The organism is Aedoeadaptatus ivorii (genome assembly GCF_030815095.1).
GTDB lineage: Bacteria > Bacillota > Clostridia > Tissierellales > Peptoniphilaceae > Aedoeadaptatus > Aedoeadaptatus ivorii.
Map to the genome: position 1 here is coordinate 112972 of NZ_JAUSWF010000005.1, position 43450 is coordinate 156421.

Sequence of the window (43450 nt, forward strand, 5' to 3'; positions counted from 1 at the left end):
CCAAGCGCGCCGCCCTCTTTCTCGTGCCCTGCACGCTGTTGATGGTATTTTCCGTCTTCTTTCCCGTGCTGATCACCTTCGGCTACAGCCTAAAGCATATGAATCTCACGGAGCCGCTGAACGAGGAATTCGTCGGCGCGGTCAACTACACCCAAGTCCTTACCGGCGCGGAATTCCGATCCGCCCTATTAAATTCCCTGGCGGTGCTCGCCATGGTGATCGTCATCGGCATGGCGGTGAGTCTCGCCATCGCCCTGGTGCTCCACCAAAAGACCCGCATCACCCCGCTTTTGATGGCCGTCGTCATCGTGCCCTGGGCGCTTCCGCCCATCGTAAACGGCATTATGTGGAAGTTTATCTTCTTTCCCGGCCCGGGCCTTGTCAACAAGCTCTTGGAGGCTGCGGGGCTGATCCAATCGCCCGTCAACTGGATCGTCGACCGCCGGCTCTTTCTCTTGGTGGTCTCCGTGGTCGTCGCCTGGCGCATCGTTCCCTTTTCCGCCGTCGTCATCCTCTCGAATCTCGAGAACATTCCCCGCACCTATTACGAGGCCATGGTGCTGGAGGGGAGCACGCCCTTTCAGACCTTTCGCTATATCATCCTGCCGCTGATTCTGCCGTCTTTGGGGATCGTGTTGATCAATCTCACCACCACGGCGATCAATGTCTTCGACGAGGTCATCGCCCTCTCGGGCTACCAGTTCGAGAACCAGACGCTCCTCGTCTACAACTACGCCACCACCTTCCAGTTTTTGGACTTCGGCTTGGGGAGCGCGATCTCGTATGTCATTATGGCGATTTCCGCCGTATTCGGCTATTTCTACGTGCGCAATATGACCGTCGAAAAGGTATATAAGGGGTAAACTATGAAACGAAAGCATGTACTCTATATCCTCTGTGTGGCGCTGATCGTCCTCTTCAGCCTGGGGCCGATTGTGTGGTGCTTTATCATCAGCATCAGCCCCGAGCAGGAGATGCTCACCGCCGGGGGCGGGGTTCTCCCCTCGCGCGTGCTCTTCACCCACTACGCGGACATCTTCGACGCCTCTAGCAAGGCGCACCAGGCGGTCTTCGGGGGCCTCGCAAACAGCATCAAGATTTCGCTGCTGACCATCGCCCTGGGCGTGCCGATCTCGTACTTGACCGCCTACGGGCTAGCGCGCTTCGACTTTCCCCACAAAACGCTCTATGTCCGCCTGTTGCTGCTCACGGTGGTGATCCCGGTGTTTACCACCATCATCCCCGTCTACAATGTGTTCCGCGAATTGGACCTCTTGGACAATATCTTTTGGAACTGCGTCATCTATATCTCCTCGTTTTTGCCGCTCAACACCTGGATTATGATGAACTACATCAAAGAGCTGCCCGAAGAACTGTGGCAGGCGGCGGCAATCGACGGCTTCAGCGAGCGCGAGATCTTTACGCGCATCGCCCTGCCGCTTTCAAAGCCCATCCTCCTCACCACCACCCTGATTCTCTTTCTGATGGCGTGGAAGCAGTATATGATCCCCATGATCCTGCTCTCGTCCTACGAAAATAAGCCGCTGACGATGATCCTTTCGGAATTTATGACCCGATACGCCATCGACTACGGCACCATCGCCGCGGTGGGCGTAGTGTCGGTCTTGCCGCCGGCGATCGCGGCGATCCTCTTTCGAAACTTCCTGGTCTCGGGCCTCGCCGCCGGGGCGGTCAAGCGATAGAGACACAAAAACGGAGCCTCCCGAGAACGAGAAGCTCCGTTTTTTGTGGGAAAAATTATTTTTCCTGAATGCGGATCGCGTTGTGTTCGCGAATGTCCTTGCCCTTCACCTGATTCAAGGCGCCGATGGTATTGGTGCGCTTGATGGTGATGCTTTCCCGCAGGCGCATCAGAAAATCGTCGAGCGCCTTGGAAGAAGTGGACTTAATGCGGATTAAAAATTGATACTCTCCCATCAGCTTCCAGCAGTCGGTCACTTCGGGGGAGGATTTTACGTATTCGATAAATTCGTCGAGGGTGTTGTCTTCCTCGGATATGTCGATCAGGCAGAAGGAGTGGATATACGAATCGTCCTCTTCTCCGCCCAATAGGATGGTATAGCCCGCGATGACGCCGGCGTCTTCTAAGCGGTGGATCCGGTTTCGGGTGGCAGAAACGGACAGACTGACCTTTTTGGCGATATCGCTCAAGGACGTCCGACTGTTTTCGTTCAGCAGGGTAAGAATATAGGTGTCTATGGAATCACCGGTAAATCGATTTATGTGCAAAAAAATGCACCTCCCTTAATGCAAAATAAAACTACTTAACCGTATTATACCAAAAAACCGACTTGTTTTCACGGTGGGGTTAATAAAATTTGCAACAAATTTTCCATCTGCCTCGCGACTTCTCACGCGGCGGCCGGCGGCGGGAAAACGGGGAGAATTTCAGGATATCGATGTGGGTTTCAAAAAATCACAAGGCGACGGGAGAACTTCTTTCCTATTAAGCGAAAAGGCCAAAAAAATTTTATCCGAAAAATCAGAGAAAGTACAAGGAAAACTATACCGCCGCCGGCAGAATCGGAAATTGCATATATTATATGATTTACAGCGAAAATTGAGTAATTTCCTTCTTATATACTGCAAGATTTCGGATTCTTTCCGATAGTTTTGCTTTAGCAGATCGAGAGTACTATAATGTTGATGAATTGCGGAAAACGGATTTCCGTTCCCGCCGTTGTATGGAAAGGGGCTATGTTTTTTGGAACAGTTAATTCGAAATGTCATAGACTTGGACGAAAAGACAAAGAAGATGGTGGAATCGAAGGAATCCGCCATCCGCAACGAAAAATCGCAGATGCAGAAAATATTTTCAGAGATGGAGGTAGAACAGCGGGAGCGCTCGAAGCAGGTGGCCCGCGAACAATACGACGAGATCTACGGCGAGGCCCGCGCGGTCGTCGACGAAATCGCCGAAAACAATCGCAAGATGTTAGATCGTGTCGACGAAATTTACAATCGACATAAAGAGGAGTTGGTGGAAGAAGCCTTCAATCTCCTGGACATTTAGCGGGTGGTAATGTGAATTATGCTGCAGTGAATACGAAAGCGGTGGCAGTCTACGCCCGCTATTTGAAAGCAGAAATTCCCCTGAAACTCCTGGAAGCGGGAAACTTAAAGGACGCCGTAAAAATCCTCGAAGAGAGCTGGGGGCTTTCCCTCGGCGATTCTCCCGATCTGTTACAGATCAATGTGGAGATGGAAAAAAAGGTGTACGAGGCGCTCTCGAACTTCGTCTATTATCTTCAGGGCGAGAGCCGAAAGTTTTACGAGGCGCTCCTTTTGCGCTACGAACTCCGGGATTTGAAGCGGATCTTTCGGGCGGTCTACCACCACGAAAATATCGATATGGTGAGAAACAGTATGCTCGCCTTCGACGCCTCTCTCTTGCCCGCCGACGAGGAGATTTCGGGGGAGCACCTGTTCGAGATCCTCTCTCACACCCAATACGGGCGCATGCTCTCGGTCTATAAAGACGTGCCGGGCGACCGGATCCTCTTTTACATCGAAATGGAGCTCGACCGGGCGTATTACGAAAACCTCCTCAAAGAGGCGGAAAAGCTAAAGGGCGCGGACAAAAAGGTCGCCCTCGCGCTATTGAATCGCCACGTCGACCTGTTGAACATCCTCTACATCTATCGGGGTAAGAAGACCTACGACATACTGAGTACCGAGATGGCGAACTTCGTCATCCGCGGCGGCAATATCCCCCGGCACAAGTTGCAGGACTGGGTCTATGCCGACGACGTGGCCGCTTTGGTGGAGGCCGTGGGGCATTCTTCCTTTTCTTTTTTGTTCAAAAAGGGCAGAGAAGATCATATGACCGATATTTATTCGTCCCGGGACTTATCCGAGGTCTACCGGGAGCATTTCTTACACGCGGGGCAGACCATCGCCAAGGTACTGGCGATCTCGGTGCTGTTGGAATTCGCCGTTCGCGACGTATCTACGGTGCTCGAAGGCCTGCGCCTGGGATTCGGAAAGCAAGTAATACGGAATCTGTTGACGATTCCCGTAAAGGAAGGTGAAGTATGGCAGTAGAAAAAATGGTCATGCTCAGCGTCGTCGGTCGCCTGGACGATATGGAAGACATCCTCTTCGATATCCTCGAGTCCGAGTCGCTGGACATGGTCGATGCCATGACCCAGTTGTCTGAAAACAGCAATATCTACCGATTGGAAGACAATGTGGAGATGGTCGTCGACCTGAACAATCTGGCGCCTTTTCCCCAAGACCCGGGCATTCGCTCCCGGGCGAACGAGGCGCAGAAGCTGGTGGAGTACTTCGGCATCGATTCGATCCCCGTCCACCGCATCGATCCCTCGTCGGATCAGACGCAGCGGTTTGAGGCGCTGATCGAGCGGGTAGAGCCCTTGCGCAAGGAATACGAAGACATCAACCGCAAGCTCGAAGAAGCCGAAAACTTTAAGCGCAATGTCGAGCTCTTCAAGAACGTCGACGTGGACCTAAACAAGATCCGCGATTTGGAATACTTTTCCGCCCGCTTCGGCCGGCTCGAAAAGTCGTCTCGGATCCGGCTTAAGGAAAGCTACGAAAACCTCTTGGCGCTCGTATTCCACACCGGTTCCTTCGAAGACGAAGAGGTCTATATGATCCTCTATCCCAACGAAGTCGCCGACGAGATCGACCGGGTCTTAAAGTCCCTCCACTGGATCGACATTCCAATTTTGGAACACGCCGAGGGCACCGCAAAGGACACCCTGGCGCATTTGGAAGAGAACGAAAAGCGCCTCCACCGCCGTATGGCGGTCATGGAAGACGAGCGGGAAAAGATCTACACCGAAGACCGGGAGAAGGTCAAAGACATCCTCGCCCACGCCCTCTTTATGGGACGGGTGGAAGAGGCGAAGCAGAAGATGGCCCGCTCCAACAAGTACTTCCTCGTCACCGGCTGGACCGACGAGGACGGGGTAGAGGAGATCCGAAAGCGGACCGAAAAATACCCCGAACTCACCGTCACCGTACAGGGGGAGGAGGCGGCGGAAAAGGGCATTACGCCGCCGACGAAGCTATCGAACCCCTCGTTCTTTAAGCCCTTTGAGCTCTTGGTTCGCATGTACGGCATTCCCCACTACAACGAGATCGACCCGACCATCTTCGTCGGCATTACCTATATGCTCCTCTTCGGCGCCATGTTCGGCGACGTGGGGCAGGGGCTGATCTTCGTCCTGATGGGCTGGCTGGTCGCCAAAAAGTGGCAACCCGATATGGGGGGCCTGCTTATGCGCATGGGGGCGGCGTCGACGGTATTCGGCTTTTTGTACGGATCAGTCTTCGGCAACGAAGAACTGATCCCCGCCCTGTGGATGCGGCCCTTCGAGAACATTTCGCAGGTGCTCGTCATCGCCATCGGCTTCGGGATCGTGCTCTTATTGCTCGCCTACGGCATGAACTTCTTAAACGCCATCAAGAACAAAGACGTCGCCGGGGGGCTTTTCGGCGAACACGGCCTATTCGGCTTTTTGGTCTTTATTATGCTGCTTCTGATGATCCTCGATGTGGCGGGTGTGGTGACGATCCTCCCCATGTGGGTCGCCGCGGCGATTTTGATCGCCTCCATGCTTTTGATGATCTTCAAAAAGCCCATTATCGCCAAACTCACCGACACCGAGCTGCATTATGAAGGCGGCAAGTCCGGCTACTTTATCGAAAGCTCGTTTTCGATGATCGAGCTGTTGATCTCGACGCTTTCGGGCATCGTGTCCTTTATCCGGGTAGGCGCCTTTGCCATCAACCACGTGGGGCTCTTTATGGCCTTTCACGTAATGGCCGAAATGGCCACGCATAGCGTCGGGAATATACTGATCCTGGTGCTCGGCAATGTCCTCATCATCGGCTTGGAGGGCCTGATCGTGTTTATTCAGGGCCTTCGTTTGGAATATTACGAACTCTTCAGCAGATATTACAGCGGCAACGGTCGCGAATTCCGTTCCGACAAGCTCCGCCTCACGAAAGGCAAACAAAAATAGGAGGATTCCCATGGAAAAGATTTTATTTTTCGCATCTCTGATCGTCATCTCTACCATCGTGGCAGGCTTTATCTATCTCGAGCGGGGCGTATCCGCCGACCGCGCAAAGCTGAAAAGCGCGATGCGGACCAATCTCGCCGTATTTATCCCCACCGTCGTGGCGGCCTATGTGCTCCTCGTCCCCGGCGTCGTAGAAGCAGCGACCGCCCCCGCCGAAGTGAACGGCCTGGGCCTTTTGGCGGCGGCGCTCTCTACGGGCCTTGCCACCATCGGCACGGGCTATGCCGTCGGCGTCGTCGGCAGCGCCGCATTGGGCGCGGTGAGCGAAGACGATTCCATCTTGGGTAAGACGCTGATCTTCGTCGGCCTGGCGGAAGGGATCGCCATCTACGGTCTGATTATCTCCATTATGATTCTGGGGAAACTGTAATGCGCTCCAGGGTCATATCCAGAGACAACGAAATGCTCGTGGCCCTCAGAATGAGCGGTTTTAAAGGGGTATATTGTTCCGATGCACAGGAACTGAATGCCGCCTTTGACGCGGCGCTTCTCGACAAGGAGATCGGCATGATCATCTTAAACGAGAAGGACTTCCGCGAATTGGAAGAAAAAGTGCTCGCGGTAAAAGAAAAAAAACGCAGTCCCTTTATCTGCACCCTGCCCGGCAGGCGGGGCTACAGCGAAAAGGATTTTATCCTGAAATATGTTCGCGAAGCCATCGGGATTAAACTGGAGTAGACAGGTGATACAATGCTGCAAATCGAAAATAAATTAGAGCTCTTTGAAAACGTCGTATACAAGCGGCGCATGCTTGATTTGGACAAGCGAAAAGAAGTTTGGGAGGAGGAACGCAAAGACCTCCTCAAGAAAAAGTCGGAAGTGCTCGGAGCGGAAAAGACGCGCATCGTCAAGCGACGGGAAGATTTGGCGCGGATTCAAGGCAACGAACAGATCGCCAAGGCGCGGGAAGACGAGCGCGTGCTTCGGCTCAAAAAGCTGAACCAGCTCGAGGAAGACTTCGTCGAGGCGATTCGGGCGCGCGTCGGGGAATACACCCACACCCCCGCCTACGGCGAAGATTTGATGAAAGACATCGACGCCTCCTTGGCCGAACTCACCCCGGGCGAGTTTCGCATCGGCCTCGTACAGGCGGATACCGATCGCTATCTCGACGAAATCCTCGCCCGGGCCGAGGAAAAGGGATTTACCCTAAAGCCCTTTGTCCTCGAGGACTACCGCATCGGCGGGCACACCATCAGCGACATCGAGCGCACCTACAGCTTTAACTCCGACCTCTATACCAAGATCGAAGAAAAGCGCTACGAAATCGGAAAACTTCTCTATCGCCTGTTCCGGGAGGAGTTGGATTATGTCTAAAGCAGGAAAAATTGCAAAGATCAACGGCCCCGTCGTCATCGGCCGCCCCATGGGCGACTTTACCATGCGGGAGATGGTGCAGGTCGGGGACAAGAAGTTGATCGGCGAGGTGATCGCCATCCGCGGCGACGAGGGCACCGTACAGGTTTACGAAGAGACCGAGGGCCTAAAGCGCGACGAAGACATCGTCTCGACCGACGGCCCCCTATCCGTGCGTCTGGGCCCGGGGCTGATCGGCAATATGTTCGACGGCATCGAGCGGCCCTTAAACCGCATTAAGGATCTCTACGGCGACTTTATCCCCGAGGGGATCGGGCTCATGAATCTCGATCTGGAAAAGAAATGGCCCTTCGTCCCCGCCGTTTCGGTGGGAGATGTCGTAGAGGGCGGCGCGATTTTCGGCACCGTAAAGGAAAGCGAGATCATCGACCATAGGGTCCTCGTGCCCCCCAAGACGCGCGGCAAGGTTGTTTGGATCGCCGAAGCGGGGGACTACAATATCGTGGAGCCGGTGATGAAGATCGCCACCGAGCGGGGCAAAGAAGAGATCGCCATGAGCCACGAATGGCCCGTGCGGATCCCCCGTCCCGTCGAAAAATATGCCGATGCCAATCAGCTTTTGGTGACCGGCCAGCGGGTACTCGACGTGTTCTTTCCCATCGCCAAAGGGGGAACCGTCGCCATCCCCGGCGGCTTCGGTACCGGTAAGACCATGACCCAGCACTCCATCGCCAAGTACTGCGATGCGGACATTATCGTCTATATCGGCTGCGGCGAGCGGGGGAACGAAATGACCGAGGTACTCGAGGACTTCCCCGAGCTGATCGACCCCAATACGGGCAAGCCCCTGATGGAGCGGACCATTTTGATCGCCAATACATCCAATATGCCGGTCGCCGCCCGCGAGGCGTCGATCTACACCGGCATCACCATCGCCGAGTACTTCCGCGACCAGGGCTACCACGTCGCCATGATGGCGGATTCCACCTCCCGCTGGGCCGAAGCCCTGCGCGAGATCTCGGGCCGTCTGGAAGAAATGCCCGCCGAAGAAGGCTACCCCGCGTACTTGCCCTCGCGCATCGCCTCGTTCTATGAGCGCAGCGGATACGCCAAGACCCTAAACGGCGCCGAGGGATCGGTAACCACCATCGGCGCGGTCTCCCCGGCGGGGGGCGACTTCTCGGAGCCGGTGACCGAAAACACCCGCCGCTTCGTCAACACCTTCCTCGCCTTGGACAAGGACCTGGCGTATTCGCGCCACTATCCCGCCATCCACTGGCTCAACAGCTACTCGGGCTATGTGCAGGCGCTTTCGAACTACTACGACAATCGCCTCGACGGGGACCTGCCCACCCTTCGCAAGAAGTTTTTGGGGATCCTCCACGAGGAAGCGCGGCTCCAGGAGATCGTCATGCTCGTCGGCGAGGACGTGCTGCCGGACAAGGAGCGGTTTTTGCTCCAGATTTCGAGAATCATCAAGGACGGCTTTTTGCAACAAAACGCCTTCCACCCCACCGACGCCTATGTGCCCTTGGAAAAGCAGTTCGAGATGCTCCGCATTATCGACACGCTCTACGAAGAGGGCAATCAGGTGTTGGATCTGGGCGTTTCGATCGAAGAGGTCAAAAACGAGGCGCTCTTTTCCAAGGTGGTCAATATGAAGTACAATATCGACAACGACGACTTAAACGCCTTTACCCGCCTGAGCAACGAGATTCAGGACTATTACCGGGAGCTGCGGATCGAATACGGCGTATCGGAAGAGCAGATGGGAGAGTGATAGCATGAAAAAAGAATATTTATCCCTCGATACGGTCGAGGGCTCTCTGATCCAACTGTCCGGACTCCATCACGTCAGCTACGGAGAGATCGTCTCTATCACCAATGCGGCCACCAAGGAAGAACTGGTGGGCCGGGTCATCGGCATCGACGAAGACGCGGCGACGGTACAGGTATTCGGCGAGTCCATGGGCGTCTCTACCGAAAACCTGCGGGTGGTCTTTGAGGGCAAGCCCTTCGAAATCCCCCTTTCGCCTGACATTTTGGGACGCACCTTTAACGGCATCGGCCGGGCCATCGACAAGGGCGGGCCGGTCTATGCCGACCGCTTCTACAATGTCAACGGCAGCCCCATGAACCCCGTAGCGCGGGAATACCCCCGTAACTACGTACAGACCGGGATCCGCGCCATCGACTCGGTTATGACCCTGATCCGGGGGCAAAAGCTTCCGATCTTTTCGGGTTCGGGCCTTCCCCACAACGAGCTGGCGGCGCAGATCGTCAAGCAGGCGAATATCGTCGGCGAAGACGCGGAGTTTTCCGTCGTATTCTGCGGCATGGGCTTAAAGCGCGAGGTGGCGGCATACTTCATCGACAGCTTTATGGAAGCCGGGGTTATGGATAAAGTCGTCATCTATATGAATTACGCCGACGACCCCATTATGGAGCGGATCATTGCCCCCAAATGCGCCCTGACCGCGGCGGAATACCTGGCCTTCGAACAGCACCGCCACGTGCTCGTCATCATGACCGATATGACCAGCTACGGCGAAAGCCTGCGGGAAGTCTCGTCCCAGCGGCAGGAAGTGCCCTCGAGAAAGGGCTATCCGGGCTATTTGTACTCGGATCTGGCGGCGATTTACGAGCGCGCGGGCATGATCAAGGGCGTCGACGGCTCCGTCACCCTGATCCCCATCCTCACCATGCCCTCCGACGACATTACCCACCCCATCCCCGACTTGACGGGATACATCACCGAGGGGCAGATCGTACTGAGCCGGGAACTCAACGGGCAGGGGATCTACCCGCCGGTGGACATTCTCAACTCCCTCTCGCGGCTTATGAAAGACGGGATCGGCGAGAAGTACACCCGCAAAGACCACGCCGACGTATCGGCACAGCTCTTCGCTTCATACTCCCGCTGTATCGAAATCCGCGCCCTGGCGCAGATCATCGGCGAGGAAGAGCTCTCCGAAAACGACCAAAAGATTATGGAATTCGGCCGCCGCTTCGAAAACGAATTTATCGGCCAGGATTATAACGAATCCTCGACCATCGAAGAGACTCTCGATGCGGCGTGGGAACTCCTCCGCATCCTGCCGAGAGAGAGCCTGGTGCGGATCGATCCCAAGATCTTGAACGAGTATCTGTAGGAGCATCGTATGGCAAACAAAGTGACGGCGACCAAAGCCAATTTAATGAAAATCAAAAGCGCCCTCTCTTTTGCCAAAAAGGGGTACGGCCTTTTGGACAAAAAGCGCGCCGTGCTGATGCGCGAAATGATGCGCTTAAACGACCGCGCGGCGACGATTCAACAGGAAATCGAAGAAAAATTCGCCCATTCCTACGAATCCCTGACCATGGCCTCGGTGACCATGGGCTGGGAAGCGGTGGTCGATATGTCCAAATCCATGCCCAAGGAAGAGCCCTACAAGATCGGCTACCGCTCCGTGATGGGGGTAGAGATCCCCGAAATCCACTACAAGGAATTTCAACCCACCTCCACCTTCAGCATCTTCGAGAGCAGCTTCGCCTTCGACCAGGCCTATATCGAAATGCACGAGATGCGGGCGCGCATCTACGAGCTGGCGGAATTGGAGACCGACCTCTACCGATTGGCAAAAGAAATCAAAAAAACCGTAAAGCGGGCCAACGCCCTGGAAAAAATCCAGATCCCCAAATACGAACAGGCGAAGAAAGAAATCGAAGAAATCCTCGCCGAAAAGGAACGGGAAGATTTTTTCCGGCTGAAACGGGTAAAAAGCAATGTATCCGAATAGACCTCTATAGAGGTCTATTTTTTATAAGGAGGGTTTATGGAACTCAGACGAATTTACGACGAAAACTTCGAATACCGCGGCTATCTAAAAGACAGAGCGGTGCCCTTAGAGGCCGACGAATACGTGCTGGTAGCGGGCGTGATCCTCTTTTCCGAGGGGAAATTCCTAGCCACCAAGCGGGCGGAAAACAAAGAATATCCCCACAAGTGGGAATTTACCGTAGGGAGCGTCGTCCGCGAAGAGAGCGCCCTCGAAGGGGCGCTTCGGGAACTCTCCGAAGAAGTCGGCGTCAAGGCGACGGGCGAAGAGCTGCTTTTTTTGGGCACCATGAAAGAAACGCAGAAATTCTCGAAAATCTTTCTCCTCGAAAAAAACGTCGAGAAGATCAAATTGCAAAAGAGCGAGGTCGAAGACTACAAGTGGATCGACAAAAGCGAGCTTGACGCCATGCTCGAGGCGAACGAATTTGCCGAACCCATGGCGGCAAGACTCCGCAAATACCTGCCCATGATCGAGGATTGCTTCGGCGCCTAGGCGCGGTTGTGCGTGCGGCGTGGCAAGAAAATAAAGACATAGCATAGAAAAGGCATCCCCCGGCGCGACCGGGGGATTTTTCATGCGCAAAAAGACAAAAACAAAGAAAATAAATTACAATACAAAATTTCATTTTACATTGTAGTTTTCTGTGATAAAATAGTGAACGTAAAGAACAAATCAGAAGAACGAAAAGACGAGGTGAACATGGAACTCCTACTGACAATCAACGGGTATTTATACTATCCCATTTTAATTATCGTATTGTTCGGCGCGGGCCTGTACTTTTCCGTCCGCACCGGTCTCGTACAACTCTCTATGCTCGGCGAATCCCTTCGGGTCGTCCGGGAAAAACCCCATGGCGAGGGAGAAATTTCTTCCTTCCAGGCGCTGATGGTCTCGACCGCATCGCGGGTCGGCACCGGCAATATCGTGGGCGTCGCCCAGGCGATCTGCCTCGGCGGCTACGGCGCGGTATTCTGGATGTGGATTATCGCCATCATCGGGAGCGCCTCGGCCTTTGTCGAATCGACCCTGGCGCAGATCTACAAGCGCCGCGGCGAAGACGGCACCAGCTACGGCGGCCCCAGCTACTATATCGAAATCGCGCTGGGTTCGAGAAAGCTCGGCGTGCTCTTTGCGGTATTTTTGATCCTCACCTACGCGGTGGGCTTCAATATGCTCGCTTCCTTCAATATGCAGGATTCCTTTAAGGTCTACGACTTTTACGTGCCCGGCAAGACCTCCTGGTACATCGGCGGCGTCCTCGCCCTGGTGGCGGGTTACTGCGTGCTGGGCGGCGGCAAGCGAATCATCAAGGCGACCTCGACCTTGGTTCCCATTATGGGACTGCTGTTTGTCGCCATGAGCGTCTTTATGATCCTCGTCAATCTCGACTATATGCCCACCGTATTCCAAAACATCTTCGCCGACGCCTTTAACTTCGACGCCATCTTCGGCGGTCTCGCCGGCTCGGCTCTGGTCTACGGCATTAAGCGGGGTCTGTACTCCAACGAAGCGGGTATGGGTTCTGCGCCCAACGCCGCCGCATCGGCGGATGTGTCCCACCCGGTCAAACAGGGCCTCGTGCAGATGTTCTCGGTATTTTTGGACACCTTGGTCATCTGCTCCGCCACGGCCTTTATGGCGATGGCATCGGGCGTGGCAGCCACCGAAGAACTCGCCGGCGCGCCCTATGTGCAGGCGGCCCTCTCTACCGTCCTCGGCGGCTACGGCAATGTGTTTATCACCCTGTCCCTGGTACTCTTTGCCTTCACCACCCTTTTGGGCAATCTCTACTATGTAGACAGCTGCCTCAACTACCTGAACGGCAAAATGCCCTCCAAGACCTTTATGTTGATCTATCGCATCGTCGCCGTCCTCCTGATCTTTATCGGATCCAGCATCGAAATGAAACTCGCGTGGAACATCGCGGACTTTTTGATGGCGATGATGGTGCTCGTCAACATCCCCACCATCCTCGTTTTGGGGGATCAGGCCTTCGACGCCTTAAGAGACTACAAAGACCAACGCAAACGAAATGTAGAACCGGTCTTTGTGGGCAAAAACATCGGCCTCGACGAAAGCAAATTGGACTACTGGAAATAAAGAATACGCCCCTGCCCGCCGCGGCAGGGGTTTTGTTTTTCAAAAGTGACGGTGCGTTTACAAAGACAAAGAAACGGCAGGCCTTTTTTGTTCGGCGGTCGCATTGCTTTTATTGTGGTATGATGTGCGCAGAAACACAGTGCGATACGAGGAGGAGAAGAAGATGAATTTCGTCGTAAACAGCCGATACTTTCAGGACAAGAACGCGTACAAAAAGGGATTAAAGATCTTGTTGCTCGTATACGCCTTGCCGATACTGCTATTCATCCTGCCCTTTGTGGCATTTCCCGTCAGCTTGGGACTGACCCTTTTGCTCCGTACCAACTTGCCGTCGGAGGCCGTATTGGCGGTGCTGATGAACAACGACTACCTGCATTGTATTCAGATATTTTTCTGCATCAACACGGGACTGTTCAGCCTGCTGTTTCTCGGCGTGGCGGGCATCGGAATCTATGGGCATATAAAGCGCGCCATTCCCTTTGCGGGCTATGTGATAGGTACGGCCCTTGCTTCCGCCGTGCTGGTCGCGGGCGTCGCGACATGGGTGTATCTTTCGACGCCGAAAGAAGAGCGTTCCGCCCTTCCGATTTCGTCCCCGTCTTCTACCGTGATGATTTCTCAAACGCCATGGGAATAGATACAAAAAAACCCCCGCGCCGTATGGTGCGGGGGTTTTCGTATGGATTGCTCTGCGATTAACGGCCTGAGCGCTCGTCTTTCGCGCGCAGTTCGTCTTTCTCCATTCTCTCTTTGTGGCACTCGTTCAGTTCGCGGATCACCGCAAACATCAGGTAGAGCAAGGTGCATATCGTCACCACGCCGACGACGACACAGATAAAGAGAATAATCACAAGGAGTAATGACGGATATTGTTCGAGCATGGGGCCTCCCTTCGCCGATCGACGTAATCGGCCGAATCAGAATCGTTTTCGATAGGATTTCTGCCCTCATTATATATATATATAATAGTGGGTTACAAAACGGCGAAAGGAAGGCAAAGTTTTGGAAAGCGGCCACAGAGCCATACAAAAACGACCTCGCATAGGATGGTGCGAGGTCGTTTTGTTATTGTTCTCTGCGATTGGCGAGGCGGGTTTTGAGGTCGCTTTCCAGGATTTCCAGTTCCCGGGCGGCCTTTTCCCGGTTCTCGTGCCCTTCGATCTGGATCTTGCGCACTTCATCTAAGGCGGCTATGAGCTGTTCGTTGGTATGGCGGATGGTATCGACGTCGATAATGCCGCGTTCGCTTTCTCTCGCCACATTCACCGTGCTGGTGCGCAGGGTCTCGGCGTTTTTGCGGAGCAGCTGGTTGGTGAGGTCGGAGACCTTTTTCTGCGCCTCCGCCGCCTGTTTCGAGTGGTGCACGCCCAGGGCGAGGACCATTTGGTTCTTCCAGATGGGAATGGTGTTGACGATGGTAGACTGAATCTTTTCCGCCATCACGGTGTTCGACGCCTGTACCATGCGGATCTGCGGCGCCATTTGCAAACTCACCATGCGGGTGAGCTCCAGGTCGTGGAGCTTCTTTTCGAAGCGGTTCGCCATATTCTGCATATCGTTGATCTTTTGCGCCTGAATGCCGCCCTCTTCCCCTTCGGATGCCGCCATTAAGGCGGGCAGGTCTTTGGTGCGCACCTGCTCGAGCTTTTTCTGGCCGGCGAGGATATACATCGAGAGTTCCTTAAAATAGGTCTCGTTGAGGTCGTACATCTGGTCCAAGAGCGAAATGTCTTTCATCAGGGTGATTTGGTGGTTTTCGAGCATACGGGCGATGTCGTCTACGTTTTTTTCCGCCTTGTCGTAGTTCGCCTTTAGGGCGGTGACTTTGTTGGCGGAGCGCATAAAGAAGCCCTTGATGCCCTTTTCGTCGGCGTCCTCAAAGCTCTTGAGCTCGGTGACCACGTCGGCGAGGAGTTTGCCCACTTCGCCCAGATCCTTGGTGCGTACGGAATTTAGGGTCTTTTCCGAGAAGTTCGAGATCTTCTTTTGGGCGCCCACGCCGTACTGCAGGATCACCGAGGAGTTGGTGAGGTCGATGGTCTTTGCAAATTCCTCGACCTGCTGCATTTCCGCCGGGGAGAGATTGACCTTGGGTTCTTTCTTCGGCGCTTCGGGCGCGAGTACGGGTTCGTCGACGGGCACATCGGCGCCGTCTAAGGTCAGTTTGATTTCGTCGTTCATTCTGTTTCATTCCTCCTGATCTCGTCTTTTTCCAAGAGTCCGTCTTGGCGGAGTACCGTTTCCATCACATTCATCTCGGCCTGCATCTCCAACAGATCGTCGGAATACAGGCTGTCGAGCAGCTTTTTATAGGCGCCGATGACCGTATCCAAGGAGCGTAGGATGTCCTGCATGGCGCGGCGAATGGCGTCGGTGGCGACGGCGGACGATTCGAACTGGATATAGCGCTCCACCAGCTTGATGGTGGTGGGGGTGTAGTAGTCGGCGAATTTGTTTAGGTCCTCGATCCGATCGGGATTGCCGGAAATGGCGTGCTCGATGGATTCCAAGAGCGGCAAAAGGGAACGGATGCGGCTTTTGATCTCTTCGGTCTTCGCCCGTTTCAGTTGATCCGCAAGCGCCTCTTTGTAACCGCGGATGGCGACGGCGCGGTCGTCCTGTTCCCGCGTCTCTTCTTCGAGGGAGCGGGGGCTTTCGTGCACGGTGACCGACCGCTTGCGGTAGTTGTCCTTATAGGCCTCGTAGGCGCTCTGGTCGAGGAGCAGGAGCTCGCCGTCTTCGACGATGCGCGCCTGGGGCAGATAGTCTCTGCGAATCATCTCCGACAGGCGGTCGAGGACGTAGCGCTTGGGCCGGTTTAAGGCGGTGCAGATGTCCTCGGTGCTCAAAACGAGATTGTCTGCGATCTCTCTGCGAATGCGAAAGAAGTCCCGGGAAAACTCCATCTGCCGGTGGCTGTATACGGTAACCAGGGCGCCCACGGCGGCGGCCGCCGCAAATAGCAGCGACATGATCAAATGGCTGAATACCGCGCCGCCGATGCCGCTGAACAAAAAGAGAAACAGCATCAGCACGGCCCCCGCGGAACCCAGTGCCGCCACATTTCGCAGCCAAAACCAGGTATTGGGTGCGGTGGTCTTTTGGTGCACAAAGGCGGGGTTGCGGTTGACGGAGAGGCGCTCCGGCTCTTGGGAGAACCCCCGGCGCACGCCCCGCATCAAGGCGCCGGCGCCGACCTTGGTGTACTGTATGGCGCTTTCCACGCTTTTTTCGATGGCATTGGCGACCTCGCGAAAGTCTTCGTCGTCGATGGCGCGGTCGATATAGTCCTCAATGGCGTTTTTCTTCTTCAATCTCCACGTCTCCTTTGCGTAGGCAATCGATTCGGCCTCTGTACCTATAGTATACCAATATTTTTCGATCGGGTCGTTATTTTGTCGTATCCAATAGCCCGTCTTGACGCAGTACCGTTTCCATGACATTCATCTCGGCCTGCATCTCCAGCAGATCGTCGGAATATAAGCTGTCGAGCAGCTTTTTATAGGCGCCGATGACCGTATCCAAGGAGCGCAGGATGTCCTGCATGGCGCGGCGAATGGTGTCGGTGGCGACGGTCGAGGATTCGAACTGCAAGTAGCGTTCCACCAACTTGATGGTGGTGGGGGTGTAGTAGTCGGCGAATTTGTTGAGGTCTTCGATCCGATCGGGATTGCCGGAGATGGCGTGCTCGATGGATTCCAAGAGCGGCAAAAGGGAACGGATGCGGCTTTTGATCTCTTCGGTCTTCGCCCGTTTCAGTTGATCCGCAAGCGTCTCTTTGTATTCTGCGATGGCGACGCTCCGGTCGTCTTGATTTTCTTCGAGGGAGCGGGGGCTTTCGTGTACCGTAACGGATTTTTCGCGGTAGTTGTTCTTATAGGCCTCGTAGGCGCTGCGGTCGAGAAGCAGGAACTCGCCGTCTTCGACGATGCGCGCCTGGGGCAGATAGTCTTTTCGGATCATTTTCGAAAGCTGGGAGAGTACGTAGTTTTTGGGCCGGTTTAAGGCGGTGCAGATGTCCTCGGTGCTTAAAACGAGGCTATCTGCGATTTCTCTGCGAATGCGGAAAAAGTCCCGGGCGAGTTCCATGCGCTTGTGGGTATAGACCACGCCGGCGACGCTTGCGGCGGTGGTGATGAGAGAAAGGACGGCGTCGCCGAGATAATGCAGCATGCCGTAAAGAATGGCATCGCCCAGATTCGATACGGTGGCAAAGGCGAACGCCGCCGCCGTCAGTATGAAGCCGTTTCGCAGCCAAAACCAGGTGTTCGGCGCGGCCGTCTTTTGGTGCACAAAGGCGGGATTGCGGTTGACGGGAAGGCGCTCCGGCTCGTTCGAAAAGCCCTTTTTGACGCCCCGCATCACGGCGCCGGCGCCGATTTTCGAGTAGTGGATGGCGTTTTCGACGCTCTTTTCGATGATTTCCGCCATATCGTGGAAGTCGTCCTCTTCGATGGCGCGGTCGATATAGTTTTCTATGGCATTTTTCTTCTTCAATCTGCTCGTCTCCTTCGCGATGGGCTGAGAATTTGCCCGATTTCTCGATACTTCTATCATAGCACAAATGCGGCAAAAATCATTTGCGTGCCGCCTGTGGCGGCGGGGTTTTTGAAGAATCTTCACGGCGTCTTTGCCCGATCCTTTCTTTTCGAAAAGTCTTGCACATTCCGCCCCTTTGCCCCATAATGGAAGGGAATCAAAGTATCGCCGCGTGCGAAACGGGTAGTCCTTGCGACTACTTTTTTTATGAAATGAAAATTAGGAGGATGTATTGAAATTTAATGCGTTTGCCCTATCCCAAGAGGTCTTACGGGGCATCGAGGATATGGGTTTTGAGGAAGCCTCGCCGATTCAGGCACAGAGCATGGAACCCTTACTTGCGGGACTCGATGTCATCGCCCAGGCACAGACGGGAACGGGAAAGACGGCGGCATACGGTGTGCCCCTATTGGAGCGGGTCACCGGGGAGAAGGTCGTACAGGGACTGGTCCTCTGTCCCACCAGGGAGTTGTGCCTGCAGGTGGCCAACGAACTCGCCAAGCTCGGAAAATACAAGAAAGAAATTCACATTCTGCCGGTCTACGGCGGCACCGCCATCGATCGGCAGATCCGCGCCTTAAAAAAGGGCGTGCAGATCGTAGTGGGTACGCCGGGCCGGGTGATGGACCATATGCGCCGGCGCACCCTCGACTTCTCGGGGCTGAAGGTGGCGGTCTTGGACGAGGCCGACGAGATGTTCGACATGGGCTTTCGGGACGATATGCAGACGATCCTCGACGAGACGCCCGAGACGCGCCAAACCTGTTTCTTCTCCGCCACCATGGAGAAGGAAATTATGGATTTCTCCGCCCGCTTTCAGCGGGATCCCGAGATTATCCGCATTCGCCACAAGCAACTGACGGTAGAAAATATCGAGCAATACTATCTCGAGATGACCGGCGCCATGAAGCCCGAGATCTTAAGCCGCCTGGTGGACATCTACGATCCCAAACTCACCATCGTCTTCTGTAACACCAAAAAACGGGTGGACGAGCTGGTGACCGAGATGGCATCGCGGGGATACTCCGTCGACGGCCTGCACGGCGATCTGAAACAGGGACAGCGCGATGCGGTCATGCGCCGCTTCCGCCAGTCCAGCATCGATATGCTCGTCGCCACCGACGTGGCGGCGCGGGGGATCGACGTGGGCGATGTGGATATGGTCGTCAACTACGACCTGCCCCAGGACGAGGAGTACTACGTACACCGGATCGGAAGAACCGCCCGCGCCGGCAGAAAGGGCCTGTCCTTTTCGTTCGTCGTCGGCCGCGACATCTATAAGATGGAAGACATCGTCCGCTACACCAAGGCGGATCTGCGCTATATGGCGCTTCCCACCATGGAAGAGATGGACACTCGCTCTCGCGAAAATCTGCAGGGCCGCATCGCCGCCGCCTTGGAAGAAGACGGGGACATCGCTCTCTATAAGCCGATGGTCGACGCGCTTCTCGCCATGGAATACGGCGCGGTGGAAATCTGCGCCGCCCTCATGAAGCTCCTCGACGACGCGGGGCAGGGCAAAAAGCACGACGCGCTGGAACAGGTGGACTACGGCAAGAAGTTCCGCGCCCGGGGCCTGCGCAAGGACAAGAAAGGCAAAAAGGACAAGAAGAAGGCGAAGCAAAACGGCGCTTACGCCAATATCTATCTGGACAAGGGAAGAAAGCAGGGGATCAATCCCAAGGTGATTCTCGCGATCTTCAAAAACGACACGACGATCCCCAAGGACGTCGTGGGCAATATCCTGATCCGCGACCGCCACACGGTGGTGGAGCTGCCGAAGGAAGTCGCCAAGGACGCCATTCGCCAGTTGGCGAGCGTCAAGGTGCGCGGCAAAAAAATACACGCGCGGTTCTACCGCGACTAAAAGACGCCCTCGTTTTGCGGGGGCGTTTTGCGATCTGTGATACAATAAAAAGAAGGAAAGGAGGGGATGTCGGTGCATATTGAACCCCTGCAAGAAGCGCATGTGCGGGACTTTTTGAACTGGCGGGATCACCGCGATCCCCTCTATGCGATGTATAATTTTATCGAGACCGAAGAGACCGTGGGCGAGTGGTATCGCTGGAAGACCAAGGGCGCACGGGACGACTATTTCGCCATCCTCGAAGACGGCCGGGCGGTGGGGTATATGGGCTTAAAGCACATCTCCGCCATCACCCGCACCGCCGAGGTGGGCATTATTATCGATCCCGCCTACAGCGGGCGGGGCATCGGCCATGCGGCCCTTACGTGGCTGTTGGCGTACGGCTTCGAGGACTTGGCGCTGATGCGGATTCACCTCGAGGTGCTTCCGTGGAACCGGCGCGCCCTCGCGCTCTATCGCCGGCTCGGATTCCGAAAGACGCGAGAGGTGCCCCGCCAGGTAGAGATGCCCGGGGTGGACGCATCCCACGCGGCGATCGTTCCCTTTGCTGACCGCATCCGCTTTCACAGGGACTACGCCGTGGTATGGGTGGATCATATGGTTTTGTCGAAGGATAGGTGGCGTCGTGCAATTTAGGGTAGACAATCTGCAGTTGGATTTGGGGGATACCCCCGTCGAAAATATTTTTTTGAACGACTATATGCCCCAGGCGGACGGGGACTTCGTCAAGGTCTATCTGGTCGGCTACCAGATGGCGCTGAACGGCGGGGAGGGCGACAACCGGAGCATCGCCGATCGCCTGTCGATCCTCGAATCCGACGTCGAAAAGGCGTGGGACTACTGGGAGAGCGAGGGCATCGTCGAGAAAATCTACGAGGGCGAGAGCTACGGCATTCGCTTTCTGCGGCTCAAGGAACTCTACACCCGCGAAATCTACACCCCGGATCGGAGCGACTCCGCCCTGGTGCGCCGCATCGAGGACGAGGAAGTGGCGCATCTGTTGACCCGCGCCGAGTACTATATGCGCCGCGAGATCTCGCCGCAGCAGAAGATCGACATCGCCGATTGGCGCACGGTCTACAATATGCCCGCCAAAATGATCCTCGAGGCGTTTCGCTACGGCACCGAGGAAAAAAACAAGCGTTCGGTGAAGTATATCGAGGGGATTGTGCGCAACTGGGCGGATGCCAATGTGCGTACCGAAGAGGCCCTCGCGGAAAACTTCCGCACCCACGACGAGCGCTACTTCCGCTACCGCCACCTGCTTACGGCGATGGGACTGGGCGATAAGCCCTTTATCCGCGACGAAATGGAGGCGATCGAGCGGTATCTCGCGCATATGGACTTTGCGCTCCTCGAAGCGGCGGCGGCGCGCACCGGCGGCATCCAAAAACCCAACTGGCGCTATTTCGAAAGCATTCTCGCCGCCTGGAAGGCGAAGGGGATCCGGACCCTTGCCGATCTCGACAAGGACAAGAAGCCGGCGAAGCGGGCGCCGCTGAAAAAGGCCCCGCCCATCGCCGACTCCGCCACCGCAAAGTACAGCGCCGATGCCCTGGAGGATATGGCGCGGCGCAAGTGGCGGCAGTTTCAGGAACAAAAGAGGGAGAAATAGATGGCATCGATCTTCGATCACATTCGCAAAGAATACGAGGACATTCAGAGAAAAAACGAAAAGATCCTCGCCGATCGCAAAGAAGAGGCGCACTTTATGGTCCCCGGCCTCGCCGAGGTGGAGGCGGATATACGGAACTTGGGCTATGAAGCGGTAAAAGAGAGCCTGAAGTCGAAGGACGTCGCCTCCGCCGAGACGGCGGTGCGCGAGCTCGAAGCGCTCGAGGGCTACCGGCGATCGCTGCTCCTTTCGGCGGGGCTGCCCGCGGACTATCTCGATCCCGTCTACGACTGTCCCCATTGCAAGGACAAGGGGTATTTGGAAGACGGCAGCCGCTGCATCTGTATGCGCAGAAAGATCACCGGCTACCTGCACCGCGGCAGCAATATCGAGCGGCAGATCGAAAAGCACAACTTCGGCAATTTTCGTCTGGACATTTTCTCGGACCTTCCCTATGGCGACGAGGTCCTCTCGCCCCGGGAAAATATGCGGCATATCCTCGCCACGGCGGAAAAATTTGTCGAGGACTTCGCCGAAGCCGACGACACCAATCTCCTCTTTTACGGCCCCACCGGACAGGGCAAGACCTTTCTTTCCCACGCGGTGGCGGCGGAGCTGATGGCGAGAAACTACGCCGTGGTCTACGAAACCGCTTTCGGTCTGGTGCGCATCTTCGAAGAAAAGGTCTTCAACAAAGAAAAGACCCCCGAGGCGGAAATGGCCTACGAGAGCATTTTTGCCGCCGACCTTCTCATCGTCGACGATCTGGGCACGGAGCTTTCCAATTCCTTTACTAACTCCCAGCTCTTCAATATCATCAACACCCGCCTGATCGACGGCAAAAAGACCATCATCAGCACCAATCTCACCCCGCGGGAGATCTCCTCGGTCTACGGCGACCGCATATTTTCGCGGATCTTTCACAAGTTCGTGCCTGTCGCTTTTTACGGGCCGGATCTGCGCTGGGAAAGCGACGGCGCCTAAGGAAAAATTCCATACTATATACTTGTCGAGAAACGCTGTTTCTCGCCTTGGCGTGCTTGAGAAATCGTTTTTTTTGTTCTATAATGAAGACACAAAGAAAGAGAGGAGATTTTCATGAAACTATCCAATCGTATTCAATCCATGCCGTATAGTGCGATCCGTAAACTCACGCCTTACGCACAAAAGGCAAAAGAAGAAGGCAAAAAGGTATACCACTTAAACATCGGCGCACCCGACGTGGAAACCCCGAAGGAATTCTTCGAAGCGATTAAAAACATCGACATGGACGTATTGAGCTACGCCCCCTCCGCCGGTCTTCAAGAACTGCGCGAAGGCATGGCACAATACTATCAAAAACGCAACATCCCCATGGAAGCCGACGACATCGTCGTAACCGTAGGCGGATCCGAGGCGCTTTTGTTCACCTTGTTGGCCATCACCGACGTAGGCGATGAAATCCTCACCTGCGAACCCTACTACACCAACTACTACTCCTACTTTATCGAAACCTCTACCACCGTCAGCACCTTCCCAACCACGGTAGAAAATGACTTCCACCTGCCCTCCAGAGAAGTCATCGAATCCAAGATCAACGATAAGACCAAGGCGATCCTCTTGGCAAACCCCGGTAACCCCACCGGTGCCGTCTACACCCAAGAAGAAATCGAAATGATCGCAGACATCGCCATCGACAACGATCTCTACATTATCGCCGAAGAACTCTACCGCGAATTTATCTTCGACGGCAGAGAATTCTCCAGCTTCGGTACCATCGAACGCATCCAAGACCGTCTGATCCTGCAAGATTCCATCTCCAAACGCTTCAGCGGTTGCGGTGCCCGTATCGGTAACCTCGCCAGCAAGAACAAAGACTTTATCGCCGCGGCTCTGAAGCTCGCGACCGGCCGTTTGGCAGCGCCCACCGTCGATATGATCGGTGCCGCCGCACTCTATCAAATGGACGACGAGTACTTCGAAAACATCAAGACCGTTTACCAAGAACGTCGCGATGTCATCGTCGAAGAGCTCAACAAGATCGAAGGCGTGAAGTGCAATATGGCGGGCGGCGCATTCTATACCATCGCCGATCTTCCCGTAGACGACGCCGACGACTTCTGCCGTTGGTTGCTCGAAGAATTCGACGTGGACGGCGAAACCCTGATGATGGCGCCTGCTTCCGGATTCTACGAACACAGTGAAAATTTCCAAAGTCAAGTACGTCTCGCATTCGTACTCAATGTGGATGCCATTCGCAAGGCAATGCACATTCTCGACGAAGGCCTCAAGGCATACAAGGCAAGATAAGAATACGCGCAATCAAAAATCGGTTCCGAAATCACTCGGAACCGATTTTTTATTTGCCGAAAATGCCGTGTTTTTTGACGGCGACATCCGGCAGAAAGAGAAAACAGGCCAAATGGATCCCCGCGACGATCAGAGCCCGGGGATAGGCGGCATGGATGCGTGCGGGGAGGGCGCGAATCAGTGCGCCATCGGGGAGGGCGAGGTCGGTCGTCGCCCATACGAGGCCGAAGGCGATCGAGAGAAGGAGCGCGGCGAAGAGGCGCGGCGCCCCCTGCTGAAAGAGCGCCGAAAAGCTGTCCCGAAAGGCGATCCACTGCAACAAAAAGTGGAGCGCAAACAACAGGGTGATCAGCCCCTCCAGGGGACCTGTGGCGGAGATCTCCGTCACCGCGACGGCGGCGTAGGGGTAAAGAAGGGCGATCATAAAGAGGGCGATGCCTTTAAGTACGGGCGTGCTTTCGCGGATCCACTCCGTCGAAAAATAGGCGATAAGAAGCACCGCAAGGCCTACGACGTAGGTTTTGGGTACTAGGCCCTTATACCACAGGCCCCACCACAGGGCGAGGGATAAGGCGAAAAAGAGGAGATCGCGATTGTTTCGTTTCATCGCGGCACCTCGACGGTCTCGACATAGCGCCCGCGCTTTCCGTACTGTTTGAGGATCGGCACCCGGCGGGGCCCGCGTCGATCGGCGATCCCCAAGGCACCGTCGAAGCGCTCCAGATGCCTAAGTTCCTTCGCCACCGCTTCGGGGGCGTCGGATCCCGCCGATTCCGCCGCGTCGAGAAACAGATTGTACGCGTCGTAGCCGATGGCGGCGTAACTGGTGGGGGATTCGCCGTATTTTTTCTCGTAGGCCTTGTGAAAGGTCTCCGAAGCGGCGTTAAAGGTGTCGTAGCGGGCGTAGTGGGCGGTAAAATACGCCCCTTCCGCCGCGTCCTTCGCGATCTCGTAAAAGGACGGGTTCTCCCAGCGGTCCGCGCCCATCACGGCGACATCGGGCATCTCTTTTTTGAGGGCCGAAAGCAGATAGGCGCTGGTGGCGGCATCCCCCGGGCAGTAGATGCCGTCGATGGGGAGCTTTTTGAGGCGGTCGATCTCGTTTCGAAAGCGGGTCTCCCCGGAGTGGTAGTAGACTTTATAGATATTCACATCTGTCGGCACCATATGTTCAAAGGTATAGGCGAGGTGCGCGCCGTAGCGCATTTCGGCGTCGATCACCAGCGCGATGTCCCGTAGGCCCAAATCTTCCACGGCGTACTGCGCCATGGCCTTCGCCTGCTCCACGTCGTCGACGCTGATTTGGGTGATCCAGTAGTTTTTCGCCAAGTCCGGCGAAGTGGAGCCGGTGAGGGCGGGGACTTCCGCCGCGGCGATGGCGGGCTTTGCCTGGTTCATGCTGTCGGTGCCGAAGGTGCCGATCAAGCCGTTTGCGCCCTTGTCGGTGAGGATGGCGACGGCATTGGCGGATTCGAAGGTCTGGCTTTTGGTATTGTAGACCGAAAGCACCACCTTTTTGCCGAGGGCGCGGGGCCGCCGTTCGTTGGCGAGGGTGACTCCGCGCAGCGTCTCCCTGCCCGATTCGCCGTAGATGCCGTTTAAGGGCTCGAATACGCCGACGACGATTTCGTCTTTCGGGACCTCTTTCGCGGGACTACAAGCGGTCGTCAAGCAGAGGAGGAGAATCATCGGCCAAATCACGGCGCACCTCCGAAGTATTCCGTCGCCGCCTCCAAGGATTCCTCCGCGATCAACAGCAAGATCTCGTCGCCGCCCTCTAAGGTGGTGTCCCGATTGGGGGTAAAAATGCGCCCTTCCCGCTGTACCGATGCGATCATGCCGTGATGGGGAATGTGCATGCGATGTAGGGGGATGCCGATATACGGCGCATCTCCCGGCACGAGGAAGTACTGCATGGAATAGGCGGGCTCGCCGGCGCGACTGTCTTCGGCAAACATATTGTCGTAGAGGGATTCGTAGATCGGTTCGCTCTTAAGGATCTGCGCGATCAGATAGGCGACCATCGCCGCGGTGGTTACCGAGATCATCTGTAGCATGGTGCCGCTCATCTCCGAAACCAAGAGGATCGAAAGGAGCGGCGCCTGAATCACCGACGAGAGGATCGCCGCCATGCCGAGGTACAAAAAGTTGGCGTAGTAGATGTCGTCGATGGGTAACACGAAGTGGCCGAAGGCGCCGAGGAGCGCGCCCAGGGTCAAGACGGGAAGAAAGATCCCTCCCTGGGCGCCGCTGCCGTAGCCGGTCCACACCAAAAGCAGGCGGATACAAAAGAAGAGCACGAGAAGGCGCGGTGCCATGGGCGCATCCGCCAGGGATTCGATTAGCCCGTGGCCGCCCCCCAGCAAGAGGGGATTGTAGAGGCCGAAGAGAAAGACGAGCGCCATGGCGAGAAAGATCACCCCATAGCGGGGGATCGAAAGCGCCTTGATGCGCGCCGAAGTGGCCAAGAGTCCCTTGTTAAAGACGACGCCGAATACGCCGCCCAGTACGCCGATGGCTACGGGCGCCCAGATAAAGTCCACCGGGAGCATCCGTTCCATGGGAAAGGAGAAGGCGGGTTCCATCCCCAAGAGGCGAAAGCTCACGAAATTCGCCACCACCGACGAGACGATACAGGGCACGACAAAGTAGTGGGAGAGGCTCTTGTGCATCTCTTCTAAGGCGAAGAGTGCCCCGGCGAGGGGGGCATTAAACGCCGCCGCGAGCCCCGCCGACGCCCCGGCGGTGACGAGATAGCGGCTTTCCATATGCGAGACGCCCGCTTTGTCGGCGAGAAGCCCCGCGAGGGTGCCGCCCAGTTGGATCGAAGGGCCCTCCCGCCCCAGGGTAAGCCCCGACAGGGCGGCCATAGAGCCGCCGAAGAATTTCGAGATGAGGGTGGGGACCGGCGCGATCTCCGCCCGGCCCAGCAGCTGCCCGCGAATCTGCGGAATCCCGCTGCCGCCGCTGTACGGCGCCCACGACAAGAGGCGGTGCATCAGAAACGCGAGGACGAAAAAGGCGAGCAGCATCCCCGCGCCCTTTGCCGCCGTCATATCCGAAAAGAGAAAGTTGCGGATCCCGTCGATCTGCCCCAGCGTATAGCGGTAGAAGACGGCGATCAGTCCCGAAAACAGGCCCACCAAAGACCCGCCGATCAAGAGGCGAATCCGGAGCCTGCCGTTTTTATAATTTTCCGTTTGATGGGTTTCCATAGCGCTCCTTTCCGAAGTTTACGACAACAAGTGGAGTACGATCGGCAAGAGGATCGTCGTGATAATCCCCGTCACGCCGATGGCGATCGACGAGACCGCTCCTTCCGTCTCGCCCATTTCCAGCGCACGCTTGGTGCCCACCGCGTGGGAGGCGGTGCCCAGCGCCACGCCCCGGGCGATGGGGTGGCGAATGCCGAAGAGCGAATAGAGATTCGACGCAGCCATATAGCCCGTGTTTCCGGCGACGATCACCAGCGCGATGGTGAGCGCGCTGTCTTCGCCCAGGGTGCGAATCAGCTCCTGGGCAATGCCCGTGGTGGTGTTTTTGGGCAGAATGCTTAAAATCGCGCTCGCATCGAGCCCCACCAAGGTGCCCAGCACAAAGCCCGACACCAAGGCGACCACCGCCCCGACGAAAATGCCGCCCAAAATCGGCACCGCATTGGCGAGGAGCACGTGGCGCTGTTTATACACCGGCATCCCCAAGGCGAGGGTCATGGGCCCTACCAAAAAGGTAATCATATCCCCGCCCTTTTGGTAGGACGCGACGTCGATCCCCGTCAGGGTCAAAAACCCGATTAAGAGGAGCAAAGAGACGAAGAGATTGGTGATATACGGGCGCTTTAGGCGCTCGACGATCCGCTCCGCCGACAGAAAGGCTGCCACGGTAAGCAGCACCCCGAACAGCGGCGTATCGATCAGTACGGCGAGGATATCAGACACGGCGCGCCTCCTTTCTGCGGGCCAAAAATTGGGTGGTGAGGCCGGTGGAGATAATGACGAGAATCGTCGAGACCACCGTAACGAAGAGAATCTTTAAGACCGTGCCCCGAATCGAGGGGTAGACGAGGATCAGATTGACCGCCCCCGGGGCAAAAAACAGATTCATATGCAGCAAGAGCGATTCGCAGATCGCATCGACGATCTCCTCGGGAATCACACCGGCCACCAATCCGGCGAGAAAAATTCCCATCCCATAAATGGATCCGGGAATCGCCACCGGAATCAAAAGCGTCAGGATATTTCCGAAAAGCAGACAGAGCAATAGAATCAAAAAACCGTAGGTATTGCGCATAGAACCTCCAATACAATATATTTTCAATCCGCCCTTTACAAAGGGGAGCAAAGGGGGTATTATAGAAACAGATGATTTAGTATGATAAAGCGATAATGAATAAAAGCAATCGAGAAAGGACAAAACCATGAACAAGAAACTGATCGCCCTATTGACGCTCTGCCTCCTGCTCTTGGCGGGCTGTGGCAAAGAGAACGCGGCCGCAGCCGATGAAAAAGCCGGCGCGGATGCCGTCCTGGATACCGAAAAGACCTATGTAGTCGGCCTGGACGACACCTTCGCGCCCATGGGATTTCGAGACGAATCCGGCGAGCTGATCGGCTTCGACGTCGAGCTCGCGCGCGATGCGGCGAAGCGCATGGGCATCGAGCTGGACTTTCAGCCCGTCGATTGGACCATGAAGGAACAGGAACTCGAATCCGGCAATATCGACTTTATATGGAACGGATACTCCATTACGCCGGAGCGCGAGGAAATGGTGGCATTCTCCGAGCCCTATATGGACAATCGTCAAATAATCGTAACCCAAAACGATTCGCCGGTCAATTCCAAGGCGGATCTCGCGGGTAAGCGCATCGCCGTGCAGGGCGAGTCCTCGGCGCTCAAGGCGGTCATGGAAGATGCGGCCTTTGTCGATACATTGGCGGAAGTGCCGGTGGAATACGCCACCAATGTGGAATGCTTTAAAGACGTGGAGGCGGGTCGTTCGGACGCGCTGGTGGTCGACGAGGTACTCGCGCGTTATTATATGAAGGAAAACGGCGAGGAAAACTACAAAGTGCTCGACGAAAACTTCGGCGAAGAGCGCTACGCCGTGGGCATGCGCAAAGACGATGTGGCCCTGAAATCCGCGCTGGATCAGGCGATGAAGGAACAAAAGGAAGACGGAACCTACGACAAGATCTACGCGACCTATTTCGCAAAATAGGCGTAGATCGGTAAGATCAGGAGGCCGATTTGGAAGTATTACAACGACTTCTCCCCTTGTTGGGAGAGGGGATCCGGACGACGGCGGCGGTGTTTTTCGTCACCTTGCTCTTCTCCGCCGTTCTGTCGCTTCCGGTGGCGCTGGCGCGGCTCTCGAAGAACCCCATTCTCTCGAGGCTCGCCGCCCTCTATATCTATATTATGCGGGGTACGCCCCTTTTGCTGCAGCTGATGTTCGTATTCTTCGGCCTGCCCCTTTTGCCGGTGGGGGCGATTGCCCTGGGGAGATACAGCGCCATATTCCTCGCCTTTGTTTTGAACTACACCGCCTATTTTGCGGAAATCCTGCGGGGCGGCATCCAATCCGTCGACCCCGGCCAGTGGGAGGCGGGAAAGGTGCTGGGGCTCTCCAAAAGCTATACCTTCTTTAAGGTCATCCTGCCGGTGGTGATCTCGCGCAGTTTCCCCGCGCTTTCCAACGAAGTCATCACCCTCGTCAAGGACACTTCCTTGGTGTATATCCTCGGGGTGATGGACATCTTAAAGGCGGCGAAGTCCGTATCCAATACCATGTCGTCGATTCTGCCCTATGTCTATGTGGGGGTTTTATACCTCGTGATCGTCGGCGCGCTCAGCATACTGCTCAGAAATATGGAGAGGAAGATCGAAGCGTCATGAAAATATCCGTTCGAAATTTAGAAAAATATTTCGGAGAACGAAAGATTTGGCAGGGCATCGATCTCGACATCACATCCGATGAGATCGTCACCATCGCCGGAAAAAGCGGCGAGGGCAAGACCACCTTTCTCCGCTGCCTAAACGGCCTGGAAACATACAGCGCCGGCGAGATCCGATTCGACGACCGCCGAATGCCCGTCGGCGAGACCGACGCAAAGAAGATCGGCATGGTGTTTCAGGGGTATCACCTGTTTCCCAAGATGACCGTATGGGAAAATATCCTCCTCGCGCCGAAATTCCACGGGATCGACGCCGCCGTGGCGGAGGCCCGGGCGCGGGATCTTTTAGAGGAGCTGGAGATCGCGGACGAGGCGGACAAATACCCCCGCGAACTCTCCGGCGGCCAACAGCAGCGGGTGGCGGTGGTGCGCGCCTGTATGCTGGAACCCGAGATCCTCTGCTTCGACGAACCCACATCGGCCCTAGACCGCGAGACCATCGACCGGCTGGTGTGCATGATGGGGCGGCTCAAACAAAAGGGCATCGGCATGATCGTCGTCACCCACGACCGCGAATTCGCCCGCCGCGTATCCGACCGCATCCTCCACTTTGAAGGGGGCAAGTTGCGCGAAGAAATTTTACATGCGGCATAGAGCGCCCGCAAGCGAATTTTACAAAGCCGTGGTATGCTTATACCCGTAAGCGGCTTTGACAAGTGCAAAGACCCGAAAATCGGCGCCATGCGTCGATTTTTTATGCCCGGTTTTTCGCAAAAAAAAGTACCCCGAAGGGTACTTTGTCCAGCGCTTAGGAGCGTTTAGTCACTGCGTTGACGATCAGCAAGAGAATGACGGAACCCGCCACGCCGATCAATACACTGTAGAGATTGAATCCGGAAACCTTGCCCAGACCCAAGAAGTTGCTTGCAATCCAACCGCCGATAAAGGATCCAACGATCCCGGTGATAATATTGGCGATAGCGCCCATTTGCGCGTCCTTACCCACGATCATACTGGCGATCCAACCTGTCAAAGCTCCGAAGATTAACCAAAATAACATATTGATCTCCTTTCATGACTAAACAATGATTGCATACTTTTTATACCCGCTGCCCGGGTCTCTATTCACAATTTACAAAAAACATACATTCTTTCCGGCGAAGCACATTAAATTTCTTCGCCGGCGAATTGCGAGCGGTACAACTCGGCGTAGACGCCGTCTTTTTGCATGAGCGCGTCGTGGCTGCCCTGCTCAACGATATTGCCGTCCTGTAAGACGAGGATCGTATCGGCGCCGACGATGGTCGAGAGCCGGTGGGCGATGACGAAATTGGTGCGTCCCGCCATCAGGCGGTCCATCGCCTTTTGGATCATCTTTTCCGTACGCGTGTCCACCGAACTGGTCGCCTCGTCCAAGATCAAAATATCCGGATCCGAGATCAGGGCGCGGGCGATGGTCAACAGCTGCCGCTGCCCCTGAGAAATCTCGGAACCCGACTCGGTGATTTTTGTCTCGTAGCCCTTGGGCAGGGTGCGGATAAAGTTATCGGAGTAGGTCGCCTTTGCCGCCGTTACGATCTCTTCGTCGGTGGCATCGCGCCGGCCGTAGGCGATATTGTCGGCGATGGTGCCCGAAAACAGCCAAGTGTCCTGGAGCACCATGCCGAAGTGGCGTCGAAGGTCGTCGCGGGACATATCGCGAATGTCTATGCCGTCGATAGTAATGCGGCCCGAATCCACGTCGTAGAAGCGGAGGAGCAGGTTGATCAACGTCGTCTTTCCGGCGCCGGTTGGGCCGACGATGGCGATGGTTTCGCCGCTTTTTACGTCGAGGCTAAAGCCCTTAATGACCTCGCGGCCCGGTTGGTAGCCGAAGTGCACGTCTTCAAATCGCACGGCGCCTTGAATGTCTTCGAGGACGGCGGCGTCTTGTACGGGGGCTTCTTCGGGCGCATCAAGCACCTGAAAGATGCGGTCCGCGGCCGAAATCGCCGATTGCAGCGCCCCGACCACTTCCGCCATGCCACTGATGGGTTGGTTGAGCTTGCGGGAATATTGGAAGAACGCCTGAATGGCGCCCAAGGTAATATTGCCGGCGAGCACCAAATATCCGCCGAATACGGCGATGGCGACGTAGCCCAGATTCGAGATAAAGCCCATCAGGGGCATAATTTGTCCCGAGATAAACTGCGCCTTATACGAGTTTTCGTACAAATCTTCGTTGATGGCGTCGAATTCCGAAAGCGCCCGAGACTCAAAGGTAAAGCTCTTTACCACCTCGCGGGAGCTGATGACTTCTTCCATATAGCCGTCGATCTTGCCCAAATGGTGGCTCTTTTTGCGGAAATAGCCCTGGCTGATCGAGGCGATCTTCGCCGTTACGATGCCGCTTACCGGAAGCACCACCAGAGAGATCAGCGTCAAGCGGGGTTCGATGGAAAACATCATAATCAAGATTCCTACAATGGTCACCACCGCGCTGATAATCTGCGCGATATTTTGGCGCATATTGTTGACGATCGATTCCATATCGTTGGTCATGCGCGAGAGGAGATCCCCCACCGAATAGCCGTCAAGATAGGCGACGGGGAGTCGCTCGATCTTGTCCGAGAACTCCTGCCGCAGCGTATAGACCGTCTTTTGGGTGATATCCACCAGAATGCGGCCGCGAATATAATAAAAGAGCGACGAGAGCAGATACAGCACCGCCAAGATCAGGATCAAGCGCAGCAGATATTCGTAGTCGATGGCGACCTTCGCCTTGAGGGATTCGAAGATGCTCGTAATCCCCAACCCCAAGATCCAGGGCGTAAAGATATCGAAGATCGTCGAAGTGGCCGTAAAGAGCACCGCGAGAAACATCGGCAATTTGTCTTGATTCAGATAGCCGAACAGGCGGCGCAGAATCTTTCGGCTCTCCCGGGTGCGCAGGGAGCGCTTGTCTTTTTCCGAGACCACATGCATATGTCTAGGCATAGGCGGCCTCCTCTCCCAATTGCGAAGCGGCGATCTCGCGGTAGATCTCCGAAGACGCCATCAGTTCGTCGTGGGTGCCGCGCGAGAGAATCTTTCCGTCCTCGAGGACGAGGATTTCGTCGGCATCCAGCACCGTCATCACCCGTTGGGCGACGATAATGGTCGCGGCGTCTTTGCTGATGGGGGCGAGGGCCTTTCTGAGCGCCTTGTCGGTCTTAAAATCCAGCGCCGAGAAGGCGTCGTCGAAGAGCAAAATCTTCGGCCGCTTTGCCAGGGCGCGGGCGATGGAAAGCCGCTGTTTTTGCCCGCCGGATAGGTTCTTTCCGCTTTGGGATACGGCGCTGTCGATCCCCGATTCCATCTTGGAGACGAAGCCGTCCGCCTGGGAAATCTCCAAAAATTCCAAGGCGTCCTCGTCCGAAAGGGGGATGTCGCGGCCCAAGGACAGATTGTCGCGCACGCTCCGCGAGAGCAGATGCGGGCGCTGGGGCGCATAGCCCAATGCCTTTCGAAGGGCGTCAGTGGACAGATCGCCGATGGGTACGCCGTTTAGGCGAATTTCCCCTTCGCTCACCTCGTAAAAGCGGTGGATCAGCTGGAGGATGGTGCTCTTGCCGCTGCCGGTCCCGCCGATAATGGCGAGCTTTTTGCCCGCTTCTACTTCAAACGAGATGTCCGAGAGCACCGGCCGTTCCGCGCCGGGATACGAGAAGCTCACGTGGTCGAAGGTAAGGGTGGTCTTCTGTTCGGGGAGCGCCCGTTTGTCCTCGTCGGGATAGATCGGCGTCGCCAACAGTTCCGAGATCCGGTCGTAGGCGGCGCGGGCGTTGGGATACATGGCAAAGAGCATAGAAAACATGCTCAATGCGAACATGATTTGGGTAATATACTGAATGAAGGCCATCAGATCGCCCACTTCGATTGCCCCCGCCGAAATCCGACCGGCGCCGAAGTACAACAGCGCGATCATCGTCATATTGAAAATGAGATTGAAGGCGGGCAGCATAATTACCATATAATTGTTGACTTCTTCCGACACCGCGCGCATCTCGTCGTTTACCGTAGTAAACCGTTCGTGCTCGTAGCCCTCCCGGCGAAAGGCGCGGATCACGCGGATCCCCGTCAAGCGTTCGCGAAATCGGAGGTTGATGGCATCCATCAGCACGCGGATCTTACCGAAGCCGGGGATCGATTTTCTCGCGATCCAGGACACCAGCCCCAAGAGCATAGGCGCGCTTACGAGAATCACCGCCGAGAGCGGAAGGTCCGTCGTCACCGCCATAAAGGTGGCGCCGAAAAACATAAGGGGCGCGCGGACCATGGGCCGTAGGGTGACGATCGCCATCCGCTCCAGTTGGCTGATGTCGTCGGTGGCGCGGGTCAATATGGAGGGCGCGCCGAAGGTCTCGAACTGCTCGAACCGGAGCGACAATACATGCGAAAAAATCGCCCGGCGAATATCCCGTGAAAATCCCATGGAAATCTTGGACGCCAAATGGCCCGCCGCCGTCATCAAAAGCACCGAGACGAGGGCGAGGCCGATCATATACAGGCCGTATTCCAAGATCAAGTCCACATTGCCCCTGAGCACCCCGGCGTCGATGATAAAACTCATCAAGCGGGGTAGATACAAATCGGCCAGAATACTCAGGCCGATCAGGAGCACTTCGGGGACGATCAGGGGAATGTAGGGTTTGATATGCTGTTTCATTCCACCATCCTTTTGTGCATACATCGATTGTGATTTGTACGTTAGTTGTCGAAATAAATACCCGTTCCTTGGGAGGGATACACATGGGCGAGAGTATAGGCATACGCAACAAGCGCTTCGTCGCGGTGGCGGGGGGGTTCGGTTTCGACCAAAACGCCTTAAAGGGCCGCTGGAGCGGCTACAATGTGGACCGATCTTGCGGCGTCACCGCCCTGGCGAATTTGATCAGCTACGAAAAGCGCGAGTTTTCCCTCGATAAAAAAGATGCCCTCGCCCGCATGGACCGCATCTTGTACCACGCCCCGCCCCGCCCTTGGGGCATCGTGGGCGCGAGCATCTTAGAAGCGGCGCTGGAGAATATCCTGCCGCAGATGCGCCTAAAGGCGATCGCCGGGCATATCTACGGCGATGCCGCGCGGTCTTTTATTCGAGAGGGCTTGGCGGCGGACAAGCCCGTGGCGCTGATGAACACCAATCATCCCCATCCGGGCTTTCGCTACCATTGGGTCACCATCACTGAACTATTATATGAGGACGGGGCGGAATTCGTGCGGTTTTCGTCCTGGGGGCGGCGCTACAAACTGCCCTTCGACGTGCTCCTCACCCCCAAGACCGTCTACCGGGTGCTGGCGTATTTGGAGCATAAGGACGCGGGGAGAAGGGTATAAAGCGATCACACCGAAACGACCGAAACGGAGGTACGCTATGGAAAAACTATACGTAAAACAGAAGGTCCTCAAGATCACCGACCACTATCCCATCCTCGACGAGCGGGAGAACGAAATCTATCACGTCGACCAGGACTTTAAGCTGATCGGCAACACCGTTCGGGTCTCCGATGCCCGCGGCGAGGAGATCTTCGTCGTCGACCGCGAAGTCTTCGCCTTCCTGCCGCGCTTTTACGTGCGCTTTGCCGACGGCCGTGAAATCAAACTGCAGGGGCGACTCTCCTTTTTGCGGACCAAGATCGACATCGAATCCGACGATATGGACCTCGCCGTAGAGGGCGACCTGATCGCCAAGGACTTCCGCATCTTCGACCGGGACGGGGGCAGAGAGATCGGAAGTGTCGATCGCAAGATCCTCGCCTGGGGCGACACCTACGAGATCACCGTCGATGTGCCCGAAATGCGCGATGTGGTCGTCGCCGTTATGATCGCCGTCGACCACCTGATCGACATGGCGGAAAACAGCTAAAACAAAAAACGCGTCGCGGTAGCTCTGCGGCGCGTTTTTCTGTGGATGTATCGATCTTACAAGCGGCGTCCTTTGCCGTAACGAAAGTTGCGAGAGACAACGGTCCCCATAGCGACGAGAAGAAAAAACAGGAGATGGTGCGAAAGGCGCACGGCGCTTCCGTCGAAGGGAACGAGCAGCGCGTTGTGTAGGGCGTGTACCGCGACGGCGGTGACGATGCCGCCTTCGTCGTAAAAGGCGTCGATCAACAAAGAGATTGCCGCGCCGCGAAGGGCCTGGGTCAGTACATAAAACCCCGTCAGGTATAGGGGCGCGTGCCACAGTCCCCACAAGAGACCGGTGGCGATGGCGCCGTAGGGGCCGGCAGGGAGTTCGGGCCGCAGGATCTTTCGCAGAAACAGCTCTTCCGAAAAGACGAAGACGAGGGTTCCGATCAGGCCGTTGGCCGCCCGGGAAAGGGAGTGCGCCGAAAATGCCGCCCCGGCGGCAAAAAAGGTCGCGAGCGCGGCGGCGGTAAGGATCAAAAGGGGCGGAAGCAGTATGCGGCGGTCCGTATGGCGCCACCACAGCCACAAAACCCCCAGAGAAAGGGCGCCCTCTACATAAACCCCATAGGGCGTAAAGCCCGAGGCGAGGACGTAAAAGGCGAAGAGGACGAGGGCGGGAAGGCGAAACTTCTCGTTTCGCACGCCGTATAAGAGCCCCGGCACCAAGAGGGCGAGCTTCTGCGGAAGCACCCAGGGGGCGCCGAAGTAGAGGAGCATCATAACTGCAGAAGCGATCCCAGTCCCGGTTCCGCCGCCAGGGCATCCGCCACATCGGCGAGGATTTCTTCCATGCGGTCCATCCCTTTATGCGCGAGCCGGCTCGTGGGGCCCGAGAGACTGATCCCGGCGATGAGCTCGCCTCGGGCATAGATCCCCTTCGCCATACACGAGAGGCCGTACTCGTATTCCTCGCGGTCATAGGCGGTGCCAGTCTCGTCGATGGTCTTAAGATCGGCGAGAATGCTCTTCTCGTCGCAGAGGGTCGAGATGGTGCGGGGCGTAAAGACTGTATTTTCGAGATACTGCCGTCGGTCCTCCTCTTCGTACTCCGCGAGAAAAATCTTTCCGATGGCGGAGCAGTACAGCGGAGCGATGGGGATCAAATGCCGCATAATAAAAAACTCCTCGCCCGCCACCGTATCTAGCATAACGATCGCGTCGTCTACGCAGATCCCCAGGTTCAGACTCTCGCCGCTCAAGGCGACGCCCCGCTCCATAATGGGGCGGGTGACGTCGGTGAAGTTCCAGCGGTTTCGGATTTCCGCCTCAAAGGGCAAAAAGCCCAGCCCCAAACTATAACGGTCCTCGGCGTCTTTTGCCACCAGCCGGTCCGATTCCAGCGTATAGAGGATCTTAAACACGCTGGTCTTGGGGAAGTTTAGCGCCTGGGCGATCTCGCCGATGCCGTGGGAACCGCGGTGTTCCAGCAGAAAATGCAAAATTTGCAGTGCCCGTCGGACCATGGGCACGATGTATTCCGGTTTCTTTGCCATAAGGGCAACTCTCCTTTATAATAGTACCATTCGATACAGAAATGCCTGTATTTTCAGTATAGCAGATAATTTCCGACAGAAGAAACGGAGGAATGCCCATGTCCAAAGAAATCGTCGCAGCCAGATACAGAAACACCGCCGCCAGCGCCTTGGAAGAAGGCGCCGATTTGGCGAAGCGCTACGCCGATGTGGCGGATTTTACCCTGGGGGATCCCGATCTCGCCACCCCCGAGATCATCATCCGCGCGGCCGCCGAAGACGCCTTGGCGGGGCACACCCACTACACCGACAGCTGCGGAGACCCGGAGCTGATCGAAGAGATCCTCGCCTTTCAGCGCGAGGAATACGGCATGGCGCTCTCGAAAGAGAACGTCCTCGTCACCACCTCCGCCTGCCACGGTATGTGGCTCGTGCTCGAGGCGATGCTCGATCCGGGCGACGAGGTCATCGTCATCGAACCCTACTTTCCGCCCTATGCCGATCAGATCGCCATGGCGGGCGGCGTCCCCGTGTTCGTAGAGACCGATCCCGACGCGGGATTCGTGCCCGACATCGAACAGATTCGCCGAAAGATCACCGAAAAGACCAAGGCGATCATCTTGAATACCCCCAACAACCCCTCGGGTCTCACCTTAAACACCGAAACCCTGACGGAAATCGGACATCTGGCAAAGGAGGCGGATCTCTTTTTGATCGCCGACGACATCTACACCGCCTTTTCCTACGAGACGCCCTTCGTCCCCGTTGCCTCCTTAGAAGACTTCTTTTCGCGCACCGTCACCCTGCGTTCGTTCTCCAAAAACTTCGCCATGACCGGCTGGCGCATCGGCTATATCCTTGCCGATCCCGCGTTGATCCGCGCGGCGGATATCATCAACGAGAGCAATGTCTATGCCGCCCCCTCTATTTCACAGCGGGCGGCGATCCACGCCTTACGACATCGCAAAGCGGTTCAACCCGCGCTGGTGGCGGAGTTTAAGAAGCGCACCCGCCGCGCCTACGAGCGCATCCGGCGGCTGAAGAACGTGCACGTCGCCCCGCCCCGCGGCACCTTCTATTTATTTATGGACGTCCGCCCCACCGGCCTTTCGGAAGAAGAAGTATGGCGACGCCTCGCCGAAGAGGCCCACGTACTCACCGTACGGGGCAGCGGCTTCGGAAAGAGCGCAGAGGGCTTTCTGCGCCTCGCCGTCACATTGGACGTCGATGCCATCGACCGCGCCTTCGATCGCATCGAGCAAATGGAAATCTTTCAATAAACGCGAAAAAGCGCCCCTTCCGGCATCGAAGGGGCGCTTTTCGCTCTATACTTTTTAAGGAGCACGATTAGACATAGATGAATGGATGCAGGAATACACCTGCCGACTATATTTTACCACAAATTCTCCATTTGGGTAGGGGGTAGAGCGAAAGAATGTCGTAAACAAGTCTAAGAATCGGCATGGGGAACATCCGTTAGATAAAACTTTGAAAAAGTTTACGAGAATGTCATCTGTTGTAAACGCATCTTTGGTACAATGAGCGTGAAACAAAGGAGGCACTATGCGAATCGGACTCTTTACGGACACCTATTACCCGGAGATCAACGGGGTGGCCAACTCCACCTATATGTTGCGCAACGCTCTGGAGGCCATGGGACACACCGTATACGTCATTACCTCCCGCGTAAGCGGCACGGAAAGTTCTCCGGAGGAACATATCTATCGCATTCCCAGCATCAAGCCTTATCTGGTCAAGGATCGGCATCTGGCGCTGGTGGTAGAACCCTATTGGAAGCACAAGGGCAAGCAAATGGAGCTCGATGTGATCCACACCCAGACGGAATTTACCGTCGGCATGCTCGGCATGCGGATCGCTCAAAAATTCGGCATTCCGCTGGTACATAGCTATCACACCATGTACGAAGACTACACCCATTATTTCCACGTGCCCAAGAGCGAAAAACTCAAGCCCGTGGTGCGCATGCTCAGCGCCAAATTCTGCAATTACGCCGACGGCGTCATCGTCCCCACCGACAAAGTGCGCAAAAAGCTGCACAGCTACAAGGTCTACCGCGACGTGTATGTGGTGCCCACCGGGCTCGACCCCGCCAAGTACGGCAATTGCGATGCAAACGAGGTAGAGCGCCTGCGTGCGCGCTACGGCCTCGAATCCGGCTATACCCTGCTGTATATCGGCCGCCTCGCCGAGGAAAAAAACATCGACCAGGTCATCGACCACTACAAAAAGCTCGAGGACGCGGGCGAGGACGTGAACCTCTTGATCGTCGGCGACGGCCCCGTGCGGGGAAAGCTCGAAAAACAGGCGCGGGATCTTCGTATCCGAAGCATCGCCTTTACCGGCGCCGTGCTCTGGGAGGAGATCCAGAACTATTACGCCCTGGGCGATCTCTTCGTATCTGCCTCGACCTCCGAGACCCAGGGGCTCACCTACAACGAGGCGCTGGCATCGGGCCTGCCGATCTTGGTGCGCCGCGACCCCTGCCTCGAGCAGGTCCTCCGAGAGGGCGAAAACGGCATGGGTTTCGTCGGCGAGGAGGAGTTCCTAAAGGGCTATCGCGCCATCCGCGCCCTGCCCGAAGGCCTCGCGCCCGAGGCATACACCGATCGCGACTTCGCCCAAGAAGTCCTCGCGGTCTACAAAGAAATCTCGTCCGAGGCCATGCGCCACCGGGCATAAGAAGGGGAAACCCTTCTTTTTTTGTGCCCTCGCTATTTTTTACATAGCGCAGTCCTCCTTAACGGGAACTTAATCTACCCCTATTCTGAATGGTCTTTGCCTTTGCTATACTGCAATTGTTTGAAGGTCGATATATAAGTAGCAAGTATGCAGAAAGGTAAGAATGATTTCGTTGAGAAGAGGTGTGGCCCTTCTGTTGGCGCTGCTCATGGTCTTGAGCAGCGTGCCCGTCGGCGCCCTTCGTCTACGGCGAGTCTAAATCCATCGGTAAGACCGTCACGGTGAAGGTAGACAATTCGCCCCAGATTTTGAACGTAAAACCCGCGAACAACGCCGAAACGCTCGACGACAAGCGGCCCGAAATCTCGGCCACCCTCTTGAATGTGTCCGACCGGGCGACGGCGACGATCTCCCTAAACGGCGGCGAGAAACAGCCCATGGTGCGCGAAGGCGCGCTCGTGCGCTACACCCCCGATACCGACCTTAAAGACGGCAAGACGGAGGCGACCATCACCGTCACCGATGGCGATGTGGTAAAGGAATATTCCTGGAAGTTCTATGTGGGCAAGGCCACCGTGAAGCACTACCGCGGCCAGATCCACTCTCACTCCAACTATTCCGACGGGGCGGGTACGCCAGAAGAAGCGGTCCAATACGCATCCACCGCGGATCATATCGACTTCTTCTCTTTGACCGACCACTCCAACTATTTCGATAAAGAGGGCAATCTCGGCACCATCGACGACGAAAACAGCGGTCTGAAAGATCCCCGCGACGGCAGCAAGTCCAAGTGGAAGCGCTACAAAGAAATCGTCGAAGCCGCGCGCACCGAGGACTTCCTCCCCATCTACGGGTACGAAATGACCTGGACGAAAACCGGCGCCAACTACGGCCATATGAACACCTACAACACCGAAGGCTTTGTATCCCGAAACGATGCGATCCTAAACAATAAGGAAGGCTCGAAGGGACTCTTGGCCTACTACGAAATGTTGAAGGATCTGGACCAAACGACCTTCTCCCAATTCAACCACCCGGGAGAGACCTTCGGCACCTTTGACGACTTCGGCCACTACGATCCCAAAGTCAACGAAAATGTCAAGCTCGTAGAGATCGGAAACGGGGAAGGGGCCATCCCCTCTCAAGGCTATTTCCCGAGCTACAACGAGTACTTTAAGGCGCTCGACAAGGGCTGGAAACTCGCCCCCTCCATCAACCAAGACAATCACAAAAAGAAATGGGGCGATGCCAACGAAGGGCGTACGGTCGTCATCGCCGATGCCCTTACCAAGGAGAACGTGATCGAAGCGATCCGCGATCTCAAGGTATACGCCACCGAAGACAAGGATTTGACCATCGAATACGAAATCGACGGCAAGGGAATGGGCGCTACCGTCGAAAACGCAAAGGACAAGCTGCAGGTGCGCATCGCCGTCGCCGAACAAAACGAAGAGAGCATCGGCACGGTAGAACTGCTGACCGTGGGCGGCAAGGTGATCAAGACACTAAACAGCGCCGAATCCCTGGCCTCCTTTGAGTTTGACCAACCGAACGACTATCCCTACTATGTGGTGCGCGTCACCGAGGCGGATGGCGATGTGGCCCTGACCGCGCCTATCTGGACCGGAAAGGTAAGCGCCGAAGGGATCGACTCCCTAACCCCGGTAGGAAACAACGAAGCCGTCGTCGGCGAAGAAAAGGTGTTGAACTATACCTTCAAATCCGATAGCGCGAAAAAGGTCGACAAAGTAGAAGTTCTCGACGGCGACAAGGTGATCGGCACCGCCGAGGGCTATGAATTGGCGGGATCTGCTCAAAAATCCGTCGCCGTTACGCCGACCGAACAGGGCGTCCGCAAATGGACCCTCCGCCTCAAAGCCGACGGCAAGGTATTCACCAAAGACGTTCAAGTCACCGTATTCCCGGCCGACTTGAAGACCGTGCCTATCTCCGATGCGCAAAAGGCAAAAGAGGGCGAAGTGGTACAGGTGGAAGGACAGTTGACTTCCAATGTATCCGGCTACGACAAGAACACCGCCTTCTTCGATGCGTCCTATATTCAAGACGCCACCGGCGGCATTAACATCTTCCCGATTGCCGAGAACTTAAAAGAAGGCGCCAAAGTGCGCATCAAGGGCGTAAAGAGCGCCTATCAGGGCGAGCGGCAAATCAACATCACTTCTATAGAAGTATTGGATGAAAATGCGACCCCCCTCGCTCCCACCGATTTGAAGACCGGAGCGGTCAAAGACAATCTCGGCCTTCTCGTAAAGACGAAGGGAACCGTAAAGAAAGTCAACGCAGACAAATCCGAAATCGTCATCGACGACGGATCCGGCGAAATTCGCGTGTTTATCGACGGCTATATCGGCCGTCCCGGCGTCGCCGACAAGAGCATGCCCGAAATCGCCGTGGGCGATACGCTGGAGGCGATCGGCCTTTCTTCCATCGACCCCGACGGCAATCGGATTCGCGTACGCAACCGCAATGATATCCGGGTCAATGGCGACGCCGAGGCTCCGACGAATCCCGAGCAACCCGAGCAACCGGAAAAGCCGACGGATCCGAAGGAACCGACGACTCCACCGAGCGGAGGCAACACCCCCGGCACATGGCGTCCCATTTTCGGCGGCCTCTTCCCGCCGGCGCCCGAAACATCCGGCACCGAAAAGACCCCGGCGCCCGAAGAAACCATTCTTCCGCCGAAGTACTTTGTCGACGTGCCCAAAGACGCCTGGTTTAAGGACGCCGTGGACCGCATGGTTTCCGCGGGCATTATGAAGGGCGTCGGAGACGACGAGTTCGCACCGGCACGGCCGGCAAGTCGTGGCATGATCCTCACCATGCTCCACCGCATGGCGGGCAGTCCCGCGGCCAAGGGCGACGTTCCCTTCACCGACGTGCCCCGCGACAAGTGGTATGCAGAAGCGGTACGCTGGGCCTACGAAGCGGGAGTCGCCAAGGGCATCAGCGCCACCGAATTCGGCGCCGACAGAGACATCACCCGCGAACAGCTGGCGACGCTTCTGTATCGCTACTTCCTCGAAAAAGGCGTCATCGCCAAAGAGGACGCAATCGAACCCATCGCGGGCGCCTCTCCCTGGGCGCAGGAAGCGCTGAGCTGGGCAAAGAAAGAGGGCATCCTCATCGGCCGTGGCGAAGAAGGTATGGCACCCAAGGCGGTCGCCACCCGCGCCGAGATCGCGACGATCTTTACCCGACTCCTCGACAAAGGCCTAACTAAATAAGAAGACAAATACCTCCCAAAAGGCGAAGCGAAAGTTTCGCCTTTTTTGTGTTGACAACAACCTCGTACCTTGTTACTATATATAAGCTCTCTCGAAAAGAGCGCGCCAAAATTAAAAGTTCTTAAAAAGAACTTGACGCGGCGGCAAATTCGAGGTAGTATATACAAGTTGTCTCTTGAAGGGAAAGCAAGTGTAAACAAAACTTAACAAAGTTTTAAAAAGCGCTTGACAAAGTCTTTTCGAGAAGATATACTAAATAAGCTGCTTCACCGAAGCGGCGCATTGAACCAAGTTAATTAAATGGTATAAGAGAATAAACCATAACACATCTAAGCTTAAAGCGGAAACACAGTCAGTGAATCCGAGTTAGGCAAACTCAAAAGTTTTTATTGAGAGTTTGATCCTGGCTCAGGACGAACGCTGGCGGCGCGCCTAACACATGCAAGTCGAGCGATGAACCTCTTCGGATCCCTTCGGGGTGAAGAAGAGCGGATTAGCGGCGGACGGGTGAGTAACGCGTGAGGAACCTGCCTCTCACAACGGGATAGCCTCGGGAAACCGGGATTAATACCGTATGAGACCA

42 protein-coding genes and 1 rRNA gene (1 of these 43 cut by a window edge) are annotated in these 43450 nt (G+C 56.0%); 28 read left to right on the forward strand and 15 right to left on the reverse strand.

All coding sequences use genetic code 11. The features are described 5' to 3' along the window. A protein-coding gene (locus QO008_RS04855) for a carbohydrate ABC transporter permease (protein WP_307384832.1) crosses the window boundary here: on the forward strand, nucleotides 1-863 show its 3' portion. The gene continues 13 nt to the left of window position 1, outside the view; the window shows 863 of its 876 coding nt (coding positions 14-876); its start codon lies beyond the left edge, outside the window; it ends in the stop codon at nucleotides 861-863. A gap of 3 nt (nucleotides 864-866) precedes the next feature. Continuing rightward, on the forward strand, nucleotides 867-1703 hold the full coding sequence (locus QO008_RS04860; protein WP_307384834.1) for a carbohydrate ABC transporter permease: 837 nt from the start codon (nucleotides 867-869) through the stop codon (nucleotides 1701-1703). Between the two features lie 55 nt (nucleotides 1704-1758). On the opposite strand, the gene QO008_RS04865 is transcribed toward QO008_RS04860, so the two are convergent. Then, nucleotides 1759-2250 carry an Lrp/AsnC family transcriptional regulator gene (locus QO008_RS04865; RefSeq protein WP_307384836.1) on the reverse strand — a complete coding sequence of 164 codons (492 nt, stop codon included), beginning with the start codon at nucleotides 2248-2250 and terminating at the stop codon, nucleotides 1759-1761. Nucleotides 2251-2725: 475 nt separating this feature from the next. On the opposite strand from QO008_RS04865, the gene QO008_RS04870 reads away from it, so the two are divergent. From QO008_RS04870 to QO008_RS04925, 12 genes are all read left to right on the forward strand, one after another. After that, entirely contained in the window at nucleotides 2726-3034 is a 309-nt protein-coding gene (locus QO008_RS04870) for a hypothetical protein (RefSeq protein WP_126464581.1), read from the forward strand. Nucleotides 3035-3045: 11 nt separating this feature from the next. After that, complete coding sequence (locus tag QO008_RS04875) at nucleotides 3046-4065, forward strand: V-type ATPase subunit (RefSeq protein ID WP_126464582.1); 1020 nt, start codon at nucleotides 3046-3048, stop codon at nucleotides 4063-4065. Then, nucleotides 4056-6014: a V-type ATP synthase subunit I gene (locus QO008_RS04880; RefSeq protein ID WP_126464583.1), complete on the forward strand. Its 1959-nt coding sequence runs from the start codon at nucleotides 4056-4058 to the stop codon at nucleotides 6012-6014. The genes QO008_RS04875 and QO008_RS04880 overlap by 10 nt, the downstream gene beginning before the upstream one ends. 10 nt (nucleotides 6015-6024) lie before the next feature. Next, nucleotides 6025-6444 (forward strand): ATP synthase subunit C, encoded by a 420-nt coding sequence (locus QO008_RS04885; RefSeq protein WP_126464584.1) that lies wholly within the window; start codon nucleotides 6025-6027, stop codon nucleotides 6442-6444. Further along, the gene (locus tag QO008_RS04890; RefSeq protein ID WP_126464585.1) at nucleotides 6444-6752 is read left to right on the forward strand and encodes a V-type ATP synthase subunit F; all 309 of its coding nucleotides are present in this window, start codon (nucleotides 6444-6446) and stop codon (nucleotides 6750-6752) included. The genes QO008_RS04885 and QO008_RS04890 overlap by 1 nt, the downstream gene beginning before the upstream one ends. A gap of 12 nt (nucleotides 6753-6764) precedes the next feature. Then, entirely contained in the window at nucleotides 6765-7391 is a 627-nt protein-coding gene (locus QO008_RS04895; RefSeq protein WP_307384839.1) for a hypothetical protein, read from the forward strand. Continuing rightward, a complete protein-coding gene (locus tag QO008_RS04900) occupies nucleotides 7384-9171 on the forward strand; it encodes a V-type ATP synthase subunit A (protein WP_307384841.1) in 1788 nt (595 codons plus the stop codon). The genes QO008_RS04895 and QO008_RS04900 overlap by 8 nt, the downstream gene beginning before the upstream one ends. Nucleotides 9172-9175: 4 nt before the next feature. Further along, complete coding sequence (locus QO008_RS04905) at nucleotides 9176-10543, forward strand: V-type ATP synthase subunit B (protein ID WP_307384842.1); 1368 nt, start codon at nucleotides 9176-9178, stop codon at nucleotides 10541-10543. A 9-nt stretch (nucleotides 10544-10552) separates the two neighbouring features. Then, the gene (locus tag QO008_RS04910; RefSeq protein ID WP_307384843.1) at nucleotides 10553-11170 is read left to right on the forward strand and encodes a V-type ATP synthase subunit D; all 618 of its coding nucleotides are present in this window, start codon (nucleotides 10553-10555) and stop codon (nucleotides 11168-11170) included. A gap of 36 nt (nucleotides 11171-11206) precedes the next feature. Next, a complete protein-coding gene (locus QO008_RS04915) occupies nucleotides 11207-11704 on the forward strand; it encodes an NUDIX domain-containing protein (RefSeq protein ID WP_307384844.1) in 498 nt (165 codons plus the stop codon). Nucleotides 11705-11911: 207 nt separating this feature from the next. Continuing rightward, nucleotides 11912-13312 (forward strand): alanine/glycine:cation symporter family protein, encoded by a 1401-nt coding sequence (locus tag QO008_RS04920; RefSeq protein ID WP_126464591.1) that lies wholly within the window; start codon nucleotides 11912-11914, stop codon nucleotides 13310-13312. A gap of 163 nt (nucleotides 13313-13475) precedes the next feature. Then, nucleotides 13476-13949: a hypothetical protein gene (locus QO008_RS04925; RefSeq protein WP_307384847.1), complete on the forward strand. Its 474-nt coding sequence runs from the start codon at nucleotides 13476-13478 to the stop codon at nucleotides 13947-13949. 58 nt (nucleotides 13950-14007) lie between these two features. Here QO008_RS04925 and QO008_RS04930 read toward each other — a convergent pair whose 3' ends face one another. The 4 genes from QO008_RS04930 to QO008_RS04945 all read right to left on the reverse strand — a co-directional run bounded on the left by QO008_RS04930 (nucleotide 14008) and on the right by QO008_RS04945 (nucleotide 17809). Beyond that, nucleotides 14008-14193: a hypothetical protein gene (locus QO008_RS04930; RefSeq protein ID WP_307384849.1), complete on the reverse strand. Its 186-nt coding sequence runs from the start codon at nucleotides 14191-14193 to the stop codon at nucleotides 14008-14010. A 184-nt stretch (nucleotides 14194-14377) separates the two neighbouring features. Then, nucleotides 14378-15493, reverse strand: coding sequence for a toxic anion resistance protein (locus tag QO008_RS04935; RefSeq protein WP_307384851.1), 1116 nt, complete (start codon nucleotides 15491-15493; stop codon nucleotides 14378-14380). Next, a complete protein-coding gene (locus QO008_RS04940) occupies nucleotides 15490-16626 on the reverse strand; it encodes a 5-bromo-4-chloroindolyl phosphate hydrolysis family protein (RefSeq protein ID WP_307384854.1) in 1137 nt (378 codons plus the stop codon). Before QO008_RS04940 ends, QO008_RS04935 begins: the two co-directional genes overlap by 4 nt. Before the next feature lie 76 nt (nucleotides 16627-16702). Then, the gene (locus QO008_RS04945; protein WP_307384856.1) at nucleotides 16703-17809 is read right to left on the reverse strand and encodes a 5-bromo-4-chloroindolyl phosphate hydrolysis family protein; all 1107 of its coding nucleotides are present in this window, start codon (nucleotides 17807-17809) and stop codon (nucleotides 16703-16705) included. A gap of 274 nt (nucleotides 17810-18083) precedes the next feature. Between QO008_RS04945 and QO008_RS04950 the strand changes: the two genes are divergently transcribed. The 5 genes from QO008_RS04950 (at nucleotide 18084) to QO008_RS04970 (ending at nucleotide 23622) form a co-directional block, all read left to right on the forward strand. Continuing rightward, a complete protein-coding gene (locus tag QO008_RS04950) occupies nucleotides 18084-19718 on the forward strand; it encodes a DEAD/DEAH box helicase (RefSeq protein ID WP_232006480.1) in 1635 nt (544 codons plus the stop codon). A gap of 72 nt (nucleotides 19719-19790) precedes the next feature. Beyond that, nucleotides 19791-20354, forward strand: coding sequence for a GNAT family N-acetyltransferase (locus QO008_RS04955; RefSeq protein ID WP_307384859.1), 564 nt, complete (start codon nucleotides 19791-19793; stop codon nucleotides 20352-20354). Then, the gene (locus QO008_RS04960) at nucleotides 20344-21333 is read left to right on the forward strand and encodes a DnaD domain-containing protein (RefSeq protein ID WP_126464598.1); all 990 of its coding nucleotides are present in this window, start codon (nucleotides 20344-20346) and stop codon (nucleotides 21331-21333) included. Before QO008_RS04955 ends, QO008_RS04960 begins: the two co-directional genes overlap by 11 nt. After that, nucleotides 21334-22317, forward strand: coding sequence for an ATP-binding protein (locus QO008_RS04965; RefSeq protein ID WP_126464599.1), 984 nt, complete (start codon nucleotides 21334-21336; stop codon nucleotides 22315-22317). It abuts the gene before it with no gap. 114 nt (nucleotides 22318-22431) lie between these two features. Continuing rightward, on the forward strand, nucleotides 22432-23622 hold the full coding sequence (locus tag QO008_RS04970) for a pyridoxal phosphate-dependent aminotransferase (RefSeq protein WP_126464600.1): 1191 nt from the start codon (nucleotides 22432-22434) through the stop codon (nucleotides 23620-23622). 49 nt (nucleotides 23623-23671) lie between these two features. On the opposite strand, the gene QO008_RS04975 is transcribed toward QO008_RS04970, so the two are convergent. Genes QO008_RS04975 through QO008_RS04995 form a run of 5 tightly spaced genes read right to left on the reverse strand, consistent with a single transcriptional unit; the run spans nucleotide 23672 to nucleotide 27912 of the window. Next, entirely contained in the window at nucleotides 23672-24229 is a 558-nt protein-coding gene (locus QO008_RS04975; RefSeq protein ID WP_307384862.1) for a hypothetical protein, read from the reverse strand. Then, complete coding sequence (locus QO008_RS04980) at nucleotides 24226-25323, reverse strand: ABC transporter substrate-binding protein (RefSeq protein WP_307384864.1); 1098 nt, start codon at nucleotides 25321-25323, stop codon at nucleotides 24226-24228. The genes QO008_RS04975 and QO008_RS04980 overlap by 4 nt, the downstream gene beginning before the upstream one ends. Then, nucleotides 25320-26837: a ClC family H(+)/Cl(-) exchange transporter gene (locus QO008_RS04985; protein WP_126464603.1), complete on the reverse strand. Its 1518-nt coding sequence runs from the start codon at nucleotides 26835-26837 to the stop codon at nucleotides 25320-25322. The genes QO008_RS04980 and QO008_RS04985 overlap by 4 nt, the downstream gene beginning before the upstream one ends. 18 nt (nucleotides 26838-26855) lie before the next feature. Next, nucleotides 26856-27560: an LrgB family protein gene (locus tag QO008_RS04990; RefSeq protein ID WP_126464604.1), complete on the reverse strand. Its 705-nt coding sequence runs from the start codon at nucleotides 27558-27560 to the stop codon at nucleotides 26856-26858. Beyond that, nucleotides 27553-27912: a CidA/LrgA family protein gene (locus QO008_RS04995; RefSeq protein ID WP_164715157.1), complete on the reverse strand. Its 360-nt coding sequence runs from the start codon at nucleotides 27910-27912 to the stop codon at nucleotides 27553-27555. The genes QO008_RS04990 and QO008_RS04995 overlap by 8 nt, the downstream gene beginning before the upstream one ends. 127 nt (nucleotides 27913-28039) lie before the next feature. On the opposite strand from QO008_RS04995, the gene QO008_RS05000 reads away from it, so the two are divergent. The 3 genes from QO008_RS05000 to QO008_RS05010 are packed head-to-tail and all read left to right on the forward strand — an operon-like array spanning nucleotide 28040 to nucleotide 30170. Further along, on the forward strand, nucleotides 28040-28840 hold the full coding sequence (locus QO008_RS05000) for an amino acid ABC transporter substrate-binding protein (RefSeq protein WP_307384869.1): 801 nt from the start codon (nucleotides 28040-28042) through the stop codon (nucleotides 28838-28840). Between the two features lie 29 nt (nucleotides 28841-28869). Then, a complete protein-coding gene (locus tag QO008_RS05005; protein WP_307384871.1) occupies nucleotides 28870-29517 on the forward strand; it encodes an amino acid ABC transporter permease in 648 nt (215 codons plus the stop codon). Further along, nucleotides 29514-30170 carry an amino acid ABC transporter ATP-binding protein gene (locus tag QO008_RS05010; RefSeq protein WP_126464608.1) on the forward strand — a complete coding sequence of 219 codons (657 nt, stop codon included), beginning with the start codon at nucleotides 29514-29516 and terminating at the stop codon, nucleotides 30168-30170. Before QO008_RS05005 ends, QO008_RS05010 begins: the two co-directional genes overlap by 4 nt. Before the next feature lie 154 nt (nucleotides 30171-30324). Here QO008_RS05010 and QO008_RS05015 read toward each other — a convergent pair whose 3' ends face one another. From QO008_RS05015 to QO008_RS05025, 3 genes are all read right to left on the reverse strand, one after another. Continuing rightward, nucleotides 30325-30576 carry a GlsB/YeaQ/YmgE family stress response membrane protein gene (locus QO008_RS05015; protein WP_197721093.1) on the reverse strand — a complete coding sequence of 84 codons (252 nt, stop codon included), beginning with the start codon at nucleotides 30574-30576 and terminating at the stop codon, nucleotides 30325-30327. A gap of 107 nt (nucleotides 30577-30683) precedes the next feature. Continuing rightward, nucleotides 30684-32492: an ABC transporter ATP-binding protein gene (locus QO008_RS05020; protein WP_307384874.1), complete on the reverse strand. Its 1809-nt coding sequence runs from the start codon at nucleotides 32490-32492 to the stop codon at nucleotides 30684-30686. Next, on the reverse strand, nucleotides 32485-34203 hold the full coding sequence (locus QO008_RS05025; RefSeq protein WP_307384875.1) for an ABC transporter ATP-binding protein: 1719 nt from the start codon (nucleotides 34201-34203) through the stop codon (nucleotides 32485-32487). Before QO008_RS05025 ends, QO008_RS05020 begins: the two co-directional genes overlap by 8 nt. An 83-nt stretch (nucleotides 34204-34286) precedes the next feature. Between QO008_RS05025 and QO008_RS05030 the strand changes: the two genes are divergently transcribed. Further along, complete coding sequence (locus QO008_RS05030) at nucleotides 34287-34871, forward strand: cysteine peptidase family C39 domain-containing protein (RefSeq protein WP_307384877.1); 585 nt, start codon at nucleotides 34287-34289, stop codon at nucleotides 34869-34871. A 37-nt stretch (nucleotides 34872-34908) separates the two neighbouring features. Next, nucleotides 34909-35400, forward strand: coding sequence for an LURP-one-related/scramblase family protein (locus QO008_RS05035; RefSeq protein ID WP_307384879.1), 492 nt, complete (start codon nucleotides 34909-34911; stop codon nucleotides 35398-35400). Nucleotides 35401-35456: 56 nt separating this feature from the next. On the opposite strand, the gene QO008_RS05040 is transcribed toward QO008_RS05035, so the two are convergent. Both QO008_RS05040 and QO008_RS05045 read right to left on the reverse strand, forming a co-directional pair. Next, nucleotides 35457-36167: a CPBP family glutamic-type intramembrane protease gene (locus QO008_RS05040; protein ID WP_307384880.1), complete on the reverse strand. Its 711-nt coding sequence runs from the start codon at nucleotides 36165-36167 to the stop codon at nucleotides 35457-35459. After that, nucleotides 36164-36940, reverse strand: a complete 777-nt coding sequence (locus QO008_RS05045) for an IclR family transcriptional regulator (protein WP_126464613.1) — start codon at nucleotides 36938-36940, stop codon at nucleotides 36164-36166. The genes QO008_RS05040 and QO008_RS05045 overlap by 4 nt, the downstream gene beginning before the upstream one ends. A 98-nt stretch (nucleotides 36941-37038) precedes the next feature. On the opposite strand from QO008_RS05045, the gene QO008_RS05050 reads away from it, so the two are divergent. From QO008_RS05050 to QO008_RS05065, 4 genes are all read left to right on the forward strand, one after another. Further along, nucleotides 37039-38199, forward strand: coding sequence for an aminotransferase class I/II-fold pyridoxal phosphate-dependent enzyme (locus tag QO008_RS05050; protein ID WP_126464614.1), 1161 nt, complete (start codon nucleotides 37039-37041; stop codon nucleotides 38197-38199). 283 nt (nucleotides 38200-38482) lie between these two features. Continuing rightward, complete coding sequence (locus QO008_RS05055; protein WP_307384883.1) at nucleotides 38483-39619, forward strand: glycosyltransferase; 1137 nt, start codon at nucleotides 38483-38485, stop codon at nucleotides 39617-39619. A 281-nt stretch (nucleotides 39620-39900) separates the two neighbouring features. After that, nucleotides 39901-42867 (forward strand): CehA/McbA family metallohydrolase, encoded by a 2967-nt coding sequence (locus tag QO008_RS05060; RefSeq protein ID WP_307384885.1) that lies wholly within the window; start codon nucleotides 39901-39903, stop codon nucleotides 42865-42867. A gap of 385 nt (nucleotides 42868-43252) precedes the next feature. Further along, nucleotides 43253-43450: ribosomal RNA gene (locus tag QO008_RS05065) — 16S ribosomal RNA — on the forward strand; the annotation flags it as partial.

Bases quoted from the DNA above. Each gene is read 5' to 3' on its own strand.
- QO008_RS04860 (WP_307384834.1), top strand. From the start codon at position 867: ATGAAACGAAAGCATGTACTCTATATCCTCTGTGTGGCGCTGATCGTC.
- QO008_RS04880 (WP_126464583.1), top strand. From the start codon at position 4,056: ATGGCAGTAGAAAAAATGGTCATGCTCAGCGTCGTCGGTCGCCTGGAC.
- QO008_RS04885 (WP_126464584.1), top strand. From the start codon at position 6,025: ATGGAAAAGATTTTATTTTTCGCATCTCTGATCGTCATCTCTACCATC.
- QO008_RS04890 (WP_126464585.1), top strand. From the start codon at position 6,444: ATGCGCTCCAGGGTCATATCCAGAGACAACGAAATGCTCGTGGCCCTC.
- QO008_RS04895 (WP_307384839.1), top strand. From the start codon at position 6,765: ATGCTGCAAATCGAAAATAAATTAGAGCTCTTTGAAAACGTCGTATAC.
- QO008_RS04900 (WP_307384841.1), top strand. From the start codon at position 7,384: ATGTCTAAAGCAGGAAAAATTGCAAAGATCAACGGCCCCGTCGTCATC.
- QO008_RS04905 (WP_307384842.1), top strand. From the start codon at position 9,176: ATGAAAAAAGAATATTTATCCCTCGATACGGTCGAGGGCTCTCTGATC.
- QO008_RS04910 (WP_307384843.1), top strand. From the start codon at position 10,553: ATGGCAAACAAAGTGACGGCGACCAAAGCCAATTTAATGAAAATCAAA.
- QO008_RS04915 (WP_307384844.1), top strand. From the start codon at position 11,207: ATGGAACTCAGACGAATTTACGACGAAAACTTCGAATACCGCGGCTAT.
- QO008_RS04920 (WP_126464591.1), top strand. From the start codon at position 11,912: ATGGAACTCCTACTGACAATCAACGGGTATTTATACTATCCCATTTTA.
- QO008_RS04925 (WP_307384847.1), top strand. From the start codon at position 13,476: ATGAATTTCGTCGTAAACAGCCGATACTTTCAGGACAAGAACGCGTAC.
- QO008_RS04930 (WP_307384849.1), bottom strand. From the start codon at position 14,193: ATGCTCGAACAATATCCGTCATTACTCCTTGTGATTATTCTCTTTATC.
- QO008_RS04935 (WP_307384851.1), bottom strand. From the start codon at position 15,493: ATGAACGACGAAATCAAACTGACCTTAGACGGCGCCGATGTGCCCGTC.
- QO008_RS04965 (WP_126464599.1), top strand. From the start codon at position 21,334: ATGGCATCGATCTTCGATCACATTCGCAAAGAATACGAGGACATTCAG.
- QO008_RS04970 (WP_126464600.1), top strand. From the start codon at position 22,432: ATGAAACTATCCAATCGTATTCAATCCATGCCGTATAGTGCGATCCGT.
- QO008_RS04975 (WP_307384862.1), bottom strand. From the start codon at position 24,229: ATGAAACGAAACAATCGCGATCTCCTCTTTTTCGCCTTATCCCTCGCC.
- QO008_RS04985 (WP_126464603.1), bottom strand. From the start codon at position 26,837: ATGGAAACCCATCAAACGGAAAATTATAAAAACGGCAGGCTCCGGATT.
- QO008_RS04995 (WP_164715157.1), bottom strand. From the start codon at position 27,912: ATGCGCAATACCTACGGTTTTTTGATTCTATTGCTCTGTCTGCTTTTC.
- QO008_RS05000 (WP_307384869.1), top strand. From the start codon at position 28,040: ATGAACAAGAAACTGATCGCCCTATTGACGCTCTGCCTCCTGCTCTTG.
- QO008_RS05010 (WP_126464608.1), top strand. From the start codon at position 29,514: ATGAAAATATCCGTTCGAAATTTAGAAAAATATTTCGGAGAACGAAAG.
- QO008_RS05015 (WP_197721093.1), bottom strand. From the start codon at position 30,576: ATGTTATTTTGGTTAATCTTCGGAGCTTTGACAGGTTGGATCGCCAGT.
- QO008_RS05020 (WP_307384874.1), bottom strand. From the start codon at position 32,492: ATGCCTAGACATATGCATGTGGTCTCGGAAAAAGACAAGCGCTCCCTG.
- QO008_RS05025 (WP_307384875.1), bottom strand. From the start codon at position 34,203: ATGAAACAGCATATCAAACCCTACATTCCCCTGATCGTCCCCGAAGTG.
- QO008_RS05030 (WP_307384877.1), top strand. From the start codon at position 34,287: ATGGGCGAGAGTATAGGCATACGCAACAAGCGCTTCGTCGCGGTGGCG.
- QO008_RS05035 (WP_307384879.1), top strand. From the start codon at position 34,909: ATGGAAAAACTATACGTAAAACAGAAGGTCCTCAAGATCACCGACCAC.
- QO008_RS05040 (WP_307384880.1), bottom strand. From the start codon at position 36,167: ATGATGCTCCTCTACTTCGGCGCCCCCTGGGTGCTTCCGCAGAAGCTC.
- QO008_RS05045 (WP_126464613.1), bottom strand. From the start codon at position 36,940: ATGGCAAAGAAACCGGAATACATCGTGCCCATGGTCCGACGGGCACTG.
- QO008_RS05050 (WP_126464614.1), top strand. From the start codon at position 37,039: ATGTCCAAAGAAATCGTCGCAGCCAGATACAGAAACACCGCCGCCAGC.
- QO008_RS05055 (WP_307384883.1), top strand. From the start codon at position 38,483: ATGCGAATCGGACTCTTTACGGACACCTATTACCCGGAGATCAACGGG.